General features: G+C 41.8%; 51 protein-coding genes and 4 rRNA genes (2 of these 55 only partly in view). 27 read left to right on the forward strand and 28 right to left on the reverse strand.

Features of this window, described 5'->3' with window-relative positions; translation table 11 throughout:
• The 3 genes from AC2IOM_RS03975 to rhlB all read right to left on the reverse strand — a co-directional run.
• A 16S ribosomal RNA gene (locus AC2IOM_RS03975) occupies positions 1–265 on the reverse strand; it reaches 1268 nt to the left of the window's first position.
• 524 nt (positions 266–789) lie between these two features.
• Positions 790–2292 carry a guanosine-5'-triphosphate,3'-diphosphate diphosphatase gene (gene gppA / locus AC2IOM_RS03980; RefSeq protein WP_486359178.1) on the reverse strand — a complete coding sequence of 501 codons (1503 nt, stop codon included), beginning with the start codon at positions 2290–2292 and terminating at the stop codon, positions 790–792.
• An 18-nt stretch (positions 2293–2310) separates the two neighbouring features.
• Positions 2311–3567 (reverse strand): ATP-dependent RNA helicase RhlB, encoded by a 1257-nt coding sequence (gene rhlB / locus AC2IOM_RS03985; protein ID WP_054981474.1) that lies wholly within the window; start codon positions 3565–3567, stop codon positions 2311–2313.
• Positions 3568–3658: 91 nt separating this feature from the next.
• Between rhlB and trxA the strand changes: the two genes are divergently transcribed.
• The 3 genes from trxA to AC2IOM_RS04000 all read left to right on the forward strand — a co-directional run bounded on the left by trxA (position 3659) and on the right by AC2IOM_RS04000 (position 6764).
• The gene (gene trxA / locus AC2IOM_RS03990) at positions 3659–3985 is read left to right on the forward strand and encodes a thioredoxin TrxA (RefSeq protein ID WP_010562308.1); all 327 of its coding nucleotides are present in this window, start codon (positions 3659–3661) and stop codon (positions 3983–3985) included.
• A gap of 172 nt (positions 3986–4157) precedes the next feature.
• Complete coding sequence (gene rho / locus AC2IOM_RS03995) at positions 4158–5417, forward strand: transcription termination factor Rho (protein ID WP_010562309.1); 1260 nt, start codon at positions 4158–4160, stop codon at positions 5415–5417.
• 105 nt (positions 5418–5522) lie between these two features.
• The gene (locus AC2IOM_RS04000; RefSeq protein ID WP_486359179.1) at positions 5523–6764 is read left to right on the forward strand and encodes a methyl-accepting chemotaxis protein; all 1242 of its coding nucleotides are present in this window, start codon (positions 5523–5525) and stop codon (positions 6762–6764) included.
• 85 nt (positions 6765–6849) lie between these two features.
• Here the strand turns inward: AC2IOM_RS04000 and AC2IOM_RS04005 are convergent, their stop codons facing one another.
• Both AC2IOM_RS04005 and AC2IOM_RS04010 read right to left on the reverse strand, forming a co-directional pair.
• On the reverse strand, positions 6850–8118 hold the full coding sequence (locus tag AC2IOM_RS04005; RefSeq protein ID WP_486359180.1) for an Ig-like domain-containing protein: 1269 nt from the start codon (positions 8116–8118) through the stop codon (positions 6850–6852).
• Between the two features lie 12 nt (positions 8119–8130).
• A complete protein-coding gene (locus tag AC2IOM_RS04010) occupies positions 8131–8649 on the reverse strand; it encodes an outer membrane beta-barrel protein (RefSeq protein WP_486359181.1) in 519 nt (172 codons plus the stop codon).
• Positions 8650–8821: 172 nt separating this feature from the next.
• Here AC2IOM_RS04010 and ubiD point away from each other — a divergent pair, with 172 nt between their 5' ends.
• From ubiD to AC2IOM_RS04030, 4 genes are all read left to right on the forward strand, one after another.
• A complete protein-coding gene (gene ubiD / locus AC2IOM_RS04015) occupies positions 8822–10294 on the forward strand; it encodes a 4-hydroxy-3-polyprenylbenzoate decarboxylase (RefSeq protein WP_336434234.1) in 1473 nt (490 codons plus the stop codon).
• Between the two features lie 34 nt (positions 10295–10328).
• Positions 10329–11042, forward strand: coding sequence for an NAD(P)H-flavin reductase (gene fre / locus AC2IOM_RS04020; protein WP_100914066.1), 714 nt, complete (start codon positions 10329–10331; stop codon positions 11040–11042).
• Between the two features lie 121 nt (positions 11043–11163).
• Positions 11164–11481 (forward strand): hypothetical protein, encoded by a 318-nt coding sequence (locus AC2IOM_RS04025; protein WP_486359182.1) that lies wholly within the window; start codon positions 11164–11166, stop codon positions 11479–11481.
• Positions 11482–11513: 32 nt separating this feature from the next.
• Positions 11514–12209: a helix-turn-helix transcriptional regulator gene (locus AC2IOM_RS04030; RefSeq protein WP_486359183.1), complete on the forward strand. Its 696-nt coding sequence runs from the start codon at positions 11514–11516 to the stop codon at positions 12207–12209.
• A gap of 387 nt (positions 12210–12596) precedes the next feature.
• On the opposite strand, the gene AC2IOM_RS04035 is transcribed toward AC2IOM_RS04030, so the two are convergent.
• The 9 genes from AC2IOM_RS04035 to cyaY form a co-directional block, all read right to left on the reverse strand.
• Positions 12597–12995 (reverse strand): hypothetical protein, encoded by a 399-nt coding sequence (locus AC2IOM_RS04035; RefSeq protein ID WP_486359184.1) that lies wholly within the window; start codon positions 12993–12995, stop codon positions 12597–12599.
• 840 nt (positions 12996–13835) lie between these two features.
• Positions 13836–14726 carry a hypothetical protein gene (locus tag AC2IOM_RS04040; RefSeq protein WP_486359185.1) on the reverse strand — a complete coding sequence of 297 codons (891 nt, stop codon included), beginning with the start codon at positions 14724–14726 and terminating at the stop codon, positions 13836–13838.
• A 650-nt stretch (positions 14727–15376) separates the two neighbouring features.
• Positions 15377–16372, reverse strand: a complete 996-nt coding sequence (gene add / locus AC2IOM_RS04045; protein ID WP_486359186.1) for an adenosine deaminase — start codon at positions 16370–16372, stop codon at positions 15377–15379.
• Positions 16373–16523: 151 nt separating this feature from the next.
• Positions 16524–17636, reverse strand: a complete 1113-nt coding sequence (locus tag AC2IOM_RS04050) for a heme biosynthesis HemY N-terminal domain-containing protein (protein ID WP_486359187.1) — start codon at positions 17634–17636, stop codon at positions 16524–16526.
• Positions 17633–19450 carry a uroporphyrinogen-III C-methyltransferase gene (locus AC2IOM_RS04055; protein WP_486359188.1) on the reverse strand — a complete coding sequence of 606 codons (1818 nt, stop codon included), beginning with the start codon at positions 19448–19450 and terminating at the stop codon, positions 17633–17635. Before AC2IOM_RS04055 ends, AC2IOM_RS04050 begins: the two co-directional genes overlap by 4 nt.
• Before the next feature lie 12 nt (positions 19451–19462).
• Positions 19463–20398 carry a hydroxymethylbilane synthase gene (gene hemC / locus AC2IOM_RS04060; RefSeq protein WP_486359189.1) on the reverse strand — a complete coding sequence of 312 codons (936 nt, stop codon included), beginning with the start codon at positions 20396–20398 and terminating at the stop codon, positions 19463–19465.
• A gap of 20 nt (positions 20399–20418) precedes the next feature.
• Positions 20419–21330, reverse strand: a complete 912-nt coding sequence (locus tag AC2IOM_RS04065) for a DUF2914 domain-containing protein (protein ID WP_486359190.1) — start codon at positions 21328–21330, stop codon at positions 20419–20421.
• 9 nt (positions 21331–21339) lie between these two features.
• The gene (locus tag AC2IOM_RS04070; protein WP_486359191.1) at positions 21340–21996 is read right to left on the reverse strand and encodes an alpha/beta hydrolase; all 657 of its coding nucleotides are present in this window, start codon (positions 21994–21996) and stop codon (positions 21340–21342) included.
• Positions 21997–22317 carry an iron donor protein CyaY gene (cyaY, locus tag AC2IOM_RS04075; protein WP_100914077.1) on the reverse strand — a complete coding sequence of 107 codons (321 nt, stop codon included), beginning with the start codon at positions 22315–22317 and terminating at the stop codon, positions 21997–21999.
• 151 nt (positions 22318–22468) lie between these two features.
• Here cyaY and lptM point away from each other — a divergent pair, with 151 nt between their 5' ends.
• The 11 genes from lptM to AC2IOM_RS04130 all read left to right on the forward strand — a co-directional run bounded on the left by lptM (position 22469) and on the right by AC2IOM_RS04130 (position 33315).
• Positions 22469–22636 carry an LPS translocon maturation chaperone LptM gene (gene lptM, locus AC2IOM_RS04080; RefSeq protein WP_082428650.1) on the forward strand — a complete coding sequence of 56 codons (168 nt, stop codon included), beginning with the start codon at positions 22469–22471 and terminating at the stop codon, positions 22634–22636.
• Positions 22636–23883, forward strand: a complete 1248-nt coding sequence (gene lysA, locus AC2IOM_RS04085) for a diaminopimelate decarboxylase (protein ID WP_486359192.1) — start codon at positions 22636–22638, stop codon at positions 23881–23883. Before lptM ends, lysA begins: the two co-directional genes overlap by 1 nt.
• 21 nt (positions 23884–23904) lie before the next feature.
• Complete coding sequence (dapF, locus tag AC2IOM_RS04090) at positions 23905–24735, forward strand: diaminopimelate epimerase (RefSeq protein ID WP_100914080.1); 831 nt, start codon at positions 23905–23907, stop codon at positions 24733–24735.
• Positions 24732–25343 (forward strand): DUF484 family protein, encoded by a 612-nt coding sequence (locus AC2IOM_RS04095; protein ID WP_486359193.1) that lies wholly within the window; start codon positions 24732–24734, stop codon positions 25341–25343. Before dapF ends, AC2IOM_RS04095 begins: the two co-directional genes overlap by 4 nt.
• Entirely contained in the window at positions 25340–26257 is a 918-nt protein-coding gene (xerC, locus tag AC2IOM_RS04100; protein WP_486359194.1) for a tyrosine recombinase XerC, read from the forward strand. The genes AC2IOM_RS04095 and xerC overlap by 4 nt, the downstream gene beginning before the upstream one ends.
• A 1-nt stretch (position 26258) precedes the next feature.
• Positions 26259–26960 carry an HAD-IA family hydrolase gene (locus tag AC2IOM_RS04105; protein ID WP_486359195.1) on the forward strand — a complete coding sequence of 234 codons (702 nt, stop codon included), beginning with the start codon at positions 26259–26261 and terminating at the stop codon, positions 26958–26960.
• A 124-nt stretch (positions 26961–27084) separates the two neighbouring features.
• A complete protein-coding gene (locus AC2IOM_RS04110) occupies positions 27085–27393 on the forward strand; it encodes a hypothetical protein (RefSeq protein ID WP_486359196.1) in 309 nt (102 codons plus the stop codon).
• A 192-nt stretch (positions 27394–27585) separates the two neighbouring features.
• Positions 27586–27921 (forward strand): hypothetical protein, encoded by a 336-nt coding sequence (locus AC2IOM_RS04115; RefSeq protein WP_475146870.1) that lies wholly within the window; start codon positions 27586–27588, stop codon positions 27919–27921.
• An 89-nt stretch (positions 27922–28010) separates the two neighbouring features.
• A complete protein-coding gene (uvrD, locus tag AC2IOM_RS04120; RefSeq protein WP_486359197.1) occupies positions 28011–30182 on the forward strand; it encodes a DNA helicase II in 2172 nt (723 codons plus the stop codon).
• A gap of 3 nt (positions 30183–30185) precedes the next feature.
• The gene (locus AC2IOM_RS04125) at positions 30186–32234 is read left to right on the forward strand and encodes a tRNA(Met) cytidine acetyltransferase TmcA domain-containing protein (RefSeq protein ID WP_486359198.1); all 2049 of its coding nucleotides are present in this window, start codon (positions 30186–30188) and stop codon (positions 32232–32234) included.
• A complete protein-coding gene (locus AC2IOM_RS04130; protein ID WP_486359199.1) occupies positions 32203–33315 on the forward strand; it encodes an ABC transporter substrate-binding protein in 1113 nt (370 codons plus the stop codon). The genes AC2IOM_RS04125 and AC2IOM_RS04130 overlap by 32 nt, the downstream gene beginning before the upstream one ends.
• On the opposite strand, the gene AC2IOM_RS04135 is transcribed toward AC2IOM_RS04130, so the two are convergent.
• On the reverse strand, positions 33308–34468 hold the full coding sequence (locus tag AC2IOM_RS04135; protein WP_486359200.1) for a hypothetical protein: 1161 nt from the start codon (positions 34466–34468) through the stop codon (positions 33308–33310). The two genes, AC2IOM_RS04130 and AC2IOM_RS04135, sit on opposite strands and share 8 nt — an antisense overlap.
• Positions 34469–34584: 116 nt before the next feature.
• Here AC2IOM_RS04135 and AC2IOM_RS04140 point away from each other — a divergent pair, with 116 nt between their 5' ends.
• Entirely contained in the window at positions 34585–35403 is an 819-nt protein-coding gene (locus AC2IOM_RS04140; protein ID WP_100912367.1) for a CZB domain-containing protein, read from the forward strand.
• 108 nt (positions 35404–35511) lie between these two features.
• On the opposite strand, the gene rrf is transcribed toward AC2IOM_RS04140, so the two are convergent.
• The 3 genes from rrf to AC2IOM_RS04155 all read right to left on the reverse strand — a co-directional run bounded on the left by rrf (position 35512) and on the right by AC2IOM_RS04155 (position 40458).
• A 5S ribosomal RNA gene (gene rrf, locus AC2IOM_RS04145) occupies positions 35512–35626 on the reverse strand.
• A gap of 143 nt (positions 35627–35769) precedes the next feature.
• Positions 35770–38650, reverse strand: a 23S ribosomal RNA gene (locus AC2IOM_RS04150).
• 275 nt (positions 38651–38925) lie between these two features.
• Positions 38926–40458 (reverse strand): 16S ribosomal RNA (locus AC2IOM_RS04155).
• Together the 16S, 23S and 5S rRNA genes form the textbook arrangement of a ribosomal RNA operon.
• 579 nt (positions 40459–41037) lie before the next feature.
• On the opposite strand from AC2IOM_RS04155, the gene AC2IOM_RS04160 reads away from it, so the two are divergent.
• Entirely contained in the window at positions 41038–41571 is a 534-nt protein-coding gene (locus tag AC2IOM_RS04160) for a gamma carbonic anhydrase family protein (protein WP_486359201.1), read from the forward strand.
• Here the strand turns inward: AC2IOM_RS04160 and AC2IOM_RS04165 are convergent.
• Together AC2IOM_RS04165 and aroE are read right to left on the reverse strand one after the other, a co-directional pair.
• On the reverse strand, positions 41566–41808 hold the full coding sequence (locus AC2IOM_RS04165; RefSeq protein ID WP_010561282.1) for a DUF1488 family protein: 243 nt from the start codon (positions 41806–41808) through the stop codon (positions 41566–41568). The two genes, AC2IOM_RS04160 and AC2IOM_RS04165, sit on opposite strands and share 6 nt — an antisense overlap.
• Positions 41808–42629 carry a shikimate dehydrogenase gene (gene aroE, locus AC2IOM_RS04170; protein ID WP_486359202.1) on the reverse strand — a complete coding sequence of 274 codons (822 nt, stop codon included), beginning with the start codon at positions 42627–42629 and terminating at the stop codon, positions 41808–41810. The genes AC2IOM_RS04165 and aroE overlap by 1 nt, the downstream gene beginning before the upstream one ends.
• Positions 42630–42676: 47 nt before the next feature.
• Here aroE and AC2IOM_RS04175 point away from each other — a divergent pair, with 47 nt between their 5' ends.
• The gene (locus AC2IOM_RS04175) at positions 42677–43108 is read left to right on the forward strand and encodes a group II truncated hemoglobin (protein ID WP_394227686.1); all 432 of its coding nucleotides are present in this window, start codon (positions 42677–42679) and stop codon (positions 43106–43108) included.
• Positions 43109–43193: 85 nt separating this feature from the next.
• Positions 43194–44801 carry a methyl-accepting chemotaxis protein gene (locus AC2IOM_RS04180; protein ID WP_486359203.1) on the forward strand — a complete coding sequence of 536 codons (1608 nt, stop codon included), beginning with the start codon at positions 43194–43196 and terminating at the stop codon, positions 44799–44801.
• A 71-nt stretch (positions 44802–44872) separates the two neighbouring features.
• On the opposite strand, the gene hemF is transcribed toward AC2IOM_RS04180, so the two are convergent.
• The 6 genes from hemF to AC2IOM_RS04210 all read right to left on the reverse strand — a co-directional run bounded on the left by hemF (position 44873) and on the right by AC2IOM_RS04210 (position 49708).
• Positions 44873–45787: an oxygen-dependent coproporphyrinogen oxidase gene (gene hemF / locus AC2IOM_RS04185; RefSeq protein ID WP_010561286.1), complete on the reverse strand. Its 915-nt coding sequence runs from the start codon at positions 45785–45787 to the stop codon at positions 44873–44875.
• Positions 45788–45789: 2 nt separating this feature from the next.
• The gene (tsaC, locus tag AC2IOM_RS04190; protein WP_486359204.1) at positions 45790–46353 is read right to left on the reverse strand and encodes an L-threonylcarbamoyladenylate synthase type 1 TsaC; all 564 of its coding nucleotides are present in this window, start codon (positions 46351–46353) and stop codon (positions 45790–45792) included.
• A gap of 13 nt (positions 46354–46366) precedes the next feature.
• Positions 46367–46924, reverse strand: a complete 558-nt coding sequence (locus AC2IOM_RS04195) for a DNA topoisomerase family protein (RefSeq protein WP_486359205.1) — start codon at positions 46922–46924, stop codon at positions 46367–46369.
• 78 nt (positions 46925–47002) lie between these two features.
• Complete coding sequence (locus tag AC2IOM_RS04200; protein ID WP_010561289.1) at positions 47003–47476, reverse strand: DUF494 family protein; 474 nt, start codon at positions 47474–47476, stop codon at positions 47003–47005.
• A gap of 2 nt (positions 47477–47478) precedes the next feature.
• Complete coding sequence (gene dprA / locus AC2IOM_RS04205) at positions 47479–48570, reverse strand: DNA-processing protein DprA (RefSeq protein ID WP_486359206.1); 1092 nt, start codon at positions 48568–48570, stop codon at positions 47479–47481.
• Positions 48571–48601: 31 nt separating this feature from the next.
• Positions 48602–49708: a LysM peptidoglycan-binding domain-containing protein gene (locus AC2IOM_RS04210; RefSeq protein ID WP_100912360.1), complete on the reverse strand. Its 1107-nt coding sequence runs from the start codon at positions 49706–49708 to the stop codon at positions 48602–48604.
• A 124-nt stretch (positions 49709–49832) separates the two neighbouring features.
• Between AC2IOM_RS04210 and def the strand changes: the two genes are divergently transcribed.
• The 5 genes from def (at position 49833) to AC2IOM_RS04235 (ending at position 55294) form a co-directional block, all read left to right on the forward strand.
• Positions 49833–50345: a peptide deformylase gene (gene def / locus AC2IOM_RS04215; RefSeq protein ID WP_100912359.1), complete on the forward strand. Its 513-nt coding sequence runs from the start codon at positions 49833–49835 to the stop codon at positions 50343–50345.
• Positions 50346–50363: 18 nt separating this feature from the next.
• Entirely contained in the window at positions 50364–51317 is a 954-nt protein-coding gene (gene fmt, locus AC2IOM_RS04220; RefSeq protein WP_486359207.1) for a methionyl-tRNA formyltransferase, read from the forward strand.
• Positions 51301–52593 carry a 16S rRNA (cytosine(967)-C(5))-methyltransferase RsmB gene (gene rsmB, locus AC2IOM_RS04225; protein WP_486359208.1) on the forward strand — a complete coding sequence of 431 codons (1293 nt, stop codon included), beginning with the start codon at positions 51301–51303 and terminating at the stop codon, positions 52591–52593. The genes fmt and rsmB overlap by 17 nt, the downstream gene beginning before the upstream one ends.
• 35 nt (positions 52594–52628) lie before the next feature.
• A complete protein-coding gene (gene trkA / locus AC2IOM_RS04230; protein ID WP_010561295.1) occupies positions 52629–54005 on the forward strand; it encodes a Trk system potassium transporter TrkA in 1377 nt (458 codons plus the stop codon).
• A gap of 164 nt (positions 54006–54169) precedes the next feature.
• Entirely contained in the window at positions 54170–55294 is a 1125-nt protein-coding gene (locus AC2IOM_RS04235; RefSeq protein WP_486359209.1) for a DUF3103 family protein, read from the forward strand.
• Positions 55295–55686: 392 nt separating this feature from the next.
• Here the strand turns inward: AC2IOM_RS04235 and AC2IOM_RS04240 are convergent, their stop codons facing one another.
• A complete protein-coding gene (locus tag AC2IOM_RS04240) occupies positions 55687–57138 on the reverse strand; it encodes a TrkH family potassium uptake protein (protein WP_010561297.1) in 1452 nt (483 codons plus the stop codon).
• 37 nt (positions 57139–57175) lie between these two features.
• Positions 57176–57671, reverse strand: partial view of a YigZ family protein gene (locus tag AC2IOM_RS04245; RefSeq protein WP_486359210.1) — the 3' portion only. Its footprint extends 122 nt past the window's final position; the window shows 496 of its 618 coding nt (coding positions 123–618); its start codon lies off the right edge, out of view; its stop codon occupies positions 57176–57178.

Below are 57671 nucleotides of genomic sequence, written 5' to 3' on the forward strand. Positions count from 1 at the left end.
TGGTGAGCCATTACCTCACCAACTAGCTAATCCCACTTGGGCCAATCTAAAGGCGAGAGCCGAAGCCCCCTTTGGTCCGTAGACATTATGCGGTATTAGCCATCGTTTCCAATGGTTGTCCCCCACCTAAAGGCATGTTCCCAAGCATTACTCACCCGTCCGCCGCTTGTCATCTTCTAGCAAGCTAGAAATGTTACCGCTCGACTTGCATGTGTTAGGCCTGCCGCCAGCGTTCAATCTGAGCCATGATCAAACTCTTCAATTAAAAGTGTTTTTGGACTTACGTCCGACTCAATGAATTCTGATTTTGATATCTTACGATATCGAATTGACTGTGCTGAATAAATTTCTTTATTCCGTTGGTCACTCAGTTCAATTAAGTCTAAATTTTGTTACGCTAAAAGCGTATGTTAGAACTTAATCTGTACGAGTGCCCACACAGATGATTGCTTAAATTTTTAAAGAACAGTGCAAACAACCTCGTGTTTGCCGCGACGCTTCGTCGCTGTTAGGGCTGCGTATGTTACGCTTTCCTAATTTTTTGTCAACACTTAATTTTGATTATTTTCTTTTTATTTTGAAAACGTTCAAAACTCAGTTTTACTTGACTCAACCAACTCGTGATTCGCTGCTATGCTGCGTCGTTCCCCGTGTTGGTGGAGGCGCATTATAGAGAGATTTGGTTTGAGCGCAACCCCTTTTTTAAAGAAAATTTGAAAATTTGGTGCGTTCGCTCATTTAGCGAACAAAAGCGGCGTTTTATTAACAAAAACGCCATATTTTTACGCTTTAGTTAACCGCTATGTGTAAAGTTTGACCGCCTTTGCGTGCATACTCGCACTCGGCTTCGAGTTCGGCTTGCATTAGTGGGTGCTGGCTAAACCATATATGTGGAATAACAATTGATAAATCATTATTTGATGTAACTAACTTTAATTCAGGTAGTACGTCATCTTTTCGACGCATACTTAATATAACGGATAGACGTAATATGTGGAGCAACTTAGATGTCACATCCGAAAAGCAGCCTAATGACTCAAAGTTTAACTTGTCGATATCTTCTTTGTGATACTTAACTAAAAAAACAACACGGTTTTTCTGTGCCTTGGTAAAACCTGGCATATCAGTATTCGTCATTATGTATGCGCCATGTTGACCATACTTTTTATAACCAATCAATAAGCCTGTTTCATGTAACTTCGCAGCAGCGTCCAGAATCGAAAAGTCTTCATCATTCAACTGCCAGTCGTCTTTGACTTGCTTTGCGAATAAAAGTGCGACGTCCGCGACACGTTGTGATTGTGTTGCATCAATATGATAACGGCTGATAAAGCTTTGAACTGTGCGCTCTCTAATATCGCTATTATGTAGCTCCGGGATCATGGAGTACAAGACCCCCTCCCTTAATGCACCACCAGCAAGCCCCATTACTTCAATATCTAAACTTTCAAATAATGCGATTAAAATTGAAAGACCCGATGCAAATACAAGTTTTCGTTCTTGCATTAATCCAGGAAGGTCGAGTTTATCAATCGATTTGTATAAAACAGCTTGGTGTTTAATGGCATTCAGTTTATCAAGCGTCAGTAAATCATCTTGCCTTTGTGCAATCATGATTTCCTGAATAGCTTGAACCGTACCAGATGCCCCCGACACACTTAACCAACCAAGTTGTTTATACTCAGCCACTACAGGTGCAATAACTTCTTTTGCTGCATTTGTTGCGGCTTCGAAGTTGTCATGCGTTAACAAGCCATTTTCGAAGTACTTTTCAAGATAGGTTACACAACCCATATTTAGGCTTTTATATAAAAGAGGATCAAAGCCATCGCCAATCACCACTTCTGTACTGGCACCACCGATATCAATAACCAGTTGTTTACCGAGTGTGGATGAAGTGTGCGCCACCCCTTTATAGATTGTTTTTGCTTCTTCTTCACCACTGATTACGCGAATTGGATGACCGAGAATTAGCTCTGCTTTTTCGACAAATTGCTGTGCATTTGCCGCTAAGCGTAATGTAGCGGTAGCAACAATCGTAACATTATCTTTCGGAATATCTTGAAGTCGCTCAGCAAAAAGGGAAAGGCACTCCCACCCTCTCTGCATTGCTTCAATGCTTAGCTGGCTATTTTCATCCAGCCCTGCCGCTAATCTTACCTTTCGTTTAACACGTCCAATTGTTTGCAAATCGCCGGCTACGGCTTTGGCTATTAACATATGAAAACTGTTAGAGCCTAAATCTATAACGGCATAACAGTTCTGATCATTTGCTTTATCAACGGTTAGCATTGATACCTCAAAAAACTACTAACTATGAGCTCTTCTTTGAGCTGGTTTATTTGAGCGTCGGTTATTTTGGTTTGGACGCTTTGCACGGTTATAACGCGGCTTAGGAATGTCGTCTAACAATGCTGTTTTATCATAATGTGACAATGGGATCGCATGGTCAATATACTCTTCAATTGGCTGAAGGTTGTATGCATATTGCTCACAAGCAAAGCTAATGGCATGACCATATGCACCTGCACGACCAGTTCGACCGATGCGGTGAACATAATCTTCACAATCATCTGGTAAGTCAAAGTTAAAAACATGGCTTACTGCATCAATGTGTAATCCACGCGCGGCAACATCGGTCGCAACTAAAAAGTCTAAATGACCATCTGTAAACTGCTTCAAAATTGAAATACGTTTTTTCTGATTAACGTCGCCCGTAAGTAAACCTACACGGTGCCCATCTGCTTTCATCCACTGATATACGTTTTCACACATGTGTTTTGTATTAGCAAATACAATCGCTTTATCCGGCCACTCTTCTTCTATTAATGTAAGAAGAAGTGGAATTTTATCGTCTTGAGATGTGTGGAAAAGCTCTTCTTGAATGCGCTGATTAGTTTTTTGCTCAGGCTCAACCTGCACATGAATCGGATTGGTCATATGCTCAAACGCTAGCTCTTGTACGCGGTATGAAAGTGTAGCTGAAAACAGTAAATTTAAACGCTCTGTCGCTTCAGGCATACGACGCAGTAAATAGCGAATATCTTTAATGAAACCTAAGTCGAACATGCGGTCGGCTTCATCAAGTACTACAACTTCGATATCGTTTAGGCTGTAACAGCCCTGCTTATATAGATCGATCAATCGGCCAGTTGTGCCAATTAAAATATCTACACCTTTTTCTAACTGTGCCTGTTGTTTTTCATATTCCTCGCCACCATATACAATGCCAAGGTTAAGTTTACAGTCGGGTGCAAAGATTTTTGCATCGTTATAAATCTGTAACGCTAACTCCCGAGTAGGCGCCATAATAAGCGCTCTTGGGTGTTTACTTGCCCCTTTACTATTGACCAATAAGTGGTGACAAGTCGCAGCTAAAAACGCAATGGTTTTACCTGTACCAGTTTGAGCTTGCCCTGCAATATCTCGTTTTTGTAGTGCATAAGGTAAACTTTTTGCCTGAATTGGCGTACAAAGTTCAAAGCCTTTGCGAGTAAGTCCGGCAACCACTTCCGGCGCAATATCAAAGTCGGCAAACTTTGTTTCGGTTAAATGTGTCTTATTCATAGCGAATAAGCATAACGCTTAAACTTGCAATAAGAAACAATAGTGTTTAAATACGCTATAAATAAATTCGCGAAAATTATCGGAGAACCCAATGAGCGATAAAATTATCCAACTAACAGACGATAGCTTTGAGTCTGATGTAGTTAATGCTAGCGGCCCTGTACTAGTTGATTTTTGGGCTGAGTGGTGTGGTCCTTGTAAAATGATCGCGCCAATTCTTGATGAAGTAGCAGAAGAATTTGCTGGTCGTGTAACGATCGGTAAATTAAACATTGACCAAAACTCTGGCACGCCGCCAAAGTTTGGTATTCGTGGTATTCCTACATTACTACTGTTCAAAGACGGTCAAGTTGCTGCAACTAAAGTTGGTGCACTATCTAAAACTCAACTAGTTGAGTTTTTAGAAGAGAACGCATAAGAAAAGGCTGGTTTAACCAGCCTTTTTTCATTTTTGCACTGATTATTTTTTATAAAGACTGGACGCTTTTAACAAGAGCTGCTATTTTCTACATCATATTTATCCTAAGTAATTATTCATTATTACTTCCACTCAAAAACCTTGAGAATAAAACATTAAAGAACCCACCAATATGCATTTACGCGAACTTAAAAATAAGTCGATTAACGAACTTGTAAAACTAGCTGAGTCCATGGGACTTGAAAATGTAGGCCGCTTAAGAAAACAAGACATTATTTTTGCCATTTTAAAAGCTCACGCAAAGAGCGGCGAAAACATCTATGGCGGTGGCGTATTAGAAATACTTCAAGATGGATTTGGCTTCCTTCGTTCTTTCGAAGCCTCTTATTTAGCTGGGCCAGATGATATCTATGTATCGCCTAGCCAAATCAGACGCTTTAGTTTACGTACTGGTGATACAATTAATGGATTAATTCGTCCGCCAAAAGATGGCGAACGTTATTTCGCACTATTAAAAGTAAACGAAGTTAACTTCGACAAACCTGAAAACTCTCGTACTAAGATCCTATTCGAAAACTTAACACCACTTCACGCAAACGACCGTTTACGTATGGAACGTGGTAATGGTAGTACTGAAGATATCACAACCCGTGTAATCGATTTAGCAGCGCCAATTGGTAAAGGACAACGTGGCCTATTAGTAGCTCCGCCAAAAGCGGGTAAAACAATGTTGCTACAAAACATTGCGCAGTCTATTAGCTCAAACCACCCTGAGTGTGAACTAATTGTTCTACTAATCGACGAACGTCCAGAAGAAGTTACCGAAATGCAACGCCTAGTAAAAGGCGAAGTAGTTGCTTCAACATTCGATGAGCCTGCAAGTCGTCACGTACAAGTTGCCGAAATGGTAATTGAAAAAGCAAAACGCTTAGTTGAACACAAAAAAGACGTTGTTATCCTACTTGATTCAATTACACGTTTGGCCCGTGCTTACAACACCGTAATTCCTTCATCAGGTAAAGTACTTACTGGTGGTGTTGATGCTAACGCGCTTCATAAACCTAAGCGTTTCTTCGGTGCAGCGCGTAACGTTGAACAAGGCGGTAGCTTAACAATTATTGCAACTGCACTTATCGATACTGGCTCGAAAATGGATGAAGTTATCTACGAAGAGTTCAAAGGTACTGGTAATATGGAATTACACCTAAACCGTAAGATAGCGGAAAAACGTGTATTCCCAGCAATCGACTTCAACCGTTCAGGTACACGTCGTGAAGAACTACTGACAAAAGCTGACGAACTTCAGAAAATGTGGATTCTTCGCAAGATCGTACACGAAATGTCAGAGATCGACGCAATGGAATTCTTAATTGATAAACTTGCTATGTGTAAGACTAATGACGAATTCTTCGATTCAATGAAACGAAAGTAATTGCATTATAATTTAAAAAACGCCAGCAGTTAGCTGGCGTTTTTATTTGCCCAATACAAAATCTGTTCTATAACTATTATACACTTAGAGTTAAATTTCAGATTTATGCAAATACATAAACTACTCTTTCCAAGCATAATAATTTTTGCACTGTGCTCGCTATTAATCCTGTTTTTAGTTGATGCCTCTACCCTATACTTAGTACTGCAAAGTATTATGTCGCTGGTCATTATTGGTATATTTGGATACAGCCAAAAAAACAAGAAAGCCGACGCAAGTTTTCTAACATCCTTCTCTCAAGCAGTTGCTAACCCAACGAAAGTAAACATCAAATTTCGCTTTCAAAATAATGGCAATACAGACTACGCCGATGAATGCACCTATATTGATAACTGGCTTGAAGTAATGGACCATCTAATTACTGAGGTATATGCATCATCAGCACGGTTATATCCAATGGCAAATGAGCTAAAAGATACCTATAGCTCGATGATGCAAAAGGCAACAATGCAACATAGCCATGGCGAAACACTCGGGCAATCAATGGCCGCTATGGTAGAAGTATCGGCCCAATTAGATGACAATTTAGTTTTGATTTACCAAGCGGTAACAAACGCCAACGACTCCGTTAAGCAAACACGCTCCGATGCAGATCTCAGCCAGCAAAGTCTATCATCGCTCGCAACTAAGATTGAAAAAACCGGCGAGCAACTTGAACAACTAAAAAAAGACAGCGACCAGATTACGTCGATTATTGAAGTTATCAACTCCATTGCCGAACAAACCAATTTACTTGCTCTTAATGCCGCCATAGAAGCAGCTCGCGCCGGCGAACAAGGCCGAGGTTTTGCGGTAGTGGCTGACGAAGTGCGCAACCTTGCCGCACGCACCAGCGAATCGACTAAAGAAGTTAGTGCCATGGTAAGTCGCATTCAATCTGGTACCGACTTAGTACACCAGTTAATGATGAAAGCACATGAAGAGACTCAGCAAACAGTTAATTTATCGCAGCAGGCAAATTTAGAAATAGACCAAATAGATCACGCAATGAATGAGATTCACTCGTTATCTGAACAAATACAGCAACAGGTAAAACAACAAAGAACTGCGTCAGACGATGCACAATCATCGGTTTATGCCATGATAGAATTAAATACTGATGCACTTTCAAACTCTAAAATCCAATCGGTTACCAGTGATGATTTAGTTAACTTAGCCACCAGCTTACGAGAAAAGCTCGAGCTATTTGATTTTAATGATAAAGAGTGGAATACCAGTACACGAACTAAATTACGGCGAGAGAACGCTGAAGCGCCTAGCGAGGCAGGTGAAATAGATTTATTTTAGTAATTTTACGCACTCAATTAATTTTGAGTGCGTAAAAACATATCTCAAGTTAACCAGCAAAGAATTGATTAACTAAAAGATTAGCTTATTTAACAACTGTGATATCAATTGTTTCTGATTTTCCACGATAGCTAGAAATCAAGGTAAACGAGCCCGTTTTCGAGCTTGATGCACTTACTTCTAAATACGCTTCATTAGTACCTAACTTCTTAAATTGTGATGTAACTAAGTCGGTACCAGAAAATGACCAGCCAGCAAACTCAGATACGTTAAAGTCGTCAGATACGCCTGCTAGATCTGCAAAAGCCTGCAAAGATACTTTTGCACCTTGTTTAATACTAATGCTCTCGGCACCGGTATTAATCTTTAAGCCATTTAATGTTGAATCACCAGTTACTTCAACAGAAACTTGCGCCTGTTGACCACCACAAGTAGCAAACACATTCGTAGTACCCGATGTTAGTGCCACAATATTGCCTTGTACCTCAGATTCATTTGAAACTGCAGCAACAGCACTATCACTCGCAGCCCAAATAGCACTGTTTGAAATAATATGTGTATCACCATTCAATAAGGTTAGTTGAGGCTTAAGTGACTCACGTTGAGCAAGCTCCATTGCAAGGCTTTCAATATTTTTATCTGAATGTTGAATCGTCAGCGCGCTTAATTGAGCAATTGATGTTGAAAACGTATCGCTGCCAGTTACACCATCAGTGTGTTTTGCAGTAATAGTCAGCTCTTCACTGTCTTCCGCTGAAGTAGATAGTAGACCGTTAGCATCAACACGAGCTGTCGCAGAACCTGCTAGCTGCCAAGTTAATAAATTTGTATCTGGAGCACTTACATAACCATCTTGATATGTAATTGTCGCAGCGAGTTGCGCATCAACACAGGTGGTAACTTGATTACTGTCAGAGTTTTTAAGAACAACATCTAACGCGGTTGCTTTACTATCGCTAATTGAAAGCTCAGTTGTTGCTTCAATATCATTGATAGTTGTTGCTGTAAAAGTCACTAAACCTTGGTTATCTGCTAATGCTTTTACCGCAGTTACCAAACCACTTGAGTCGATAGTAGCAACGTCAGTATTTGATGACGTCCACGTTACCTCTTTTGAAACGTCTCGAACATCACCTTTAGAATCAGTACCCATCGCAACTAGTTGATGAGTTTGCCCTGCACGTAACCGTACACCGCTACCAGTAAATTCGATGCTTTCGATAATAGTACCGTTAGCACGCTGCGATTCTAGTTCAACTGCTTTAATTAGCGCGGCAGGATCGTCAGATTCGCTACACCCCGAAAGCACAACTGCGGTCGCTAACGCTAAAGGTAATAATTTAAACTTTTTCATGTGTAATTCCCTTTAAAATGTATAGCTTACGCCAAGTGTATAATTTGCTAGTTTTAAGTCTGAATCGGAATGCAATACTTGATATCCCAAGCGGACTTTAATCTCTTCAAAACTAGGGATTTCTTGATTCAAACCTATGCCCCAAGCAAAACCATTGTAACTATCAATATTGTTATATGTTTCTTCTGGGCCTGTTACAGCAATATCGTTCCAGCTCCAGCCCAGTAAAATATCAGCACTAAAACCATAAGATGCGGGTGATTCAAAACGACCGAATAGAGAATACGATTTGTCTAGCTCGAAGTTCATACGGTACAAGTCATCATCCGTACTTGAAACAGCCACTTGTCCTTCTAAAAAAATACCGTCGAAGAGCTCATAACCTGCTTTTAAATTCACAGCATTTGGATTCACCGTTTCATCTGCGATTTCAAAATCGTTATAGGCGTAATCTAATCCAACATAGATATCATTCGCTGCAAAAGCTGAACCACAAAAAAGCAGAGCACTTGTAAAGATTAAAGATTTCATAAAAATCCTTTTTGTATAATTGTGTCCCTATTCTATTGAATGCTAAACCAAAAAGCATCCACAGAAGTATAAACAATTGTAACCATGTTTTCGGTAATACAATTGCCCGTAAGTTGCGCAAAAGGTTATACTATCACCAATCAATTTTTATTATTAAAAGCCTGACAATACTATGAAATATAAAGACCTCAGGGACTTTATCGAACTGTTAGAAAAGAAAGGTCAGCTAAAGCGTATCAAGCAAGAAATTGATACCTACTTAGAGATGACCGAAATAGCCGACCGCACTTTGCGTGCAAAAGGCCCTGCACTACTTTTCGAAAATCCAAAAGGCTATTCTATTCCTGTTCTTGCTAACCTATTTGGCACACCTGAGCGTGTTGCTTTAGGTATGGGGCAAGAAGACGTATCTGAACTAAGAGAAGTTGGTAAGTTACTCGCCTTTTTAAAAGAGCCAGAGCCTCCAAAAGGCATTAAAGATGCGCTAAGCCAGCTACCTGTGTTTAAGCAAGTACTCAACATGCCGCCAAAAGAAGTTAAAAAGGCACCATGCCAACAAGTAATTGTTGAAGGTGATGAGGTTGATTTAACTAAGCTACCAATCCAGCACTGTTGGCCTGGCGATGCAGCGCCACTAATTACTTGGGGCTTAACAGTTACAAAAGGGCCTTATAAAAAGCGCCAAAATTTAGGTATTTACCGTCAACAATTACTTGGTAAAAACAAAATCATTATGCGCTGGTTATCACACCGTGGCGGCGCACTGGATTACCAAGAATGGTGTAAAGAACACCCGGGTGAACCTTATCCTGTGTCGGTAGCGCTTGGGGCAGACCCTGCAACCATTTTAGGCGCAGTAACCCCTGTACCAGATACGCTAAGCGAATATGCTTTTGCTGGGTTGTTACGCGGCAGCAAAACAGAAGTGGTGAAATCAATTTCGAACGACTTACAAGTTCCTGCCAGCGCAGAGTTTGTATTAGAAGGTTATATTGAACAGGGCGAAATGGCACCAGAAGGGCCTTATGGTGACCACACTGGTTACTACAATGAAGTAGATGACTTCCCAGTCATGACAGTAACGCACATTACGCATCGTAAAGATCCTATTTATCACAGCACCTATACTGGTCGTCCTCCTGATGAGCCGGCTATTTTGGGTGTGGCGCTTAACGAAGTGTTTGTGCCAATTTTACAAAAGCAATTCCCTGAGATTGTAGATTTCTACTTACCACCTGAAGGTTGTTCTTACCGTATGGCCGTGGTTACTATGAAAAAACAATATCCAGGTCATGCTAAACGCGTAATGATGGGTGTTTGGTCATTCTTGCGTCAATTCATGTATACTAAGTTCGTTATTGTGTGTGATGATGACGTGAATGCGCGCGACTGGAACGATGTGATTTGGGCAATTACTACGCGTATGGATCCTGCCCGTGATACCACAATGATTGAAAATACCCCAATTGATTATCTCGACTTTGCCTCACCTGTTTCTGGCTTAGGATCAAAAATGGGGCTTGATGCCACCAATAAATGGCCTGGCGAAACCGACCGCGAATGGGGCGAACCCATCGTAATGGACGATAAAGTCAAACAACGTGTTGATGAAATTTGGGATTCACTCAACATTTTAGAAAAGTAACGCAGTTAAACTTGCGTCGTGAAAAGGTTTAAAAATGCAATTAGTTAAAGCAAACGTGGTAAGCATTACTCCATTAACAGAGTTTGTTTATAAAGTTGAACTAAAACCAAGTGAGCCAGTGTCATTTGAAGCAGGTCACTACCTGCAACTGGTATTGGGTGAAAAGGATAAGCGCGCATTCTCAATCGCAAGCCGCCCAAGCCAAACAGAGCTATTAGAATTACATATTGGTGCATCAGAAGAAAACAGCTATGCCATGCAAGCGCTTGATCACCTAAAAGAGCACTTTGCTAATAATACGCAAGCTGAACTTGAAGTGGGCTTAGGCATTTCACAACTACGCACTGAGTCAGAGCTTCCATTAGTATTACTTGCGGGCGGTACAGGCTTTTCATACGTAAAATCAATGGCTGATCACCTTGCTGAAATCAAATCAACACGCCCTGTATTCTTCTACTGGGGTGTACGCGACGAATCAGCACTTTACGCCAAAGAAGAAATGGAAAAGTGGGCTGCAAGCCAAGCTAACTTCAACTTTATTCCTGTAGTAGAACACGCAACTGATACATGGCAAGGTCACACAGGCTATGTGCATAAAGCTGTAATGAAAGACATTGTTTCGCTAGAGCCTTATGAAATCTATATGGCAGGTCGCTTCGATATGATTGGCCCTGTACGTGATGACTTTATTAATCACGGCGCAATTCGCGAAAACATGTATGCAGATGCTTTTGCATTCATCAAATAATACGAATGCAATTTACTAAAAGGAGCCATTTGGCTCCTTTTTTATTTTCTAGCTCATTTGCTACTGACACTCCCTGACACAACAGCCTGATTAAATAACGTCATCATTTCAAAGGAGACAAATGATGAGTAACGTAATCGAAATCGTAAACTTTAAACTAGCAGAAACCACCCAAGCAGCGGACTTCGTCGCTGCTAATGACGCATTGCAACAGTTCCTCAATAACCAAACAGGTGTGCTATACCGCTCACTTGCCAAACAACAAAGCGACAATATTTACGTTGATGTGGTTTACTTTGCCACCATGGCAGATGCTAAACGTGTGCAAGAGGCATTTTATGAAAATGAAATTTGCCAGCAATTCGCCAAGTTAATTGAAAAAGAAAGTGTTATTTTAGAGCACTACGATGTAGTGTCACAAACACCTTGTGACGCATAATTAACTCGTAAAGCGCATTCAATTAAGGAAATATGGTGCATAAATCTGAGCGTTTATTTCAACTGGTTAACTTACTTAAAGGCCGCCGCCTTGCTGTAACCGCCAAACAGCTAGCAGATAAACTAAACGTATCTGAGCGCACCATTTACCGCGACATTCAACATTTACAAACATCGGGCGTGCCTATCGAAGGCGAAGCAGGCATTGGTTACCTTATTTCAGAGTGTGACCTGCCACCGATGATGTTTACTCTCGAAGAGCTACAAGCACTGATGCTAGGTAGCCGTATGGTAAGCGAATGGACGGATCCTGTTTTAGCCGATAAAGCCCATTCTGCACTTGCTAAAATTGAGGCCGTTTTACCAAATAGCTTAAAACAAAAAGTGGATGATCTGCCCTATTTAGTATCGGGTTGGAGTCACAACCAAGCGCAACAAGCCTTTACCCTCACCTTACGCCAAGGCATAGAGCAACACCGTTGTGTAAACATTGATTATTCCGATGCCAAGCAGCAAACCACCACCCGCCTTGTTGAACCTTTAGGTATGGTATATTGGGGTGGCAAATGGACGTTAATCACCTATTGCCGCTTACGGAACGATTATCGTGAATTTCGTATCGACCGCATTCAAGCGGTATCACTTACGGAATTTACTTTTACAACCCATGGGGATAAATCGCTCGCGCATTATGTGAAGTTAGTGCAGGAGAAGTATAAGGAGTGTTAAAGGGAGTATTTATTAATTAACATCCATGTATTTATCTTGCGGCATCCATGCCGCACTCGTTCATTCTTTTTAAACGGCCAAAAAGAACGAACCAAGAAAAAGCCGCCCCAAAAATCAAACTAACTCTTCAAGCAAAATTTAAATGTGAACATAAACGCCATGAAGCAACGCGCTAAACATCCCTGTACGCTTTCCAGCTCGAAGTCCTTTTCTCGCGTTCATAGCTAGCCGAACTTCGTTCGTCTCAAGACGCTATTCACCCATTCCTACATGCCTTGCTCGACCGCTTCGCTCCCTGTCTCGCATTATTCATTTAAATTCCGCTTTCAGGTTTGATTGATGGGTGAAAAGTGAGCACGTAATTATTTATTTTTACCCAACTAAATACTAGCTATTTACTAAATGCGGCTCTTTATTTGTTTCAATAACCCTGCGAATAGTTGCACCACCAATACTTTCGCATGTTTTCCCATTATTAAAGTCAATTTTTGCAGCTTCGCCTCGAACTATCGGACGAACAAACCGCCAAGGCCAAAAACCGAAGCGCTGAGAACCTACATAATTAACCACCGCATTAGCACCTAAAGAATTAGCCTCCTTCCCGAACGCTGGCAAGATGTCAGTTACACTGCCGTAAGAGCCCTTCGCAATTTTAATTCGTTTGATGCTCTCAACCTGAACATCCGTACTTGGCAGCCCCGTAACTAAGCAAATATCCATCACATCATAGGCAGCTACAGACATAGAACCCAACATTAACGCACTAATTAAACCAAATTTTTTCATTAATATACTTCTTTTTATACTTATCAGTTGTTATCGCTCATCTTTAAATTCATGTCATGAGCCTCAACTATTCTTAAAAACCTTGATCTCCAGCGTCCATAACTCTCAACCCGACACCTCAAAGTGCCCATTGATAACAAAAGGGTCGGAAGTAATTTCCCGAAAATCCAACGAAGTGCGTATTAAACTACAAAGGTTACTGCTAGAACAATTAAAATAATGTTTAATAATTGTAGAATTAATAATGAGTTATAGGTTAAGGAATTATCGAGTAGGGTGTAACTAAAAAACGAGTTAAACCTGACTAAGTACTAAAAATAAAGCCTGTCTGTCACATTAGCGAAAGCGGCCAAAGTTGAAAAGCAACCGAAACAAAAGTTCACAGTGTTTTAAAATGAGATCAGGGATGACTGATGTAATCCAGCTTCAAGGATGAATTTTAACGTTAATCTCACAAGCGCCGGCCTCCCTTTGGAATCCCTCGGCGCCCAAAAATCAAACTAACTATTCAAGCAAAATTTAAATGTGAACATAAACGCCATGAAGCAACGCGCTAAACATCCCTGTATGCTTTCCAGCTCAAAGTCCTTTTCTCGCGTTCATAGCTAGCCGAACTTCGTTCGTCTCAAGACGCTATTCACCCATGCCTACATGGCTTGATCGACCGCTTCGCTCCCTGTCTCGCATTATTCATTTAAATTGTATTTTCAGATTTGATTAATGGGTGAGGGAGTGAACTTTTAAAACAGATTTCAAGTCCAAAAAAGAGCTAAATTCAGGCGGAGCTAATGCCCGCTTAAGTTTTGGTGTCCCAGCGGCGACTTGATGCGTTTGTTAGCATTATATGCTCGCCAAGGCCTCTTTGTATTCATCAAACATATCTTTAAAGCCAAATGCAGATTCTGGATTACTGAGCATGTAAACTTCGTTAAGACCTGAACCTGAGCTTAAGTGCAGCTCACCATATTGCACAACAGGGAGCTGATAATTATCAGCAAAGCGCTTATCTCGGCTACCGTCTTTATTTGATTTAGCCCAGGTGTAATCAATAATGTCAGCGTCATTGGGCACATCTTCGCTTTCAATGAAGTTAGAGAGCATAAAGTTAACGTCAACCTCTAACAAATCAATCAATGCAAAATCATCTTCTTTTTCCACAAGTAAGAACTGAGGAAATAAATGTAAATCTCCTCCATTTGCATTTTCAAAGTGAAGTGCTTTGTAGTCGCATTGAATCTTGGGGTTGTGCGATCTTTTCAGGCTAACAGTTTTGCGTTCAATAACACTATTTGCTGTAGTTCTCTCCGCAACATTATCAATCATTTGCGATGTTGTTACATCCCAAATTTTTTCAGAGGTAAGCGCTTCAGAGAATCTATCATCCAAAGTGCCAAAAGCGGCATCAAGGTGATCTGGTAATGAAATTTCAAGTCCTAACTTATGCCTATCATACTCTTCTTCGAGTTGACCTATGGCTTTGATAATGTCATTTATAGCGCTTTTCTTTACCTCAATTTGGTCTTTTAAGAATAGTTTCAAGGGAAACCAGTTAATCCAAGAAAGTCCGGATTTCATTCTGTTCAATGCATGGGTTTCAGATCCAATCTCACTCTTTAATTTTTTCTTGGCAACCTCTATATCGCTAAGGGTCTGTTTTAGTTCATTTAAACTTTGTGACGACAATCTTCCAATAGCTTTGCTTTTGAAATATACCTTGCCAATATTATTCATACTAATTCCTTTAGAACGACCGTAATAATGATGCTAACATTTTAGTATTTATGCGACATGCAGTTTGTGTTGCATAATCGCTTGTTTATCTTCGAATTCAATTTATTAACACTTATGATTAATTGTTATTAGTCAGATAGTTATTCGAAATTTTCCATTTTTCAAGGTATCGAAAAAGGCAACTTACCTGTCAATACTATTAAGGGTGCAGTATTTATTCCTAAATGGATCTGATGTAATTATTCAATGCCCGCTCAATAGTGACCTTAAAGGCTGCTGCTAAGGAAAATTCCCCCTTTAAATCAAACCTGAAACCATAATTTAAATGAATAATGCGAGACAGAGAGCGAAGCGGTCGAGCAAGCTATGCTGAGGCATGGATGCCGATTCATAGCGTTTATGTTCACATTTAAATTATGTTTTAAGAATCAGTTTGATTTTGGAGCACGCTTTTTGGTTCGTTTTTGTCGTGTAACAAAAATGAACAAGAGTATGCCATGGATGGCGTATGATATTTACAGGGAGGTACAATACGATGGATATTTACAAGGATGTGTTAGCGCAAATAAACAAAAAAGGAGCTTCTTAGCTCCTTTTTACTGCTATCGTCAATGCGACGAAATCAAATACTACTGAAAATATCAGTGAAATTACGCGTATTTCCCCATTAACACTTTACGCTCGCTATCACTTAAAAACGCAATTTGTAATGCATTCTTTTGTGCTTGCGTGATTTCTGCCTGTGTTAAACCTGCTTGTGGTGCAGCGACATCAAATTCATGGCGAATTTCAATATTGCTTACACTTGGGTCATCAGTATTAATGGTGGCTAAAATACCGTGTGCTAAAAACTGCTTTAGTGGGTGGGTTGCCATTGATGCAACTGTACTCGTTTGAATATTGCTGGTTAAGCACGATTCCACACCAATTTGGTGATCGCGTAGGTAATCCATCAGTGCGCCATCTTCTATTGCTTTTACGCCATGGCCAATACGTGTTGCACCAAGTTCTTTAATTGCATGCCAAATGCTTTCGCTGCCAGCGGCTTCACCTGCATGGGTGGTAATCTGTAAACCCGCATCGCGTGCTTGTTTAAAGTGGCCTTCAAATAAGTTACCTGGGAAGCCAAGCTCGTCACCCGCTAAATCGAGTGCGATAAGCTCATTTTTGTGCGCCAGTAAGCCATCAAGTTCCGCTTGGCATGCTTCAACACCAAAGGTGCGCGATAAAATACCAATCAAATTTGCTTGAACGCCCGTCTCGCGGCTACCCGCTTTTACGCCGTCAATAACTGCGGCAACTACGTCTGCAATATTCAGGCTGTGGGTTTGCGCCATATAAAATGGGCTAAAACGCAGCTCAACGTAATCAAGCCCCTGCCCTTTAGCATCAAACATATTTTCATAGGCAATGCGATGACATGCATCTAAATCGCCCAGCACTTTTACGCCCCAGTCCAGTTTTTGTAAAAAGCCAAGTAAATCGGGCTCATTTTCAATTACTTGTACATGTGGGCGCAGCGACTCAACATCGCTTGCTGGCAAATCCATATTAAATTTTAGGCCAAGATCTAAAATGGTTTCTGAGCGAACATTTCCATCAAGGTGACGGTGTAAATCAAGAAGAGGAAGAGTTGAATCGATCATGGCTTGACCCTTAAAAATTTAAAATTGCGCGGATTCTACGTAGTTTAGCTATAAAAGCAAGGATTGCTTAGGACATAGGTCCTTATTCGTGCAAATATAAAAAAAGCGCCAATCGGCGCTTTTAAATAAAGAATAAATATTTTCGAAAATACTAAGCATAGGTTTGATAGAGCGAAATTGCTTTATCAAGTTGCCCTGTTTGATTAAAACACTCAGCCGCAACACGCCAATGCTTGTTTGCATTTCCTTTGCTTAAAACTTTATTAAATACCTTACAGGCAAGCTCAAAATCACCTTGCGCTTTAGCGATGTAAGCCAGCGTTAGCAATAGTGTCTCATCTTCCGGTATTTTCTTTAATCGGCTTTGGATAAACTTTTGTGTGTCAAATAATTTAGTATTGTTGCACTTACTGAGGATTTGCCAAATCTCGCGGTATTTATCACCCTTAGCTAGTTTTAATAAACACTTATCGGTTTGCTCTGGGGAAAATGAGGCAAGATTAGTCAGGTAATGAAACTCTGCTTTTTCTTTGAGTTTCTTCGGTAAATTACCGTAAGCACTGTTTAATGCATTTAAGTCTAACGCTGCAAAATAACGTTCAAATAACTGTTGCCATTGCTCGTCACTTAGCGCATGTTTTTTCTCAAAACGACTTAGCTGATCATTAAGCGTTGACCAATCTTGCTGGGCTACTAAGTACTCGGCAAAATTAGCCAGCTCTAAGTTAGTCGCTTTTTTGTTCTTAGTTATTTGCTCCATGCTTTCTTTGGCAAGCTCAGCTTGCTCACTTTCCACCAGCATTTGCGCAATATTTGATGCGTCTTGCTGCGCAACTTTTTCAAGATATAGTCGTGCATCCGCTTTATTACCACTTTCTAACGCGGCTCGTGCTGAAATGGCTTGTGCAATGCTTTCCCAACCTGCTGGTACATGGGCTTTTGCAAGACTTTGCTGTGCGCCAGTAAAATCACGATTTATAAACTGCCAAACGCCTGTTTTTAAATTACTTAATTTGCGTTTATCGGCGCGCGATGCCCATTTAAAACGAGTAATGCCATACAGTGATAAGACATAACGCAGCACTTTATAAATCACAAAACTAAACGCCGCTAGTAAAATAATGGCAATTACAAATGCGGTGATCGTGCCTTCAATGGTGTAGTCGTTAAAAGCAATTAGCACATAACCTTTTTCACCTATAGCCACTGGCGCGAGTGCAAGTACAACTAATGCAATAACAACCGTGATAATTGCCTTGCTCATAGTAGCTCCTTAATTGCAGCTGCAGAGTTAAAGGTAATCTCTGGTGTGAACACAAGAGGCCTAGCATGTAATTCACTCAATTGATTATTAAGGTATTTTACATTCGCAGCTTGCACATCATAATAATTGTTAACTACGTTTTGTGCTTGTTGCAGTGCCGTAGAGAAAATAGCTGGCTGCTGCTTTGTAAGCGCAGTTTGTGCTTGTGCCATATAAAAACGTAATTGATGTCGGATCAACGCTTGCTCTTCTTGGCTTAATAACGGCTCTATCGGCGCTGTGCGTTTGCGCACTTTAATAAAGTCATCCACCAGCAAGTCCCAACTGCGTTTTAAGTTTGACTGCCAATCATCCACATTATTTGAAAGCGCCTGCGGATCAACTTTATCAGCTTCTTCCGGTAGCACCACCATATTAAGCGGTAGCTCATCAAGATTGGCGATTAACCCAGACAGCTTTAAATATAAACCTTCAACATCAGCCGTTTGTACCGCTTGTAATGCTTGAATATCTTGATGTAGTGCCGCTCTAGCTTGCTGAGTACCCGGGAAGTTTTCAAGCAGTACATCTAAACGTGCCAGCATTGCCGCGGCGCCTAGGTAATCATTTTGCACCAGCGCCTTAAATTCGGCCATGCGGTAAAGGCTTTTCACTTCTTCACGATTTAGCTCTGGTGTTTGTTGGTTAGCCGCGTGTAACTGCTGGGCAATTTTTTCATTAAGCGCAAGCTCTGCCTCAGATACCTGAGCCGATAACGCACTTTGCAATTGTTGATTTTGATTTTTTAATGCCAGCGCCTGTGTATTAACTTGGGCAATCTGTTCAGCGAGCGTGTTGTTTTCGTTATTTAACTTAACGAGAAAATTTTTCTGTTGTTGAAATAAGGTATAGCCGTACCCTAATCCACCAACCGCAGTAAGTGATACCAACAACGCAACAACAGCAATTGCCTTGCCTGAACCTGATTGCTTTGCCACGGCTGGTTTTGAAGCGCTATTGCTCGTAGTTTGCGCCTTACTTATTGGCTTTTCGCTAATCGTACTCTTTGCCGTTATGTCTTTTTCTTGTTCCATAGCGTGACTCTGTTGATGTTTATGTTGACCTGCAATGGCATTGATAATGCTATCATTATCAGCACCTTGGCAATTAATAATGTGTTTTACATTGGCTTTTTCTTGCAAGTAGTTAACGCAGCGCTCACTTACCAAGTAAACGGTTAGCTGCGATAACCAGGTTTTATTTGTCGCTATTGCTAAAAAGCTATCGATACTTGCATTGCTCGTTAAGACAACGGCATCTATACCATTCGCTTGCCAATTAGCCGCCATTGCGTCATTTAAATTAGCATTCGCCAAACGCTGGTAAACGGCTAGCGGCTGAAAAATCGCTTCGCGCGCTTTCAATTCTTGCGCTAACTTATTACGCCCACCTTTGCCTTTTACCAATACAATTTGTTTACTTGCGACATTGTTGAGCTCTGGCATGGCAAGCAAACCTTCGCTGGTTTCAACCAGCGGGCTAGCACACGACTTGTTAAACAGTTCGGTTACCGTTTCAGCGGTACTTTTACCAACAGCTAAACAGTGGCTGTGTTTTGCTAGTTCAGGTTTTAACGCATGTAAAAAACGTGCGGCATCTTGTGACACAAAAAGCACAATATCGGCGCTTTCAAGCATAGCAAGTTGCTGTTCACTCACTGCAATTGCTTCAAGCGCCAGTAATGGTTGAATGGTGCTTTTAATCGCCATATTTGATAGGCGCTCAGCTAATTGTTGGCTCTTTTCCTCTGGCCGTGTGAGTAAGATATGTGTCACATGCACTCCTTGTTAGTTACCGTAAACTTCAGCAAGAATTTTATCAGCACCTTGCGATAATAAGTTATCAGCTACTTGCTCGCCGATTTGTTCTGCATTTGCCACATTACCTGCCAGTGTATGCTGCAAAATTACCGAGCCATCTAACGCACCTACTAAACCGCGCAGTGTCAGAGTTTCACCTTCAACAGTTGCAAATGCACCAATCGGAACTTGGCAACCACCTTGTAACTTACGATTCATTGCGCGCTCTGCCAATACACGATAGCGCGTTTCTGTGTGCTCAAGTGGCGCAAGCAACGCTTTAGTTGTTTCGTCATCGCTACGACACTCAATACCTACCGCCCCTTGACCATTTGCAGGTAATGAATCTTCAGCAGTAATAAAATCAGCAATGCGCTGTGGCATTTCTAAACGAATAAGACCAGCAGCGGCTAGAATAATTGCATCGTATTCACCGGCATCTAGTTTTGCTAAACGCGTATTTACGTTACCGCGTAAATCTCTAATTTCGAGATCAGGACGCGCCGCTTTTAACTGACACTGACGACGTAGGCTCGATGTGCCAACAATTGCTCCTTGAGGCAAATCAGCCAGCGACTTGAAGTTGTTTGATACAAATGCATCTCGCGGATCTTCACGCTCACAAATTGTGTGTAGTTCTAGTCCATCAGGGAATTCAACCGGAACGTCTTTCATTGAATGGACGGCAATATCTGCGCGACCTTCCATCATAGCGACTTCAAGCTCTTTAACAAATAGGCCTTTACCACCGATTTTCGCCAGTGGCGTGTCTAAAATTTTATCGCCTTGAGTCGACATAGGCACAAGCTCAACCGTTAAATTAGCATGGTGCTTTTCCAGTTCAGCTTTTACAAACTCTGCTTGCCAAAGAGCCAATGCGCTTTTGCGCGTTGCAATACGAATAATTGGATTATCTTGAGACATAATTTTCCTACACTGACTCGCTACTGGTCAGTTACTTTAAATTGCTTGCTCGCCAACGTTTTTCCGTCGGCAATTAATTCTACACGCCACTCGCCTAATTGCAGTGCCGCTATATTTTTTGATGAATAGGTACGGTATCGCTCTGCAAATATTGAAAGCTCAACATCCGCTTGCAGTTGATCTTGAAAATACCACTTGTGGCGTACCACTTTACCTTTTAAGCCGTTTACTTCAGTAAAGAAGTACAACTTTTTGGTAAAGCTCGCCCTTGCGATTCGTTCACCAATAATATCAACTGGCTCTCGCGCTTTAATATCACGCGATAACAATGCGCGCGTTACACTTTGGGTATTCATTTTTGCGCCAAGTGCAATGTCTGCTAAGTCGCCATTACTGTTTTCGTTTGCGTGCTGTTCAATATCGACGCTCACAGTCTGCTCTAAAAACTCATCGTTATTTTCGGCTGTTTTTGACAGACTATTATTCGTCACGCTTTCACTAACAACCGCTTCACTGTTATCAACACCTGTAGGATTGCTAGGCTCTAGCTCGACTCGCTGTTCAATCGCAGGTTGAGTGACAGAAGCTTTCTCAATTGGTAATTCAGCTAGCGAAGATTGGCTTAAACCAACCTTTTCGGTTTCATTATCAGTATTTTTAGCATTATTTACAGCCGATGTTATCGTTTTCACAACGGTTGAGCTGCCTTGTTGCACACTGGCTTTTGTTAATGATTGACTCGTTTCTTTTGGATTTTTCGTATTTGGAAATAAGTACATAGTTGCCAAAACTAATACGACTACCACCAGCAACAGCGCCGCAAAAACACGCGCCCAGCGCCATTGGTACTCAACTTCGCTCGGTTGTGCATTTTGCGCGGATTGGTTTTGCTTATTTGCCAATGTCGCCGTAATTTTTATCTTTTGTGCCACTATTCCTTCCTAGTTTAAGCGCGAAACCAACCAAGTACGGATCGCCTTAATTTCCTCTAAACACACTTGGTGTGTCATTGGGTATTCCTGCCAACTAACTTCATAACCCAATTCAAGTAATGTTTGATATGCTGCTTTTCCTGCGCCTGTTGGTACCACGTCGTCAAAACTGCCATGAGCCATAAATACATTTAAGCTTGCTTGCTGCTTTTCGAGTTTAAGTTTAGCAGGCTCACACATATAGGTAGAAAGCGCCATAACACCCGCCAACTGATATGGTAAGCGAGGTGCTAAATACAATGACACAACGCCACCTTGCGAAAAACCCGCCAAAATAATATTGCTAGGCGCAATACCATTGTCGATTTCAGCATCAATTAATTGTTGCACTGCCGCAGCAGATTGTTGCACACCTTGCTCGTCGGCGCGTTTATCTAGATCAAGAGATTTAATGTCATACCATGAACGCATCGCCATACCACCATTTATGGTGACTGGTTGAATTGGAGCGTGTGGAAAAATAAATTTTACACCCAGTTCTACAGGTAAATTAATTTCCGGTACGATAGGTGCAAAGCCATCACCTGAGTCACCTAAACCATGCAACCAAATTACCGTTGCTTTGTGACTTGATTGTGGCTCAATAATAACTGCGTCTAAACTCATTTATTCAGCTTCCCATGTAATGCTTGTACCCGCTTGTTTGCTCGCAGCATCATTCATAAATTGCCAGAACTCAGAGCCACTACGGTTATCAATCCATTTATCGCCATGACGTTCAAAATGGTGACCATTAAACTTAGTTGCTACCCACAACTGCTGTAAAGGCGCTTGTTTATTAAGGATGATCTTACTGTTATCTGGAAAAATAATTTCTAAAATTCCCGAGGCAGATTCATAGTCTAAGTCGACCTCGCAGGCATCAACTTGCTCTTCTAAGTTAATAAACAAATCATCGATTAACTGATGGTATTCTTGGTCTGTCATAGCTAAATTTCCAAATTGATTTTTTGATGCCAATAAAGCATAAGAAAAAACGTCAATATCCTGCGTTTTTGCGCTTTTTTCTGATAATCTCTATTCAATAATACCAACCGTGGCATTCACTTGTCAGTAATAAGTTTTATAAACAGACGATATGGTTAAATGTAAGAAATTAGTTTCAGTATTTATGAGTGTATCATTGCTCATTTTAGCTGGTTGCGGTCAAAAAGGTCCTTTATATCTTGCCGAGCAAGATCAAGTGGAATCAAATCAACCAAAGCAGCAAACCGACGCTGATAAAGAGCAGAAGGAGCAGCAGTAATGGACTATTTTAACTATAACGATAACGAACTGTTTGCAGAGCAAGTAAAGGTTGAAGATATTGCCAAACAATATGGTACGCCTTGTTATGTATACTCGCGTGCTACATTAGAACGCCACTATAAGGCATTTTGCGACGCGGCCAATCACCATAATCACCTTGTATGCTATGCCGTAAAAGCTAATTCAAACCTCGCTATTTTAAACGTATTGGCGCGTCTTGGTTCTGGTTTTGATATTGTTTCTAAAGGTGAACTGGCACGAGTAATTGCAGCCGGTGGCGATACCAGTAAAGTGGTATTTTCAGGTGTTGCTAAAACACATGACGAAATTGCCTTTGCTCTAGAGCACAATATCAAGTGCTTTAATGTTGAATCAGAAGCTGAGCTTGAGCGCATCTCGCAAGTTGCAGCTGAGTTAAACGTAAATGCGCCTATATCTATTCGTGTAAACCCAGATATCGATGCTAAAACGCACCCTTATATTTCTACCGGTTTGAAAGAAAATAAATTCGGCATAGATATTAAAATTGCGGTTGATGTGTATAAGAAAGCGGCAAGCTTACCTAACTTAGATATCAAGGGTATTGATTTTCATATTGGCTCACAGCTTACCGAAGTTGAACCTTTTATTGCGGCACTTAAAAAAGTAATCGCGCTCGTAAAAGAACTTGCATCTCATAATATCAAACTAAGCCATGTTGACGTTGGCGGTGGTTTAGGTGTGCCATATGCCCAAGAAGCACCTCCACACCCAAGTCAGTACGTTAGTAAAATCACCGAATGCTTAGCAGAGTTACCCGATGTTGAGCTAATTTTTGAACCTGGCCGCGCTATTGCAGCTAATGCCGGCATTTTAGTCACCAATGTTGAATATCTAAAACAAAACCAAGGTAAACACTTTGCAATTGTTGATGCAGGCATGAATGATTTACTGCGCCCATCGCTTTATCAGGCTTGGCAAAATATTATTGCAGTAAAGCCACGACAAGGTAAAACCGAAAATTACGATATTGTTGGCCCGGTATGTGAAACCGGTGACTTTTTAGGTAAAGACCGCGATTTGTGCATTGAAGCGGGCGATTTAATTGCCGTGCGCAGTGCCGGAGCGTATGGTTTTACCATGAGCTCAAACTACAATTCACGTCCGCGCGTAGCCGAAATAATGGTAGATAACGACCAAGTTCATGTAATTCGCCAACGCGAAACTATTGACGACCTATACCGAAACGAGTGTACACTGCCTTAAGCACAATCATAGTTTATATATATGCTAGTAAATTTTTCTAAAATGCATGGCTTAGGCAATGACTTTATGGTTATTGATAACGTCACGCAAAATGTTTTTATTTCAAAAGACCAAATTCGTAAGTTAGCGGATCGCAACTTCGGTATTGGCTTTGACCAATTACTAATGGTTGAAGCGCCGTACGATCCTGATTTGGATTTTCATTACCGAATTTTTAATGCGGATGGCTATGAAGTTGAACAATGCGGGAATGGCGCACGCTGTTTTGCTCGCTTTGTGCGTATGAAAGGGTTAACCAACCGCCATCGCATTCAGGTCTCGACAAAGTCTGGCAATATTACCCTACACAATGAGAAAGACGGCAAAGTGCGCGTAAATATGGGCCACCCTAAATTTGACCCAGCAAAAGTGCCGTTTAAAGCGACTAAGCGCGAAACAACGTATATTATCCGTGAAGGCGAACATACAATATTTTGTGGCGTTGTCTCTATGGGCAACCCGCACTGCGTACTTGAAGTAGACGATATCAACTCTGATCAAATTACCGAGTTAGGCCCGCTACTTGAAAGCCATGAGCGCTTTCCTAAAAAGGCCAACATTGGTTTTATGCAAATAATCTCGCCAGAGCATATCAAACTGCGCGTATGGGAGCGTGGCGCAGGTGAAACACTTGCCTGTGGTAGCGGTGCTTGTGCTGCTGTTGTGGTTGGTATTTTACAAAAGAAACTCGCCAATCAAGTTAAGGTTGAATTACCTGGTGGCGAATTAACAATAAATTGGCAAGGCGACGGTCACCCAGTAAAAATGACCGGCCCTGCAGAACATGTGTTTGATGGTCAAATCGCGATATGAATGAATTAGATGAACGCCAAGTTGTCGATTATTTAGAACAAAACCGTGACTTTTTACAAAAGCACCCCGAACTACTTGCGCGTTTATCCATTTACGACGAACCAAACGGCACCACCAGCCTTGTTAAGCGTCAACAAAATTTATTGCAAAATAAAAATCGAGAATTAACCGATAAACTCTCTCATTTAATCGATAACGCAACCAATAACGAACACATTTTTAAAGTGTTCAATCAATGTCATCGACTGCTACTTAAAACCGATACGCTAGAAGCACTACAAGAAAAGTTAACACAAACCTTGTGCAAAGGATTTAATTTACTTGATTGCCAATTAATACCTGTAAATCCCGATACGCACCAAACGCTGCTCGATCAACGCTTTAGCGTACAAACCAGCTTTTTAGGACGTTTGAGTCAAGATGAGCAAATGCTGCTATTTCAAAAAACAGTTGGCTCGGTAGCTGTGTATTTGGTTGGCGATAAAAGTACGCCAACAGCCATATTAGCCTTCGCCAGCAGCGATGAAACACACTATCACCCAGAACAAAACAGTGTATTTGTTTTAGAATTTATTCAAGCCTTAGATATCAAACTGTCTCAGTTATGAATGAGCAACAACCGCTAAGCGCAAGCTGGCAGCAGAGTATAGATTTATACATCGCTTTTGCGCGCAATGAGAAACACTATTCAACAGCCACCATCGATGCTTACCTGCGTCATTTAGAAACATCAGCACACTATTTTTCGCAATTTGTTGCTAACTGGCAAGCAATTGAAGTTGAGAATGTAAAAGGCTTGCTAGCGAAGTTGAAAAGCCGCGAATTATCGGCTAGAACCATTAATTTACACCTATCGTGCTTGCGTAGCTTTTATAAGTTTTTAATTAGAAAGGGGCTTGCCAAAGCGAATCCGGTAGAGCTTGTTAAGGGGCCAAAATTCACTAAGCCGCTACCCAAAAACCTCGATGTTGACCAAGTAAATCAACTACTTGAAATTGTGCCGGAAGATAACTTAGCAATTCGCGACAAAGCCATGATGGAATTAATGTATTCATCAGGGCTGCGTCTATCTGAGCTGGCTAGCCTTAATTTAACGGATAAGAGCGCGATCTTTAATGGCCTTCTAACCGTATTAGGTAAAGGTGGTAAGGAGCGGGTTATTCCCGTAGGGCGAAAAGCCATTAGCGCAGTAAAAGAGTGGCTTAAAGTACGTGCAGAGTTTACTAATCCCGACGAACTCGCTTTATTTACTAGTAAACAAAAACGCCGCTTGTCGATTCGTCAAATTCGTGCGCGTATGAAGAAATGGGGTATTGAACAAGGTCTAAGTGCCAATGTACATCCGCACAAATTACGCCATAGCTTTGCTTCACATATTTTAGAATCGAGCGGCGATTTACGTGCAGTGCAGGAGTTGCTTGGTCATAGTAATTTATCAACCACCCAAGTATATACGCACTTAGATTTTCAACACCTTGCAAAGGTATACGACAACACACACCCAAGGGCAAAAAAGAAGTAATATGATACGATTTAACCGAGCGATTTCTGCCGTAAAAGTGATTTGTTTTGATTTAGACGATACCCTTTACGACAACCGCCCTATCATTAAAAATGCCATTAAAGCACAACAAGATTACCTTGCTGCAATTCCAGAGTGGGCGGCGCAAGATGGCGACTTTTGGCGCACGTGCCGAAACGGTTATGCACTTGAAAACCCAGAGATCATCAACGATGTCACACTTTGGCGCCAAAAGGCATTATTGTGGGGGTTAGAAACTCTCAAAGTAGAAAATGCAGCATTTCATGCAGCACAAGCGTATAACGCATTTGCCAAAGCACGCAGCGATATTGAGGTCGCACCTGAAGTAATCGATTTACTCGCAGCACTTCGTAAAAAATACAAAGTGATTGCTATTACTAATGGTAATGTCGATGTAAGCCAATTTAATTTGAAAGACAGCTTCGATTTAGTATTACAAGCAGGGCCCCATGGCAAAGCCAAACCAGCAAGTGACATGTTTGATTTGGCCTGCCAGCAATTAGATGTAAGTCAAAACGAGATTTTACATGCGGGTGATAGCCTTGATTCAGATGTACAAGGCGCTAACAATGCTGGCTGTTATAGTGTGTGGCTAGAAAATGCTTTTGTGACTTACCGCTACAAAGGTTTAGCTGACATAGAAATAAGCGATATTTTTGCGCTCAAATCCCTGCTTGTTTAATAACTTAAGGAAATATCACGTACACGATATTTCCTTACATCACGTAATATAACCTCTCATCATTAATGACTTTAATAAGCTCATTACAGAACATATTCTGCACTCAATAAATAAGGGAGCAGTTATGTTTACAAAAGAATGGAAATTTAATCTCAAGCATCACCAAATCCACATTACTTATCATTATTTTGACGGCATGAAACTGTATGTCGATGGTGATTTAAGAGATTTTAGTAATATCAGTGTTTTATTTAGCAATGATGTACTTTTAAGGGCAAATCTACCCGAGATTGGTGATATTGATGTGACCCCTTCATTACCTTTTTTTAGCCTTGAAGTCACAGTGCAACTTTCCCAAGCTTCAGACAGGTTTATCGTCTACTCCTCTCATGAGCGAGTACCGTTGCGGGCGCAGCGCCTTATTAGTAAATAACAGGCTTTGCAAACGGATACGTTGATGTACTTAATGGGCTTTAGCCTAATATTTTTACTCTCTTTGGCTGTGAAACGCCGCTTTCAATTTATCGTGATAAACAGCAAATACGATATATTGAAAAAGTGATTGCCAGCTTAACAAACGACTTTGTTTTTAAAAAATAACAACATTATAAAAAGGACTAACATTATGTATAAAGAATGGGAATTCGACTTAAACGACCATCACGTTCGCGTAACCAATAACTGGTTAACTGGGGTGAAGCTTTATGTAGACGGAAAGCTAAAAGGACGGAATGGATTTCCTGTTATGGGTCCTCTGCTAATTCTCTTTTTCCTTATCAGCGGTGACAGAGTTATCTCTCACTTTCAAGAAAAACAAAAAATAGCGCATATTGAGAATATCATTGCAACGTTACCTGAAAGCGAAAGAGCAACGTTTGTTAAAACGTACTTAGAAACAAAAAGTTCAGAGCTCCAACAGCCTACTCACAATGTAAAGGCTAGCGAAAAAATCAATAGATAAACAACCCCTGTTTATAAAAACAGTATTCTATTTGGTATTAAATCAACTCCTGTTATACTTTTGCCAATTTTGGTAAAGAGTTAACTTCGATGGACGTTTCTGAATTATTAGATGGTTTAAATGACAATCAACGCGAAGCCGTTGCCGCCCCGCTGCAAAATATGATGGTGCTGGCAGGCGCAGGCTCAGGTAAAACCCGCGTACTTGTCCATCGAATTGCTTGGTTAATGCAAGTTGAACATGCATCGCCATACAGTATTTTTGCGGTAACCTTTACCAACAAAGCAGCCAAAGAAATGCGTAGCCGTGTTGAAGCAACGCTTAAAGCGTCTGTTGGCGGCATGTGGATTGGTACTTTCCACGGTTTATCCCATCGTATTCTGCGCGCCCACCATAAAGAAGCAAACTTGCCAGAATCATTTCAAATTCTCGATACTGACGACCAAGTGAGAATGATCCGTCGCTTAATGAAAGCAATGAACATTGACGAGAAGAAATGGCCGGCCAAACAAGCCGCTTGGTATATTGGCGCTAAAAAAGACGAAGGTTTACGCCCTAAACATATTCAAGCGTTTGATCCTAACGAGCAAATGATGCTGCGTATTTACACCGCTTACCAAGAAGCATGTGACCGTGCTGGTTTAGTTGATTTTGCCGAAATTTTACTGCGTTGTTTCGAACTATTACGCGATCAACCCACTTTACTTCGTCACTACCAACAGCGTTTTCCGCATATGCTGGTAGACGAATTCCAAGATACCAACACTATTCAATATCAATGGTTAAAGTTGATTGCTGGTAAAAGTAACAAGATCATGATTGTGGGTGATGATGACCAAAGTATTTATGGTTGGCGTGGCGCACGTATCGAGAATATTAAACAGTTTATTAGTGACTTTGATGCGCAAACCATTCGCTTAGAACAGAATTACCGCTCAACAGGTAATATTCTAAAAGCGGCAAACCATTTAATTGCCAATAATTCCGAGCGTATGGGTAAAGAGCTGTGGACTGATGGCAATCAAGGTGAACAAATTGGTGTTTACGCTGCTTACAACGAGCTAGATGAAGCACGCTTTATTGTTAGTAAAATTAAGGCTTGGTTTGAACAAGGGAATGCACTACAAGACTGCGCCATTTTATACCGCAACAACGCTCAGTCGCGTGTACTGGAATCAGAATTAAATATTCAGTCACCACGAATTCCTTACCGTATTTATGGCGGTATGCGCTTCTTCGAACGTCAAGAAATCAAAGATGCATTATGCTACTTACGCATTGTAAATAACCGCAATGATGACGCGGCATTTGAGCGAATTATTAATACCCCAACGCGCGGCATTGGCGATCGTACATTAAGCTTAATTCGTGATTGCGCACGTAGCGAATCACTGCCACTTTGGTACGCAGCAAAAACCTTACTTGCAGAAAAACATTTAGCGGGGCGTGCTGCCAATGCGGTTAATTCGTTTATTGAGCTGATCGATCAGATTGAAGATAACATTCTCGATAAATCATTAGATAAACAAACCAAATATGCTATTCAAACATCAGGCCTAATGGCGATGTATATGGCAGAAAAAGGCGAAAAAGGCCAAGCGCGCGTAGAAAACTTAGAAGAATTAATTAACGCTACTAGTCAATACGAACTGCCAGATGAAGAAGAGTTTAGCTCACCGCTTGATGGCTTTTTAGCGTACACCGCGCTTGAATCAGGTGAGGGACAAGCAGACGAACATGAGGATGCAGTGCAAATGATGACACTGCACTCGGCCAAAGGCTTAGAGTTCCCGTTGGTATTTATGGCAGGTGTTGAAGAAGGCATGTTCCCATCGCAACAAAGCCAAGAAGAAACCGGCCGTTTAGAAGAAGAGCGTCGCCTGTGTTATGTAGGCATGACACGCGCGATGCAAAAGCTTTATATTTGTCACGCGGAAAGCCGCCGTTTATACGGACAAGAAAAGTTTCATAGCCCGTCGCGTTTTATTCGCGAATTACCTGAAGATTGCCTAGATGAGATTCGTATTAAAACCCAAGTCACCAAACCTAAAACCACAGGCCGTTTTAGCAACACCATCAGCTTAGAAACGTTTAACGATACAGGCTTTAAACTCGGCCAGCGTGTAATGCATGGCAAGTTTGGTGAAGGTACAGTGCTAAACTATGAAGGCACAGGCCCACAGGCGCGTATTCAAGTTAACTTTGATGATCATGGTACCAAGTGGCTAGTGACCATGTATGCGAAATTACAAGCGATGTAAATTATGCTGACTAACACCTGGCTTAACCAATTACACCAGTCGCTACTAACGAGTAAGCATCGTCAGTTATTGGTTTTGTCAGGGTGTGAGCATTGGTGTTGGCAACAAGTTGATAGCTTAAAAACGGTTTACCCCGATTTATTAACCCTGAGTAATCACCCCTCAGTAAATTTTTGGCCTGAGCATAATCACCAGTTATTAGGGCAAGAATACAGCACAGTAGTGTTTGACGTAAATTCTGGGCTAATGCCAGGCAAGCTAGCAACCGTAGCTGGTATGGTAAAAGCAGGCGGCCTACTGGTGCTGCTAATGCCAAACTTTGAAAATTACGCCAAGCAACCTGATCCCGCGTTTGCTCGTTTTCAAAGTGCAAATAAACCACATCAGCCTATTTCACTTTTTCAAACTCGGTTAATTTCGCAACTAAAGAACAACAAGCATACTTTGATTGTTTCAGAGCACCATGCACTGCCAACCATCCCAATGTACACTGCAACCGAGAGTACTCAATATCAAGAGCAGCAAAATCTCGTTGCTGACTTAAGCAAATTTATCACTAAACGCCGCGCCACGTTTTTACTAACCGCCGATAGAGGCAGAGGGAAATCTGCAACGCTTGGCATGCTTGCCGCAAATTATGTTTCGCAAGGTAAGCGCGTGGCAATTTGTGCCCATCATAAGCAGACTGTTGCCACTGTATATAAACACTTCGAGCAACTAACTAATGATGACATAAAGCTTGATTTTATTGCACCTGATGCATTGCTAAACCAAGCAACAAACTACGATTTGGTTTTAATTGATGAAGCAGCAACCTTGCCTGTAAGCTTATTAAAAAAAGCGCTCGATTTACCGATTAAATTTGGTTTTGCGACAACACTTCATGGTTACGAAGGCACAGGTAGAGGGTTTAATTTACGCTTTATTCCTCATCTAAAAGCTACGCGCACAAACTGTTTTATTACAGAGCTATCTACTCCAATTCGTTACGCTGAAAATGACCCGCTCGAAAATACCATTAACCAGTTATTAGTACTCGATGCTGACTTTAAGCAGCTAAATATAAATCGCCAGGACGACATTGCGTTTTACGCAATTTCACAACAACAACTCATAAACGATAACGCATTACTTAAACAGATATTCGCTATTTTAGTGATGGCGCATTATCAAACTAGCGTAAATGACTTACGACATATGCTCGATGGCAATAACTTGAAGGTGTTTGTTGCTGAACAAAATGGCATTTTGTTAGCAGCTGCATTGGTTGCGCTAGAAGGTGAAATAACCGATCCGTTAGCATCACAAATTATTGCTGGGGAACGCCGTCCTCAAGGCAATATGTTGGCGCAATCTACCGCTTGTTTACTCGGCGAACAACACTTGCTTGCAGCTCGTTATGCCCGCATTGTGCGTATTGCTGTTAATCCTTATTGCCAAGGTGACAATATTGGCACACAACTGTTAAATACAATTGAGAAAACGCTATCGCCTGATATTGACTTTATAGGGGCAAGTTTTGGCGCAGAAGCCAAACTTTGCAACTTTTGGTTTAAGCAGAATTATCACATTATTAAACTCGGTGCCAAGCAAGATAAAGCGAGTGGTGAACATTCTTGCTTAGTCATTAAGGCTTCAAATGTTTATGTAGACCAACAGGCATTGCTCAAATCCCATTTCAAGCAGCAATTTTTGTTTGAGTTAGCGCGTTCGTTTTCGCACCTGCCAAGCGAGTTAGTATTAGGCGTTAGCGCAAACTTGATTTCATCAAACCAGCAATACACTAGCAGCAATAACTTAGTAAAAAGATTTAGTGAAGGACAAATCAGCTTTGACCAAGCACGCTTTGCCTTAGCTCAACAAGTTTATGTAAACCCTTGTTTACTAAATAAACTAGAAAGTATTTCTAGAAAGTTAATAATTAAGCTAGTATTACAGAATATGCCTGAGACTAAGGTCACCGAAGCTCTTGCATTAACGGGGAAAAAACAACTTAATTCAGCGCTAAAGCAAGCCGCTAATGAATGGTGTAATCACTATCCTAATCTCTAAACTAATCTTTGTAATTTGCTGTATTCCGCTAGTTGTCTTTGCAACGCAGCAACCACCCATCAAACTTGGTATGTCGGCAGCGTTAAGCGGTCCATCGGCAGAGTTAGGCGTGCAATTGAAACTCGGAGCTGACGCTTATTTTAAGCAAGTAAATGCTAACGGTGGAGTAAATGGTCGAAAAATAGAATTACTCGCACTTGATGACCAGTATGAACCTCACCTCACGGTAAATAACACTCGATACCTAATAAATAACGCTAAAGTTGATGTTCTCTTCTCATATGTTGGCACCCCGACATCTAGTGCCATTCAACCCATTATCGATTCTCACCAAATTCCGTTTATTACCCCGTTCACTGGCGCTGACTTATTACGCCATAAAGATCATATTTTTAATTTACGTGCCAGCTATAACGACGAAGCAAAGGTGCAAATTGATTATTTAGTAAAACAAAAAGGGCTGACAAAAATTGCATTTTTAATTCAAGCTGACGAGTTTGGTCTTTCACTGCAAAATGCACTTACCAAAGCAATGTTGCCATATTCCTTAAAGCCAAAAGCCATTGCCAGATTCAAGCGAAATAGCCAAGATATTGAGCGAGCGTTAGAAAAGTTAAAACAAAGCGGCGCGCAAGCGATTTGCTTAGTTGGAACTTACAAACCCTTAGCCCACTTTATAAACTTAGCCGACCAGCAAAACTTTAAACCTTATTTTACAAGTGTTTCATTTGTCTCGAGTAACGAGCTTTTTGCACGCATAAAACAACCAAGCAAAGTACTGGTAACGGAAGTGATGCCAAAAGTAGATGGTTGTAAGCAAAATTGGTGTAAGCGATTTCTTCAATCGATGAAGCAGGCAAATATAACAAAACCGACGCGTGTGCACCTAGAGGGATATGCAAACGCATTTGTATTTTACAACGCGGCAAAAGCCTGTATGCCGCTATCAAACGAATGCTTATTACAAAAGCTACAAGTCATAAAAATGCAGTTAGATAAAAGCAAAAAAAACTATGTTGAATTATCCGAGCGGGTAAAAGACAACACAGTTTTTTTAAACCATTTCACGTTTACTAAATAACAGGTATCGCCTGCTTAAGCATGGCTTCAATTTGATTCACAATCGCTTTATTGGTTGCATCGTCAAATGTTTTAATACGCGGTGTATGTATATGTCCAGTTGGTACTTTCGTACCTAATTGATTTTGCAAACGAATACTGCGATACGAGATCTCATTCGAAAGGTAACCACCGCCGCCACCAGAAACCGCCGTTAATCCATTTAACTCAGAAAGCGATTTAGGTTGTAACTCGCCTTTTTCTAACGTCACTACTTTTAAGTTATCGTTTACTTGATATTGCCCTTTTGCCTTTTGCATCGCAGCAACGGGCAAGCTAAATTCAACAAACTCGTCTCCCGAAAGAGTTTCGCCTGCTAACTTTGAAATAATTGGCGCTTCTTTTGTGCCACCTGATAGTACATTTAAATTATCTGGCGCAGTTACACTACGACGCTTTCCAGGAAAACGCTCAAGATCGAAATGCTCTCTACCCATTGAAACAGTAGAAACCAAATCTACTTGTCCACCTAAGTAAATGGGCGCTAACAGTGATTCTATTTCACCTTGATCAAAATCTTCATAACGCACCGGTACAATAACCGCATTAATTTCGGCTTGCTTACCATTAAGCTCAATAACCTTTCCGTCTAACGCTAATGCCGCAAGTCCTGAAGGATTGCTTTGCGTAATATTTCCATCCAATAAGAACGGATCAAAACCGGTAATAAAAATTTGCGTATCTGCGCTTTCACGGTAATCAATATCAGAGTACCCACGAGATACTGTTTCAAACACTTCTAGCAGACTAGCTAGCTCGGCTTTTGAAAAATTAAGCGGGTTGTTCTTTAGTTGTGATTTAACCGCGAGGCGCTGCCAGTAAAGCGGTCTATCATCATATCGCTGGTTAGATTGCACCTGTGCTTTAACTTCAGACCATAACTTTGTGCCTACTTTCAAGAGTAACTGTTTAGCTTCTGCGTAATTACTTACGGCTTGCCATTGTTTCGCAAATTGTGACATTGCTTTGTGGTTAACCAAGCTTGCATCGACGGTGTTGAGTTTAGTTAATCGCAACTCTTCGACACTTTGCGAGATTACATTTTGGTTTGCGTATGTATTTGCACTTAAAAACAGTGCTAAGCTGGTAATCAGTAGCTGGCGTTTATTTTTCATTGCTAAACTATCTTTTAATATAATATTCGGTGAGTTAGCTACTTATCATACGTGCATTTTTGATAAGCTCAACTATGCTCTATTTAATAAATGAGAATGTTAGGAAAGAATCTTATATGGACTTTATTAATTTTAAAGTTGGCTCTAAGACGATCGCTTTAAAAATACTCGATATTTTATTAACAGAACGATATGAAAATAACCTAACCGAATTACCCAACGATAATAAAAGCTTTATTGGCGTAAAGGATTATTTAGGCACTCCAACACCCATCTTTGATCTTGGTATTGTTCTTAACAAAGAGTCGACTCAAGTTGCCAATCAAGCGCTTTCAGATTTACTTATTGCTAGAGAAAAAGATCATCTAGACTGGCTTGATGCGTTAGAAAATAGCCTCACCAATGGCGCACCATTTGAAAAAGCCAAAGATCCAGACAAATGCGCATTTGGCACTTGGTATAATAACTTTAAAACTGACAACGAAGAGTTACGCGTAATACTCGACAAGTTCGATAAACCGCATCGAGAACTGCATGCTATGGCAGAAGAATTATTAAGTGTAAACGCTAACGACACATCAGGAAGAGCTCTAACACTCTTCCATGAAAAGAAACGCAAGATATTTACCGTGCTCGTCAGGTTATTCCAAACAGCAAGAGAGCAGATCACTCTCGATTACAAACCCATTATCATCTTTACCACCAAAGATGGTAAAACCCCTCATATAGGCTTGTTGGTAGATAAGGTGGAAGACTCTTTAACGGTTAATAAGGACGATATTAAACCACTCGAACAATTAACTTCGATTGGTTTTGATATCGACCCACAAACCCGTCATATGATGAAAGGGCTGATTAATATGAATAATAAGCACAGCATTATTATCGACCCAACAGTGATTTTTTCACCACAAGAAGAAGCCGAGATAGCTTAGGATTCAGGGTTCAGCAATATTCTGAACTCTGCTTGCTTAACTCTAAAATCGTTTAGCGCTAAAACGCAAAAAGCCCGCTCATTGAGCGGGCTTTTTACTTAATTAGGAGCTTGGCGATGTTCTACTTTCACATGGGCGAACCCACACTATCATCGACGCTGTTTCGTTTCACTTCTGAGTTCGGCATGGGGTCAGGTGGTTCCAAAACGCTATAGTCACCAAGCAAATCTGGTTGACTTAAGAGCTTGTCTTAAATCTAAATCTGGAAAACTGTCTTTTTATCTCAATTCGTAAAGTTATCTACTTTAGTACTTTGCTCTTTTCGAGCTATTCAACTTCTGCGGGTCTAAACCACTTTGGCGTTGTATGGTTAAGCCTCACGGGTAATTAGTACAGGTTAGCTTAATGGCTCGCACCACTTCCACATCCTGCCTATCAACGTTGTAGTCTTCAACGGCCCTTCAGTTAACTCAAGTTAAAGTGAGAACTCATCTCGAGGCTCGCTTCCCGCTTAGATGCTTTCAGCGGTTATCGATTCCGAACGTAGCTACCGGGCAATGCAATTGGCATCACAACCCGAACACCAGCGGTTCGTCCACTCCGGTCCTCTCGTACTAGGAGCAGCCCCTCTCAATTCTCAAACGCCCACGGCAGATAGGGACCGAACTGTCTCACGACGTTCTAAACCCAGCTCGCGTACCACTTTAAATGGCGAACAGCCATACCCTTGGGACCGACTTCAGCCCCAGGATGTGATGAGCCGACATCGAGGTGCCAAACACCGCCGTCGATATGAACTCTTGGGCGGTATCAGCCTGTTATCCCCGGAGTACCTTTTATCCGTTGAGCGATGGCCCTTCCATTCAGAACCACCGGATCACTATGACCTACTTTCGTACCTGCTCGACGTGTCTGTCTCGCAGTTAAGCTTGCTTCTACCATTACACTAACCGTACGATGTCCGACCGTACTTAGCAAACCTTCGTGCTCCTCCGTTACTCTTTGGGAGGAGACCGCCCCAGTCAAACTACCCACCAGGCACTGTCCACAACCCCGATTCAGGGGCCTATGTTAGAACATCAACACTACAAGGGTGGTATTTCAAGGACGGCTCCACACAATCTAGCGACTGTGCTTCAAAGCCTCCCACCTATCCTACACATGTAGGGTCAATGTTCAGTGCCAAGCTGTAGTAAAGGTTCACGGGGTCTTTCCGTCTAGCCGCGGGTACACAGCATCTTCACTGCGATTTCAATTTCACTGAGTCTCGGGTGGAGACAGCGTGGCCATGGTTACACCATTCGTGCAGGTCGGAACTTACCCGACAAGGAATTTCGCTACCTTAGGACCGTTATAGTTACGGCCGCCGTTTACCGGGGCTTCGATCAAGAGCTTCGCCGAAGCTAACCCCATCAATTAACCTTCCGGCACCGGGCAGGTGTCACACCCTATACGTCTTCTTTCGAATTTGCAGAGTGCTGTGTTTTTAATAAACAGTCCCAGCCACCTAGTCACTGCGACTCCCGTCCGCTTAGAGAGCAAGTCTCATCACAGATAGGAGCGTACCTTCTCCCGAAGTTACGGTACAATTTTGCCTAGTTCCTTCACCCGAGTTCTCTCAAGCGCCTTAGTATTCTCTACCTGACCACCTGTGTCGGTTTGGGGTACGATTCGAAATAATCTGAAGCTTAGAGGCTTTTCCTGGAAGTATGGCATCAACAACTTCCACACCGTAGTGTGTCGTCTCGTATCTCAGCCTTAGAAACCCGGATTTGCCTAAGTTTCCAGCCTACATACTTTCACATGGACAACCAACGCCATGCTTGTTTAGCCTGCTCCGTCCCCCCATCGCAATTATTCCAAGTACGGGAATATTAACCCGTTTCCCATCGACTACGCCTTTCGGCCTCGCCTTAGGGGTCGACTCACCCTACCCTGATTAGCATGGGATAGGAACCCTTGGTCTTCCGGCGAGCGGGTTTTTCACCCGCTTTATCGTTACTCATGTCAGCATTCGCACTTCTGATACCTCCAGCATACCTCCCGGTACACCTTCAACAGCTTACAGAACGCTCCCCTACCCCGCGAATAAATTCGCAGCCGCAGCTTCGGTGGTATGTTTAGCCCCGTTACATCTTCCGCGCAGACCGACTCGACCAGTGAGCTATTACGCTTTCTTTAAAGGATGGCTGCTTCTAAGCCAACCTCCTGGCTGTCTGGGCCTTTCCACATCGTTTCCCACTTAACATACACTTTGGGACCTTAGCTGGCGGTCTGGGTTGTTTCCCTCTCCACGACGGACGTTAGCACCCGCCGTGTGTCTCCCGGATATTACTTATTGGTATTCGGAGTTTGCAAAGGGTTGGTAAGTCGGGATGACCCCCTAGCCTTAACAGTGCTCTACCCCCAATAGTATTCGTCCGAGGCTCTACCTAAATAGATTTCGGGGAGAACCAGCTATCTCCCGGTTTGATTAGCCTTTCACTCCTAGCCACAGGTCATCCGCTAGCTTTTCAACGATAGTCGGTTCGGTCCTCCAGTCAGTGTTACCTGACCTTCAACCTGCCCATGGCTAGATCACCGGGTTTCGGGTCTATACCCAGCAACTAAACGCGCAGTTAACGCTCGCTTTCACTACGGCTCCCCTAAATGGTTAACCTCGCTACTGAATATAAGTCGCTGACCCATTATACAAAAGGTACGCAGTCACAGAACGAATCTGCTCCTACTGCTTGTACGTATACGGTTTCAGGTTCTATTTCACTCCCCTCACAGGGGTTCTTTTCGCCTTTCCCTCACGGTACTGGTTCACTATCGGTCAGTTGGGAGTATTTAGCCTTGGAGGATGGTCCCCCCATATTCAGTCAAAGTTTCACGTGCTCCGACCTACTCGATTTCACTGTAAATAAGTTTTCGTGTACGGGACTATCACCCTGTATCGTCAAACTTTCCAGAATGTTCCACTAACTACATTACAGCTTAAGGGCTAATCCGATTTCGCTCGCCGCTACTTTCGGAATCTCGGTTGATTTCTTTTCCTCGGGGTACTTAGATGTTTCAGTTCTCCCGGTTCGCCTCACTTACCTATGTATTCAGTAAGTGATACCACTAAGTGGTGGGTTTCCCCATTCGGAAATCCTAGTCTCAAGCGCTTTTTACTAGCTTGACTAGGCTTATCGCAAGTTAATACGTCCTTCATCGCCTCCAACTGCCAAGGCATCCACCGTATACGCTTAGTCACTTAACCATACAACCCAAAATGGTTTGTATTGCTAAAGACAGTTTTTAACTCCGCCAGAAGTTAAATATTGAATACTAAAGTAGATACCAACAACAACTTAATGTTGCGGCATATTTTCTTTACTTTATTTTGAGAACTCTAAATTAAATATTGTATTTCCTAAGAAATACTTAATTTAAAGTTTGTCAGCTTTCCAAATTTTTAAAGAGCAAATTAACTAAGCTATTGCTTAGCTAACAATCATCTGTGTGGACACTTCGAACAAAAAGTTCTAAATCGTATAAGGAGGTGATCCAGCCCCAGGTTCCCCTAGGGCTACCTTGTTACGACTTCACCCCAGTCATGAATCACTCCGTGGTAAGCGCCCTCCCTAAGGTTAAGCTACCTACTTCTGGAGCAACCCACTCCCATGGTGTGACGGGCGGTGTGTACAAGGCCCGGGAACGTATTCACCGCGACATTCTGATTCGCGATTACTAGCGATTCCGACTTCATGGAGTCGAGTTGCAGACTCCAATCCGGACTACGACACACTTTAAGTGATTCGCTTACTCTCGCGAGTTCGCAGCACTCTGTATGCGCCATTGTAGCACGTGTGTAGCCCTACACGTAAGGGCCATGATGACTTGACGTCGTCCCCACCTTCCTCCGGTTTATCACCGGCAGTCTCCTTAGAGTTCCCGACCGAATCGCTGGCAACTAAGGATAGGGGTTGCGCTCGTTGCGGGACTTAACCCAACATCTCACAACACGAGCTGACGACAGCCATGCAGCACCTGTCTCAGAGTTCCCGAAGGCACCAAACTATCTCTAGTAAGTTCTCTGGATGTCAAGTGTAGGTAAGGTTCTTCGCGTTGCATCGAATTAAACCACATGCTCCACCGCTTGTGCGGGCCCCCGTCAATTCATTTGAGTTTTAACCTTGCGGCCGTACTCCCCAGGCGGTCTACTTAATGCGTTAGCTTTGGAAGACAGTTCCGAAAAACCGAACTCCTAGTAGACATCGTTTACGGCGTGGACTACCGGGGTATCTAATCCCGTTTGCTCCCCACGCTTTCGTACATGAGCGTCAGTGTTGACCCAGGTGGCTGCCTTCGCCATCGGTATTCCTTCAGATCTCTACGCATTTCACCGCTACACCTGAAATTCTACCACCCTCTATCACACTCTAGTTTGCCAGTTCGAAATGCAGTTCCCAGGTTGAGCCCGGGGCTTTCACATCTCGCTTAACAAACCGCCTGCGTACGCTTTACGCCCAGTAATTCCGATTAACGCTCGCACCCTCCGTATTACCGCGGCTGCTGGCACGGAGTTAGCCGGTGCTTCTTCTGTTGCTAACGTCACAGCTAGCAGGTATTAACTACTAACCTTTCCTCACAACTGAAAGTGCTTTACAACCCGAAGGCCTTCTTCACACACGCGGCATGGCTGCATCAGGCTTGCGCCCATTGTGCAATATTCCCCACTGCTGCCTCCCGTAGGAGTCTGGACCGTGTCTCAGTTCCAGTGTGGCTGATCATCCTCTCAAACCAGCTAGGGATCGTCGCCTTGGTGAGCCATTACCTCACCAACTAGCTAATCCCACTTGGGCCAATCTAAAGGCGAGAGCCGAAGCCCCCTTTGGTCCGTAGACATTATGCGGTATTAGCCATCGTTTCCAATGGTTGTCCCCCACCTAAAGGCATGTTCCCAAGCATTACTCACCCGTCCGCCGCTCGTCATCTTCTAGCAAGCTAGAAATGTTACCGCTCGACTTGCATGTGTTAGGCCTGCCGCCAGCGTTCAATCTGAGCCATGATCAAACTCTTCAATTAAAAGTGTTTTTGGACTTACGTCCGACTCAATGAATTCTGATTTTGATATCTTACGATATCGAATTGACTGTGCTGAATAAATTTCTTTATTCCGTTGGTCACTCAGTTCAATTAAGTCTAAATTTTGTTACGCTAAAAGCGTATGTTAGAACTTAATCTGTACGAGTGCCCACACAGATGATTGCTTAAATTTTTAAAGAACAGTGCAAACAACCTTGTGCTTGCCGCGACGCTTCGTCGCTGTTAGGGCTGCGTATGTTACGCTTTCCTAATTTTTTGTCAACACTTAATTTTGATTATTTTCTTTTTATTTTGAAAACGTTCAAAACTCAGTTTTACTTGACTCAACCAACGCGTGATTCGCTGCTATGCTGCGTCGTTCCCCGTGTTGGTGGAGGCGCATTATAGAGAGATTTGATTTTAGCGCAACCCCTTTTTTAAAGAAAATTTGTATTTTTTTACTGTTTGCCTGAAATATCAGCTATAAGCGTTAAAAACATACATTTTCTGGCCAGAAATTAACAATCAGTACACTTTTATCTATAATTTACGCTCTATAACTATTTTACTGGAGCCGTTATGACAATTAGAAGCTATAAAGGTGTAGAGCCAAAAATCAATTTAAATACCTATATAGACGAGTCGGCTGTATTAGTTGGCCAAATTGAAGTTGGTGCCGATTCAAGTATCTGGCCATTAGTTGCTGCACGCGGTGATGTTAACTATATAAAGATTGGCGAGCGTACAAATGTACAAGATGGTTCAGTGCTTCATGTAACGCGTAAAAGTAATTCAGTGCCAAATGGCTACCCATTAATTATTGGTGACGATGTCACAATTGGTCACAAAGCCATGTTGCATGGTTGTGTACTGGGAAACCGTATTTTAGTTGGTATGGGAGCCATTATTATGGACAATGCAATTATTGAAGATGATGTGATTATTGGTGGCGGCTCATTGGTTCCACCTAATAAAACGTTAGAGTCAGGTTATTTATATGTAGGTAGCCCAGTTAAGCAAGCCCGAAAGCTAACTGAAGCAGAATTAACTTTCCTTAAAGTATCTGCTGATAACTACGTTATATTAAAGAATGAATACCTAGAAGAGCTATAATAGCTCTTCTACTTCTATCTCACCTAGATCATTGTATAGTTCGTCTTCAATTGCGCTTTCAGCAATATCTTCGTAGTCGAACTTTTTACTTTCAAAGTCTTTTATTGCGCTTTCTTTAGATTGCTTAGTTAAATAAAAGCAGGTAATCAACTGTCCACTTACCTGTGCAAAAAAGTTTATACGTTTTGCATCTTCTATGTATTCAACGCGGTCGACAAATAAAATAGACTGGTTCATTACAAAATTCCTGATTTTAGCTTTTCAATCACATTATCGGTTAACGGCTTAACACCTCGCCACACAAAAAATGCCTCAGCGGCTTGCCCCACCAGCATACCCGAACCATCTAGCGTTGTTGCGTTTGGGTTTATGCTGTTAACCCAATCATTAAATGAAGTGCTTTGTTGGCTATAAAACATATCGTATGCCAGTTCACACTTTGCAACAAAACGCTTAGAAATTGGCGGCACATCACCTGTTATACTTGCTGAAGTAGAGTTGATTACAATATCGTAGTCAATGTCAGGTTCGTGCTCGAAGCCATAGGCTTCGATATCACCATATTTTGCAAATTCGTCTCTTAAGGTTTGTGCTTTCGCTTTTGTTCTATTGATTACTGTTAGCTGAGCTGGATGTTGCTGTAATAGAGGTAGCAAGGCACCTCGTGCTGCGCCGCCTGCACCAATTACCAATACTCGCTTTGATTGCAGCGTAAAGTTATTACGTAAGATGTCGTTTACTAAGCCAATACCATCTGTGTTATCACCTAGTAACGAACCATCTGAGCTAACCTTTATTGTATTAACTGCGCCCGCACATTTAGCTCGTTCCGAAAGCTCATCTACTAACGCAAATGCTTGCTCTTTGAATGGCACAGTCACATTTGCTCCCTTGCCACCACGTGCGACAAACAGCTCTACTGATTCCTTAAAGCCGTCAATCGGTGCTAAGATTGCGCTGTATTCGATTTGCTGATTTAGTTGGCTCGCAAACTCACTGTGAATTTTCGGTGATTTTGAATGCTCTATCGGGTTTCCGAATACCGCGTATTTATCCATTAGTTTTCTCGCATTGAGTTAGAGTTATGAAACAAATTTTAAGACGTATGTTTGGCACGACACAAAAACAAGATGAATCTCATCAATCTCCCTCTCCTGAAAAAACACCTTATGAGTTAATAGGACAAGAACAGGGTGCCCGCGCGCTAGCTAATCGATTTTACGACATTATGGCTGAAGAGGAATACGCAAAACCATTATATGATATGCATCCTCAACCTTTAGATAGAATTAGACAAGTATTTTTCGAGTTTTTATCAGGTTGGCTTGGTGGACCTGATTTATTCGTAGAGAAATACGGGCACCCTATGTTGCGAAAGCGTCATATGCCCTTCCCTATTGATCAAGACTTAAGAGATCAATGGATGTTTTGTATGAACAAAGCACTTGATATTGAAGTTGATAACCCCGTATTGCGCGAAGGACTTAAACAATCACTAGCGCAACTTGCGACACATATGATTAATCAGGGACGTTAACACTCACCATTAGATTGCGTTAAATCAATGCAGCTTCGTTGATAATTGCGCATACTCAGTTTACTTAGTGCTTGAGAAAACTGTTATGCGTCACCACTCTATTCAACACAAAATTTTTGCATTACTTACGGTTACGGGTATTTTGGTACTTGTTGCTAGCTTGCTTACTGGGCAAAAGCAACAAAGCGAACTTGCTCATCAAACCATTGAGCAAAATATAAAAATACTTGCCGACAACTATTTTGACTCGATAAACACCATGATGCTTACTGGCACTATGGCAAACCGAGAAATTTTGCGTCAAAAAATACTCAGTGAAGAACAAATAAAAGATATTCATATTATTCGCGGAGATAAAATAAATAAACTTTTTGGCCCCGGCGAAGCAAATCAAGCACCACAAAACCAACAAGAAAACGAAGCTTTAAACGGCACCGAACAAATCCACTTTAGCAAAAGCGAAGACGGCAGCAATTTAATTACATACTTAAAACCAGTTGTTGCCAGTGAAAATTATCGCGGCACTAATTGTTTAGGTTGCCATCAAGCCACTGAAGGCGAAATACTCGGTGCGGTGAAGATCAGTTATTCGCTTGATAAGGTAGATGCGGCAGTCACTCGTAATTCATGGATTAGCTTTGCCATTCTGACAACGATATTCGTTATTACCTTTGCTACACTTGGCTGGTTATTTAGAAAATTCTTAATTGAACGTCTTCGTGTAATTGGCAAATCAATGCGCTTAGCATCGCAAAATAACGATTTAACCATTCATGTGGAAGATAAAACCAATGATGAACTTGGACGTTTAGCAAATAACTTTAATTTAATGATGGCTGCATTTAAGGGAAATATTAGTCAGTTATCAGAGTCGTCCAAGGTGCTTATTCACAGCGCTGAAAAAATTTATGCATCAGCTGAAACAACAGAGCAGGCTATTAATCAGCAAAAACAAGGCACAGACTCAGTTGCCGCAGCAATTAACGAGTTAGAATCTTCGTCTTCTGAAGTACGCAATACCACACATTTTGCATCGGAGCGTTCAGATACCAGTAATCATCTAGCTGAAAGCAGTTTAGAAATAGCTGAAAGCACAGAAGAAAGCATTAACGGCCTTGCGTTAGAAGTGCGTACTGCAGCAAAACAAGTCAGTGAGCTACAAAACCGGACATTAGAAGTTGGAAAAGTACTGGAAGTGATCAGTAACATTGCAGAACAAACTAACCTACTCGCGCTTAACGCAGCTATTGAAGCTGCACGGGCAGGTGAAGCTGGCAGAGGATTTGCCGTTGTTGCTGATGAAGTACGCACACTCGCAAATCGTACCCATGACTCAACCGATGAAATAAAACGCACCATTGAAAATTTACAATCTGAAGCGTTGGACACTGTAAATACCATGAATCGCTCTAGTGAAGATGCGGATCAACGAGCCGAGCAAGTAAAAAAAGTAGCGTTGGCGCTGAAAGATATTTCAGAGCATATGAAAGAAATTAACCAACTGAATACGCAAATTGCCGATGCAACAGAACAGCAGAACTTAGCGGCAGAAGAAATTAATCAGAGTGTGATTGCAATAAGTGATAACGCGGAGACCTCGCTTGTAGATGCCCATGAAAGCAAACAAGTAAGTGAAAGCTTATTATCGCTGGCAAGAGAGCTTGATCAGCAAGTACGTAAATTTAAATTATAAGCACAAAAAAAGCCGCAGAATTGCGGCTTTTTATTAACCTCTTCTTTTTATGAAAAGTTATGAGGTTATTATTAAATTTGCAACCAATCCTTTGGCGACAAGTAATTCTCGTAGAGGTTGGCTTCTAAACTATTTGGCTCAGGTTTAAAGTCATATTCCCAGCGCGCAAGCGGTGGCATCGACATTAAAATAGACTCAGTACGACCGCCTGTTTGCAAACCAAATAGCGTGCCTCTATCCCATACCAAATTAAATTCCACATAACGACCACGACGATAGAGCTGGAATTCACGTTGCTGCTCGGTGTGTGGGAAGTCTTTGCGTTTTTCTACAATTGGTAAGTAAGCATCTAAGTAACCATTACCTACGGCACGCATAAATGCGAAACAGCGGTCAAAGCCCCACTCATTTAAATCATCAAAGAACAAACCGCCTACGCCACGGGTTTCACCGCGGTGCTTTAAGTAAAAGTATTCGTCACACCATTTTTTGTAGTCATCATAAACGGTTTCACCGAATGGCAAACATAATTTACAGGCTTCTTGGTGCCAGTGTTTTACGTCTTCAAGCACAGGGTAAAAAGGTGTTAAGTCAAAACCACCACCAAACCACCAAATCGGGTCTTCACCTTCTTTTTCAGCAATAAAGAAACGAACATTGGCATGTGATGTGGGTACATGAGGGTTTTTTGGGTGAATAACTAACGATACACCGCATGCATGGAAACTTCGACCAGCAAGTTCTGGGCGATGTGCAGTAGCAGAAGCTGGCATTGATTCACCATACACATGAGAGAAATTCACTCCGCCTTGCTCTATTACGGCACCATCTTTGATCACTCGTGTGCGGCCGCCACCACCTTCTTCGCGTTGCCAAGCGTCTTCGACAAATTTAGCGCTACCATCAGCTTGCTCTAAAGCATCACAAATTTTGTCTTGTAAGGCCAATAAAAACTCTTTTACTACTTCTAAGTTAACGTGCGACATAATTACTCTCTAAACAACTTACCTGTAAATGCATCTTTAATCTGGCTTGGTTTGGTGTTGCCACCAAGTGCACCTTCAACATAAGCTGATACCTTATTGCCAAATGCACTTTTAGCTTCTTCTAATGTTAAAACAGGATCTTGTCCCGTTAGATTTGCGCTTGTTGATACTAATGGTTTACCAAACTCTTGGCATAACTGTTTTACTACTGGATGAGCAGTAACCCGAACTGCGATTGTATCAAACTGCCCAGTTAGCCATTTTGGTGTACTTTTTTTAGCTGGCATTACCCAAGTTACTGCTGCTGGCCACGACGAAAATATATCAGCGCGTTTATCCATGGGTATTTTATCATCATCGACATACTCTAACAGTTGGCCATAATTATCAGCGATGAGGATTAACCCTTTTTCTACTGGGCGTTGTTTTATATCTAATAGCTTCATTACAGCAGTTTCGCTGTCAGGATCACAACCCAAACCGTAAACGGCTTCTGTAGGGTAAACAATTACACCGTCACTATTAAGTACAGAGACAATTGGGTTTTCTAATAACTCGTTACTCACAACTCACTCCAATTCATAACGAGACTTTGTGGTTACAATGCTTTTGTGGGCACTGTAACATTAAGCCTTTTGCTGTTTTTTTCTCAACCATCACTTGCCAACCACATTCAGGGCACGATTGTGCAACTGGTTTATTATTTAAAATATATTTGCATTTGGGGTACCCCACACAGGAGTAAAATGTTTTACCCGATTTATTGCTGCGCTCAACTAGCTCAGACTTATTACAGCTAGGACAAGTAGGTAATGACTCTTTAGATTCTTCTTGTGCGACATAATGGCACTCAGGAAAGTTAGTGCAGCCAATAAACATGCCAAAGCGGCCATTTTTTACTGCTAAAGGCGATTCACAAAGAGGACATTCGCTGTCATCAAGCACTTTAAGAAGTGTTTCATGGTGTTCGACTAATGGGCGAGTATAATCACAATTAGGATAGTTATTGCATCCGACAAACGCACCTTTTTTACTGTGCTTCACACTCGTTTCAGAGCCACACTTCGGACACACTTCATACTCTTTTTCTAAAGCATGTTCGTGAACAGAAAATAAAGAATGATCAATTTTGCTCATAATTGTCAAAACGCAGGCGTAAATTTCGCAGAATTATACCATGCAAGCCTTGGCAAGATGCAAATTTAAACATTCTCGCTAGTGAATGGTACCGTTTTGCTCTTCAAACAATAGGTCTTCCATTTGCGCATAGGCAATTTCTTTGCCTGGCACGTTAAACAACACCATTAGCACAACCCACTTTAAATCATCTAACTCGATAATTTCTTTATCAAGCGCAAAAATACGATCGATCACCATCTCACGCGTGGTTGTGTCGATAACCGAAATTTGCTCCAAAAACATTAAAAAGCCGCGACAAGTCAGATCCAGTTTGTCGCATTCTTGCTGCGTATAAATACGTACTGACTTGCCAGGAACGCGATTTAAGTAAGGGCATTCATCGCTGTGTTGTAGATCTGCTAATTGCTCAAGCCAATCGAGCGCTTTATAAATTTCTCGATGATTAAACCCGGCTCGTAATAATTCATCTGTTAATTCACTTTGTTCAACGAAAATTTCTGTTTCACTGTGAATATAGTTCTCAAACAAGTACATGAGGATATCAAACATTTTCAACTCCTCCCTATTCGGGTGTAACCATCTAGTACACGAACAACTTGACCAGATAGCTCTAGATCTAATAATCGGGATAGCAATTCATCCATTTGAATCCCTGAAAGTTGTTGTAATTTGTCTACTGACGTCACTTCAAAAGTTAGGTGCTCTAAAACAGAATCTGAAATCACATTTTTTTCAGTCTCATCTACTTTATATAGACAACTTTTTGGTAAAACGCTTAATTCTGAAAAAATATCATCGCAATTCTCTATTAATTTAGCGCCTTGTTTTATTAACGCATGGCACCCTTTTGCTAATTCGTTATACACAGAACCTGGTACCGCAAAGACTTCCCGATTTTGCTCTAGCGCATACTTGGCGGTAATCAGTGAACCGCTCTTTTGCTCTGCTTCAACTACAATGACTCCCATGGAAAGCCCTGAAATAATGCGATTTCTACGTGGAAAGTTTGCCGCTTGTGCGAGAGTTCCTGGTTTATACTCTGAAATTAACAGACCATGCTCTGAAATGTTCCCATACAATTTACTCGCACGTTTGGGGTAGCATAGGTCAACGCCAGTACCGAGTACTGCAATAGTTTTACCATTTGCTTGCAATGCGCCTCGGTGCGTACAACTATCAATACCTCGGGCCATTCCAGAAACAACACAGAATTCATTAATCGCAAGACTATGCGCTATATCAAAACTGACTTGCCTGCCGGTTTCAGTTGCATTTCTAGAACCAACAATTGCCAACTTAGGTGAGTCAAGTAATTGGATATCACCTTTGCAAAAAAGCACCAGGGGTGGAGTGGGAATTTCTTTTAGTAATGCGGGATAATCAGAATGAGATAAATGGATAATTTGAATGTTTAACGCTTCGCATTGTTGAATAATTGAATCAACTTGCTGCCATTCAAAAGTTTTAATGGCGTTGGCTACTGCAGATTTGAGTCCTAATTCGCATAGTTCGTTACACGAGCGAGAGAAAAGCGCTTCGAAGCTTGTATGCGTTAGTAACTGTTTAGCAGTTTGAAAGCCTATTCCTTTAATCAAATAAAAAGCGAGCCAATATTCAAGCTCGCTTCGTATAGTTCTTTGCATCTTCCCTCCTTAGAAGACGCGCCAAATATTTTTAGTTATCTACATGGATTGTGTCGCCAACACGAACAGGTTCTAATGTTTTAGTAACGATCGCATAACTTACTTGATCGTAAACTTTAAACACCATTAGCTCGCCTACTTTCTCTTTTGGCATCTCCCATTCGCGACTATCTTCTCCGTCACCAAAAATACTCATTGCTCGTTCATATCGTGAAGCAGAATCTTTATATTTAGGTCCATCTTTGCCTACTACAACTGTAGGTGATGCTCTGCGAATGTCCAATATATGGCCAGGTTTAAGCGAATTAACTTCACCGCGGTTAATTACAACCACATCCATCGTACTAAATTCACGTAGCTTAGAAGTAGTATCAATAATCGTTCCCGAGATTGCAGAATCGGGACGTTGCATCATAAAGAAGGCTGGTAAGGTTTGACCTTCTAACGCTGGCATTAAGAAGTCACCTTGGCGAACTTCTCGTTTTACATTTTTTACACGAACAGATGCAGGTACGGCACTTGCTTCATCACCGGTTCTAAACGCACGGCCTGTACCAACTAAAATAGCTTCGTGACCTAGCACTTCGTCTGTATCTGGATCAATATAAGGGTCACCTTGACGATAGATGCCATAGTACTGTGAACGCTCTAAATTGCCTTTCACGTAAATAATATGGTCTGTCTTCATATTTTTTACGCTGTGGTTTGCACCTAAAACAACTGGCCTTGCGTCGATATCTTCTTTATCTAACGCTTGCTCATAGGTTAGGAAAGGACGAATCACTTCCAAAGGTAAGGTTGGAATAGCATCACCTTTTTTCATAGTTTTACGAACACCCGGAGACAATCGCTTAAACTTTTGATTAATCACAAGCATTGGACGACCCTGTGAATCATAAACCAATGACAGTTTATCACCTGGGTAGATAAGGTGAGGGTTATCAATTTGTGGATTAAGGCGCCATAGCTCAGGCCATAACCATGGCTGATCAAGATAAATGGCTGAGATATCCCAAAGGGTATCGCCTTTTTCTACAACATATTCTTTCGGGGCGTCCTTTCTGATCTGAAGCACATCAGCAAGAGTTGGAAACGCCATAGTTAATGCGACTATCGCAGCTGTCAGCTTTTTGACCATAACTAGCTTCCTTGAGCTGTTTTTTATTATTATTTACTTAAACCTGTAAAAGGTGAAGACAAATGGCTAAAATAAAAACATATCATAATTTGATGATTTTCGCATAGTTAAAATTAAGGTAAATATGGCTATTTTAGAAGTTTTACGCTTTCCAGACGAGAGATTACGCACAGTCGCACAAGAAGTTGCGCAAATTAATGATGATACTAAGAAAATTGTATCAGACATGCTTGAAACCATGTATGACGAAAACGGCATTGGTTTAGCCGCAACCCAAGTCGACATCCACCAGCGCATTGTTGTTATTGATGTATCAGAAGAAGGTGATGAGCCTTTGGTGCTCATTAATCCAGAAATCATCAAAAAAGATGGCAGTAAAATTAGCGAAGAAGGCTGTTTGTCAGTACCAGGTTCTTATGCAAAAGTAGACCGCGCAGAAACGGTTACAATTAAAGCGTTTGATGAGAATGGCAACCAATATGAAAAAGATGCTGATGGCTTGCTTGCTGTATGTATTCAACATGAATTAGATCATCTAAAAGGCGTACTTTTCATCGATTACCTTTCACCTTTAAAGCGTCAACGTATTCGTAAAAAGCTAGAAAAAGAAGCAAAATTAGCAGCACGTGCTGGCTAACCTACCTGGAGTTAAAACTTGAGCAAGCCTTTAAAAATTGTATTTGCGGGTACCCCTGATTTTGCCGCGCAGCACCTCGATGCTTTAATAAAATCGAACCATAATGTGATCGCCGTTTACAGTCAGCCAGATCGCCCTGCTGGACGCGGAAAAAAGCTAAAAGCAAGTGAAGTAAAACAACTTGCTTTAACCCATGACATTCCAGTGTACCAGCCAGAGAATTTTAAGTCAGAAGACGCCAAGCAGCAGTTAGCTGATTTGAATGCGGATATTATGGTAGTGGTTGCGTATGGCCTACTACTACCAAAAGCAGTTTTGGAAACACCTAAACTAGGCTGTATCAATGTGCATGGTTCAATTTTACCTCGCTGGCGTGGTGCCGCACCGATTCAACGCGCTATCTGGGCTGGTGACGCCGAAACAGGTGTAACCATTATGCAAATGGATGAAGGTTTAGATACCGGTGATATGATTTCCATAGCCACCTGTCCAATTGAGGCGGCAGATACAAGTGCAAGCCTTTACAGCAAGCTTGCTGAACTTGGTCCCACGGCACTCATCGGCACGTTAGCCACAATTGCCGATGGCACTGCAACTCCTGAAAAGCAAAATGATGAGCTTGCCAACTATGCGAAAAAGCTAAGCAAAGAAGAAGCGAATATCGATTGGCACATGCCTGCCCAACAAATCGAACGTAATATACGCGCATTTAACCCTTGGCCAATTTGTTTTACGCAAATGCAAGGAAACACAGTAAAGATATATGCTGCTGAATTAGTTGAAAACACTGGTAACCCGGGTGAAATATTAGCAGCTGATAAAACAGGCATTACCGTTGCGACCACTGAAGGCGCGCTAAAGATCACGCAGCTTCAACCACAAGGTAAAAAGCCAATGTCGGCACAAGATTTTTTAAATGGTCGTGCTGATTGGGTAGCGGTTGGTTCAACTTTAGGTGACAACAATGAGTAGTGTTCGCGCTTATGCAGCTGAAACACTGCATCTTGTGGTTGATAAAGGCCATTCATTGTCGCAAGTATTGCCAAGGTACTCTGATAAACTACCGCCAAAAGAACGCCCGCTTTTACAGCAACTTTGCTATGGCGTATTACGCTACTTACCAAGCTTAGAAAACTACTGTTCTCACTTGCTTGAAAAACCATTGAAAGGCAAACAGCGTCCTTTCCAATTTTTGCTTTATGTGGGTATTTATCAACTTCAGCACATGCGTATTCCAGCACATGCGGCACTTGATGAAACAGTAAATGCGGTTAAAACAATGCGTGCACCAGGCCTTAAAGGCTTAGTAAACGCAGTGCTGCGTAACTTTCAGCGCCGCCAAAGCGAGCTGGAAAATTTAGCCGACCAAATTGATGCCTGTAAATACAACCACCCTGGTTGGTTCTTGAATAAGCTAAAAACTGCTTACCCAAATAACTGGCAAGATATTGTTGAAGCAAACCAAGTACAAGCACCAATGTGGCTGCGCGTTAATGGCAACTACCATTCGCCTAAAGCATATCGAGATTTACTGCAAGATGCAGATATTGAAGCACATTTAGTCGAACAGTTTGATGATGCGCTAGTACTTGAAAATGCCGTTGATGTATTTAAATTACCAGGCTTCGAATTAGGCCATAGCTCAGTACAAGATGGTGCAGCGCAACTTGCAGCTAGGTTACTCGAGCCAAAAGATGGCGAAAAAATTCTTGATGCTTGCGCAGCGCCTGGTGGTAAAACATGCCATATTTTGGAGCTAGCAGAGTGTGATGTTACTGCTCTTGACCATGACGCAACCCGTCTTGAACGCGTACAACAAAACCTAGAACGTATTGGCCTAAGTGCAAAGCTAATTAGTGCCGATGCCAGTCAACCCGACGACTGGTGGGATGGCGAGCAATTTGACCGTATTTTGTTAGATGTTCCCTGCTCTGCAACTGGTGTAATTCGTCGTCACCCTGATATTAAGTGGTTACGCCGAGCGTCTGATATTGAGCAACTTGCACAATTACAAAAGCAAATACTTGAGCAAATCTGGCCATTATTAAAATCTGGTGGCACATTGGTGTATGCAACATGTTCTGTTTTACCGGAAGAAAATACCGACCAGATAAAACAGTTTTTAGCACAGCATGCTGATGCTAAGCATATCGCACTCAATTTAGCAGATACCATCGAACAACCAGGCTGGCAATTACTGCCAGATGAGCATGATGGCTTCTTCTACGCGAAAATTGAAAAATTATAATTAAGGCGAAGCTCGCCAACTAAGCGATTGACAGTATGAAAATTATCATTTTAGGTGCCGGACAAGTTGGCGGTACCTTAGCAGAAAACCTTGTCGGTGAAAAAAACGAAATCACCGTGGTTGATATTAACCGAGAAAAGCTACGCGTATTACAGGACAAATATGACCTGCAAGTCGTATCAGGCCACAGCGCTCACCCTGAAATCTTACGCCAAGCAGGTGCTGAAGATGCCGATATGATTATCGCCGTTACTAGCTCTGACGAAGTTAATATGATTGCCTGTCAAATCGCTTACAGTATTTTTAATACGCCAACAAAAATAGCGCGTATTCGCTCTGAACAATACCTCAAATATAAAGAGCAGCTATTCCATAATCATGACCTACCAGTTGACCATTACATTGCACCAGAACAACTGGTGACCCGTTACATTCATCGCTTAATTGACTACCCAGGGGCACTGCAAGTACTGCAATTTGCCGAAGGTAAACTATCACTAGTAGCGGTAAAAGCGTATTACGGGGGTTTACTTGTTGGTTATGCATTATCAGCACTTAAAAAACACATCCCTAATGTGGAAACACGCGTTGCTGCAATTTACCGAAAAGGTAGACCAATTAAACCGCTTGGTACTACCGTAATTGAAGCCGATGACGAAATCTTTTTCGTTGCAGCAACGAAACATATTCGCGCGGTCATGAGTGAACTGCAAAAACTTGAACAATCGTACAAAAAAATAATGATTGTAGGTGGCGGTAATATCGGTGCTGGCCTCGCCCGTACGCTAGAAAAAAGCCATAGCGTAAAACTAATTGAACGCAACCCAGAACGAGCAGAATACTTATCAGGCAGGCTTGATCGTACCGTGGTTTTTTGTGGCGATGCATCAGACCAAGAACTGTTATCAGAAGAGCATATCGAACAAGTCGATGTGTTTATTGCCGTTACTAACGACGATGAAGCAAACATCATGTCTGCGATGCTGGCAAAACGCATGGGCGCACAAAAAACCATGGTGTTAATTCAACGTGGCGCATACGTTGACCTAGTACAAGGTGGTGAAATTGATATTGCTATTTCTCCACAACAAGCAACTATTTCAGCCTTATTAACGCATGTCCGACGCGGTGATATTGTTAACGTATACTCGCTGCGTAAAGGGGCTGCTGAAGCCATTGAAGCGGTTGCTCATGGTGACGAAAACACCTCAAAAGTTGTCGGCAGAGCGATTCAAGACATTAAATTACCTGCAGGCACAACCATTGGTGCTATCGTACGAAACGATGATGTGTTAATTGCCCATGACGATACCGTGATCCTCTCTGGTGACCACGTCATTATGTTCCTTATCGATAAAAAGCAAATTCACGTAGTTGAAAAACTGTTCCAAGTAAGTGCTATTTTCTTATAAATTTAAAGTAAAAATAGCACTTCATTACAAAGGTTTATTTATAAGCATTTCATTATAATTTCTGTTTATTTATTAACCTTTCGTTACATTATTGACTATTTACTCTAACTTGGAGCTAATAGAGGTACACATGAATGTGTAATACTACTATTGGAGACAAGTAAATGAATAAAAAAATAAAATCGTTGCTACTGAGTGCACTCGCACTACCATTTGTTAGCGCTGCAGCAATGGAAACGACAAGCCAAGAGCGTTCAGTACAAATCGCTGAGCAAAAACGCGCTCTAGCACTGTCATTTGCAGAAAACTACGCAAGGCTAAAACCAAGCATTTTAGCATCAACATCGAGTTATGATTTAACCATTGAGACCTCTGAGCTGTCGTTAGCAAACAAAGAGATTCAAACTCTTAAACAAGTTGAAACTCGCATTCGATCGGCAAAAGGCCTACCGAATAACCCCAGCTCCATTACCCAGCTAAGAGTTGCTGACTCAAGCATGCTTAACTCGTTAATGTCTGAAACACCTTTATTTGCATGGGCTCCAGCGGGTAATGAGAAATCATGGCAATTTATTGAAGCATTTGATACCCAAGGTAACACCTATCACTTACCCGTAAATGAACTACCTGAACGCCCTGTGTTAATTGTTGAGCTAGACAACAAACAAGCGTTATCGGAAGGTATTTCAGTACTAAAAAAAGCGCTGAAACCATTTAGCAGCGAACCAAAATTAGCATTGAATTCAACAACTCAATCAACAACAAATCCAATTCAAACCTCGGTGCTTAAATCCATTCATTTACAAGATGATGAAGAGCCATGGGTATCAGGTAAAGCGGAAGTGTATAGCATTGTTACTGGTGTGAGTCCGTCTCGTGATGAGCCAGTGCTAGATATTGTTGATATGCCTTATCTTGATTACGATGGCACTACCTATAACCCTAATCAAATTATCATTTATTGGGATCGCTACCGTTGGCAAGCTGCTGATATTTTAATGATGGAACAGGATGACAACACAAACTATAAAGAACTTGCGAGCCGCTTACTTGACGTTGCTACCGAGATTCTTAAAGCGATTCCAGACCCTGAAGTACAAGGCTACGCCATCATCCCACAGTTAACCAATAAAGTACTGGCAGCAATGCCTGACTCATGGTTTACCAATGATGATGACTATGTGGATGTGTATTACACTCTATTTGAAGGTCAACGCTATTCAAATCACAAAGGCGCTAGCTCAAATGCAACCATCACACTTGAGCCATTAACGATTCAGCCGCGTTAATAAACAGAGTACATTTAAACCAGAATCAAAGAGCGCTAAATGCGCTCTTTTTTGTTTTTTGAGAGAGTTAAAGTTAATCATTCTGACGCTTTTAAAAAGTGCGTCAAAATTCGTCCTTGAAGCAATATTTCGTGCGCGTTACGCAGTAATTTTCACCCCTGAAAAGCGTTCGCGCCTAGGGAAACTTCGTTTTGGTCTGGTATTGAATCATTACACACTAAGTCATCCTGAAACTTGGTCCCGATGCGTTACGCAGTAATCGAATCCATTTCGGTTTGGAATCGGCAACATAAATACTAAGTCGTCCTGACGCGATATTCCGGTTCGCCCGTCCAAGGGCTCACATTCGGCTCTAGTCTTGCTGCGCGCACTCGCAAGCCTCAAGACGAGCCTTATCCACGCCAAAATGTTGGGGTGAATAATACGAGTAATGTGAAGATTTCGAGTCGGCCAAACACCATAGCGAGTGTCAAAATCCACTTTGCTGTGTCGGTGATATCACCAAAGTGCGCTGCTACATCACCTAAGCCTGGGCCTAAGTTATTTAAACATGCGGCTGTTGCTGAGAACGCGGTAATGTTGTCCATACCTGTTGCTAGTAAGCACAGCATAATGATGACAAATACTAAAGCATACGCTGAGAAAAAGCCCCACACAGCTTCGACTACTTTATCAGGTAATGCTTTGCGTCCAAGCTTAATCGAGTAAATTGCACGTGGGTGTACCAAGCGGTTTAACTCGCGAATACCTTGTAAGTACAACAGGAATACACGCACTACTTTCATGCCGCCACCTGTTGAGCCTGCACAGCCACCAATAAAGCTCGAAAAGATAAGCAAAATTGGTAAAAACAGCGGCCACTGCGAGAAGCTATCGGTGGCAAAGCCAGCCGTTGTACTAATTGAAACGGCTTGGAAAAGCGCTTGGTCAAATGCTTGATCGGTCGAGGTATAAATACCTGCAGAAGTAAGCACAAAGAAACACAAAAGCACTAAACATGTTTGAATAAATAGGAATACTTTGAGCTCTGGGTCACGCCAATAAACGCGAAAGTTTTTATTAGCAACTGCCGCATAATGCAGTGAGAAGTTCACCGCCGCGATTAATAAAAACACCACACAAATAATATTAATTAGTGGGCTATTAAAGTGGCCAATTGACGCATCATAGGTCGAAAAGCCCCCTATCGCGATAGTCGAAAAAGCATGGCAAATAGCATCAAACCAATTCATCCCTGCCGCCCAATACGCCAAAGTACAGGCCGCGGTAAGTGATACATAAATGTACCAAAGGTGTTTTGCTGTATCGGCGATGCGCGGGGTCATTTTCGAGTCTTTCACAGGCCCCGGTGTTTCTGCACGGTATAGCTGCATGCCACCAACACCAAGCATCGGCAGTACCGCAACGGCAAGTACGATGATACCCATGCCACCCAACCATTGCAGTTGCTGGCGATAGAACAAAATCGCTTTGGGTAAATATTCAATACCCGTTAAAACAGTCGCCCCTGTGGTGGTGAGACCTGAGAATGACTCAAAAACCGAATCCGCTATAGATAGATTAGGTTCTTCTAAAAAGATCAGTGGTAACGAACCAAAGCTGCCCAGTACCAACCAAAACAAAACCACAATTAAAAAGCCTTCACGGGCTTTTAAGTCCCCTCTTTGCTTTCGGTTTGGGTAGTAAGCTATTAAACCAATAATAATACTAAAGACAAATGCCAGAACAAACGGCACACCACCACCATCTTTATAAATAAGCGAAACGAGCGCAGGCGGGATCATGGTGATACTAAATAAGGCAACTAACTGCCCTAAAATTTTAATTATTGTTCTGTATTGCATTGCAAGAGTAAGAAACGAGCTATTTTAAGCTATTCTCTTACTGTTTTACTTTTAACTCAACAGCGCCATTGGATATTTCATAAATATCTTTTATTGCTTGCTCTGCATTTCGCTCATCAATAGCAATTTGCCATGCAATATTGGCGGAAAATTCTTTCTCAATAGTACTGCCGCTAAACTGGCTATTAATATGCTGTTCAATTACGCCTTGCAGTGCATAGCTTGATTCACCAAGTAACGTCACCATAGGTACGCGAGTTAAGAGCTCTATGTCACTTAGCGCATTATTAAGCGAGCCACCATAAGCTCGCACCAACCCACCCGTGCCTAACTTTATGCCACCAAAATAACGCGTAATTACCGCGGTAATTTCACCAAGCCCTGAGCCCATCAAAACATTCAACATTGGCTTGCCCGCCGTGCCATTGGGTTCACCATCGTCAGAAAAACCCAATACATGGCTCCCCCCTGGCTCGCCCGCGACATGTGCCCAACAGTTGTGACGTGCATCTGGGTATTCTTCATTGATACTT

The sequence above is a fragment of the Pseudoalteromonas sp. NS-SX12 genome, assembly GCF_057367955.1.

What these genes read in the sequence shown, in the direction of transcription:
- AC2IOM_RS04210 (WP_100912360.1), bottom strand. Translation starts at nt 49,708, where the DNA reads ATGGTCAAAAAGCTGACAGCTGCGATAGTCGCATTAACTATGGCGTTT.
- AC2IOM_RS04180 (WP_486359203.1), top strand. Translation starts at nt 43,194, where the DNA reads ATGCGTCACCACTCTATTCAACACAAAATTTTTGCATTACTTACGGTT.
- dprA (WP_486359206.1), bottom strand. Translation starts at nt 48,570, where the DNA reads ATGCAAAGAACTATACGAAGCGAGCTTGAATATTGGCTCGCTTTTTAT.
- AC2IOM_RS04115 (WP_475146870.1), top strand. Translation starts at nt 27,586, where the DNA reads ATGTATAAAGAATGGGAATTCGACTTAAACGACCATCACGTTCGCGTA.
- AC2IOM_RS04200 (WP_010561289.1), bottom strand. Translation starts at nt 47,476, where the DNA reads ATGTTTGATATCCTCATGTACTTGTTTGAGAACTATATTCACAGTGAA.
- AC2IOM_RS04125 (WP_486359198.1), top strand. Translation starts at nt 30,186, where the DNA reads ATGCTGACTAACACCTGGCTTAACCAATTACACCAGTCGCTACTAACG.
- AC2IOM_RS04040 (WP_486359185.1), bottom strand. Translation starts at nt 14,726, where the DNA reads ATGAATAATATTGGCAAGGTATATTTCAAAAGCAAAGCTATTGGAAGA.
- dapF (WP_100914080.1), top strand. Translation starts at nt 23,905, where the DNA reads ATGCTAGTAAATTTTTCTAAAATGCATGGCTTAGGCAATGACTTTATG.
- ubiD (WP_336434234.1), top strand. Translation starts at nt 8,822, where the DNA reads ATGAAATATAAAGACCTCAGGGACTTTATCGAACTGTTAGAAAAGAAA.
- AC2IOM_RS04110 (WP_486359196.1), top strand. Translation starts at nt 27,085, where the DNA reads ATGTTTACAAAAGAATGGAAATTTAATCTCAAGCATCACCAAATCCAC.
- aroE (WP_486359202.1), bottom strand. Translation starts at nt 42,629, where the DNA reads ATGGATAAATACGCGGTATTCGGAAACCCGATAGAGCATTCAAAATCA.
- rhlB (WP_054981474.1), bottom strand. Translation starts at nt 3,567, where the DNA reads ATGAATAAGACACATTTAACCGAAACAAAGTTTGCCGACTTTGATATT.
- AC2IOM_RS04240 (WP_010561297.1), bottom strand. Translation starts at nt 57,138, where the DNA reads ATGCAATACAGAACAATAATTAAAATTTTAGGGCAGTTAGTTGCCTTA.
- cyaY (WP_100914077.1), bottom strand. Translation starts at nt 22,317, where the DNA reads ATGACAGACCAAGAATACCATCAGTTAATCGATGATTTGTTTATTAAC.
- AC2IOM_RS04000 (WP_486359179.1), top strand. Translation starts at nt 5,523, where the DNA reads ATGCAAATACATAAACTACTCTTTCCAAGCATAATAATTTTTGCACTG.
- AC2IOM_RS04175 (WP_394227686.1), top strand. Translation starts at nt 42,677, where the DNA reads ATGTTTGGCACGACACAAAAACAAGATGAATCTCATCAATCTCCCTCT.
- lptM (WP_082428650.1), top strand. Translation starts at nt 22,469, where the DNA reads ATGGTTAAATGTAAGAAATTAGTTTCAGTATTTATGAGTGTATCATTG.
- AC2IOM_RS04130 (WP_486359199.1), top strand. Translation starts at nt 32,203, where the DNA reads ATGAATGGTGTAATCACTATCCTAATCTCTAAACTAATCTTTGTAATT.
- trkA (WP_010561295.1), top strand. Translation starts at nt 52,629, where the DNA reads ATGAAAATTATCATTTTAGGTGCCGGACAAGTTGGCGGTACCTTAGCA.
- AC2IOM_RS04195 (WP_486359205.1), bottom strand. Translation starts at nt 46,924, where the DNA reads ATGAGCAAAATTGATCATTCTTTATTTTCTGTTCACGAACATGCTTTA.
- AC2IOM_RS04135 (WP_486359200.1), bottom strand. Translation starts at nt 34,468, where the DNA reads ATGAAAAATAAACGCCAGCTACTGATTACCAGCTTAGCACTGTTTTTA.
- AC2IOM_RS04070 (WP_486359191.1), bottom strand. Translation starts at nt 21,996, where the DNA reads ATGAGTTTAGACGCAGTTATTATTGAGCCACAATCAAGTCACAAAGCA.
- xerC (WP_486359194.1), top strand. Translation starts at nt 25,340, where the DNA reads ATGAATGAGCAACAACCGCTAAGCGCAAGCTGGCAGCAGAGTATAGAT.
- uvrD (WP_486359197.1), top strand. Translation starts at nt 28,011, where the DNA reads ATGGACGTTTCTGAATTATTAGATGGTTTAAATGACAATCAACGCGAA.
- AC2IOM_RS04095 (WP_486359193.1), top strand. Translation starts at nt 24,732, where the DNA reads ATGAATGAATTAGATGAACGCCAAGTTGTCGATTATTTAGAACAAAAC.
- gppA (WP_486359178.1), bottom strand. Translation starts at nt 2,292, where the DNA reads ATGCTAACCGTTGATAAAGCAAATGATCAGAACTGTTATGCCGTTATA.
- AC2IOM_RS04105 (WP_486359195.1), top strand. Translation starts at nt 26,259, where the DNA reads ATGATACGATTTAACCGAGCGATTTCTGCCGTAAAAGTGATTTGTTTT.
- rho (WP_010562309.1), top strand. Translation starts at nt 4,158, where the DNA reads ATGCATTTACGCGAACTTAAAAATAAGTCGATTAACGAACTTGTAAAA.
- AC2IOM_RS04235 (WP_486359209.1), top strand. Translation starts at nt 54,170, where the DNA reads ATGAATAAAAAAATAAAATCGTTGCTACTGAGTGCACTCGCACTACCA.
- AC2IOM_RS04140 (WP_100912367.1), top strand. Translation starts at nt 34,585, where the DNA reads ATGGACTTTATTAATTTTAAAGTTGGCTCTAAGACGATCGCTTTAAAA.
- AC2IOM_RS04050 (WP_486359187.1), bottom strand. Translation starts at nt 17,636, where the DNA reads ATGAGCAAGGCAATTATCACGGTTGTTATTGCATTAGTTGTACTTGCA.
- add (WP_486359186.1), bottom strand. Translation starts at nt 16,372, where the DNA reads ATGATCGATTCAACTCTTCCTCTTCTTGATTTACACCGTCACCTTGAT.
- AC2IOM_RS04010 (WP_486359181.1), bottom strand. Translation starts at nt 8,649, where the DNA reads ATGAAATCTTTAATCTTTACAAGTGCTCTGCTTTTTTGTGGTTCAGCT.
- AC2IOM_RS04035 (WP_486359184.1), bottom strand. Translation starts at nt 12,995, where the DNA reads ATGAAAAAATTTGGTTTAATTAGTGCGTTAATGTTGGGTTCTATGTCT.
- AC2IOM_RS04005 (WP_486359180.1), bottom strand. Translation starts at nt 8,118, where the DNA reads ATGAAAAAGTTTAAATTATTACCTTTAGCGTTAGCGACCGCAGTTGTG.
- fre (WP_100914066.1), top strand. Translation starts at nt 10,329, where the DNA reads ATGCAATTAGTTAAAGCAAACGTGGTAAGCATTACTCCATTAACAGAG.
- trxA (WP_010562308.1), top strand. Translation starts at nt 3,659, where the DNA reads ATGAGCGATAAAATTATCCAACTAACAGACGATAGCTTTGAGTCTGAT.
- hemC (WP_486359189.1), bottom strand. Translation starts at nt 20,398, where the DNA reads ATGTCTCAAGATAATCCAATTATTCGTATTGCAACGCGCAAAAGCGCA.
- AC2IOM_RS04165 (WP_010561282.1), bottom strand. Translation starts at nt 41,808, where the DNA reads ATGAACCAGTCTATTTTATTTGTCGACCGCGTTGAATACATAGAAGAT.
- def (WP_100912359.1), top strand. Translation starts at nt 49,833, where the DNA reads ATGGCTATTTTAGAAGTTTTACGCTTTCCAGACGAGAGATTACGCACA.
- hemF (WP_010561286.1), bottom strand. Translation starts at nt 45,787, where the DNA reads ATGTCGCACGTTAACTTAGAAGTAGTAAAAGAGTTTTTATTGGCCTTA.
- lysA (WP_486359192.1), top strand. Translation starts at nt 22,636, where the DNA reads ATGGACTATTTTAACTATAACGATAACGAACTGTTTGCAGAGCAAGTA.
- AC2IOM_RS04030 (WP_486359183.1), top strand. Translation starts at nt 11,514, where the DNA reads ATGGTGCATAAATCTGAGCGTTTATTTCAACTGGTTAACTTACTTAAA.
- AC2IOM_RS04025 (WP_486359182.1), top strand. Translation starts at nt 11,164, where the DNA reads ATGATGAGTAACGTAATCGAAATCGTAAACTTTAAACTAGCAGAAACC.
- AC2IOM_RS04160 (WP_486359201.1), top strand. Translation starts at nt 41,038, where the DNA reads ATGACAATTAGAAGCTATAAAGGTGTAGAGCCAAAAATCAATTTAAAT.